The sequence below is a fragment of the Rhizobium sp. CF142 genome, from assembly GCF_000281145.1.
Taxonomy (GTDB): domain Bacteria; phylum Pseudomonadota; class Alphaproteobacteria; order Rhizobiales; family Rhizobiaceae; genus Rhizobium.
This window is the reverse complement of the sequence record NZ_AJWE01000142.1, coordinates 1-56686: the sequence shown is the minus strand read 5'-3', so window position 1 is coordinate 56686 and position 56686 is coordinate 1. Positions and strand designations below refer to the sequence as shown.

Genomic DNA, 56686 nt, shown 5'->3' with positions numbered 1-56686 from the left:
CAAACGACATGAGTCCCATTCTGCGAACGAGCATGAAGTGGCGCGAACGTTTCAGTGTGCGACGCGTGGTTCCTCGTGTGCCCTCACGATGGCGTCCGCTTCCTTGCCGTATAGCTCCTCGAAGTGATCGAAGGTCTTGGAAAAGTAACCAATGCCCTGCGTCGCCGAGCGCAGCGCCCGCGCCAGATCGTCAAGCGCGCTGCCCGGAATAAGTGCCCGGAAGATGTCCCATCCCTTAGCGGTTTCATCCCGGTCGAAGCCGAGAACCTGACCCTTGAGAGCGGAGACGATCTGGACGAGGCTGCCGGAATAGATCGATGGAATGTGAATTTCGCTGCGGAAGACCGGTTGCATTAAAACGGCCGACCCTTCGGAAAGCGCCTGTCGCACTCCCATTTTCGACGCAGTCCTGAAGGCGTGTTCCGAACTGTCGACGGCATGGTGCTGACCATCGAACAGCGTTACGCCGACATCGATGACCTGGAAGCCGAGCGGCCCTTTCTCCATCGCTTCGCGCGCGCCTGCTTCGACGGCAGGGATATAGTTGCGCGGAACGACGCCACCCTTGACGGTTTCGCTGAAGGTGAAGCCCCGGCCGCGCTCGTTGGGGCGAATGCTCAGCTTCACATCCGCGAATTGCCCGGCACCGCCGGTCTGTTTGCGATGCCGGTAGTGAACCTCGGACGGTTTCGCGATTGTCTCGCGATAGATCGGGCTGGGCGTTCGATCGGTTACGTCGATGTGGAAGACGTCGGACAGGGTTCGGCAGAGATCGCGCAGATGTACCGGGCCCTGGGCGCGGACGAGCTGGGCGCCAGTGCCTTCCTCCTGCAAAACGACAAGACCGCGATCCGTCTCGGAAAGTTTTGCCAGCGTTTCGGAGAGCTTGTTTTCATCGCGTGCGCTGCCCGGGACCAGGATCCTTTCAAGCATCGGCGTAGGTGGCTCGGTCCATTCGGGTGGGGCGACCGTCGCGTCTGATGTCAAAAGCGACGGGACGGGCAAGTGGTCGGACTTGACCGTCGCGAAGACATCCCCCGGTGCAGGCACGATCGCCGAGTTCGACCGTCCGTTTGCGGGATCCTGCACGGCGCCGAGGCTGGAGCCGCCCAGTAATGCGCCTTGCCGCAGTCCCTCACCAAACGCACGCACCAGCACCGTCTTGCCGATATTCTGACGATGATAGGCATGGAAGCTCACGGCGGTCAGCTTGTTTTCATCGACATCGCCCGCACGAGCCAGGCGCTGTCGAAGAACCCCTACCGGCGGCGCCTCGTGGCGCAGCGCCTTCATCAGCCTCATCATGCCGTTGCCGTGACTTGCGGCACCGATCAGGACTGGAATAATCCTGTTTTCGCTGAGAACCCGCGATGAAATGGCATAGAGCGCGTCGCTGGGTGGCTCGCGATCTTCGACCAGTTCCTCGAGAAGCCAGTCATCGAATTCGGACAGGTGTTCCAGGAGCTCGCTGCGCGCTTCGTGCTCGCGCTCGGCGGCGCTTTCGGGGATTGCGATCAGCGCCGAAGTCTGGCCTTCCCGGTAGCGCCACGCCCGTTCCGAAATCAGATCGCAACTGCCTATGATCCTGTCTCCCTCGCGGATCGGGATCTGGCGAAGCAAAAGCGTGTGGTTGGCGTAGTCTTGAAGCGCGGCGATCACGTCCCTCAGCCGCCCTCTCGGTTCGTCCATTCGGTTGACGAAGAGGATGCACGGCGTCCCCGAGGCTTCGACTATCCGCAGATAGGGCGCGGCGAGCACAGCCTCCTCGGGTGCCGATGAAACGCACAGGATGCAGGCGTCGCTGGCAAGAAGCGCGTGCTGTGCATGCGCCAACGCTTCGTTGGGTCCTGGCGCATCCAGCGCACACCACGCCTCGTTTCCAAAGGTGAATTCTGTGAGGTTCAATCCATAAGGGGACTTGGATTTTCTCGGCGCCCCCTCCAGGGAGCCGAGCTTTTCCACGACTGTTGATTTTCCGGTCTGCGAGGGTCCAAGCACGGTAAAGCAGCGCATCGGCATTCCTCCAACTGCCATAAACACAATTTTCAGCCATCATAGGATGCCCTGAACCGCTGCAAGGCGCTAGAGGTGTTCAGTTTCACAACGCTTTGACCTGGAGACGTAGGAGCTGTTCTCGAATTGCCAGCGGGGCTGACCGCAGGGGCTGCAGACGCATCCAAAACGATCCATCCAGAGACTCTGAAGCTACTCCCACAAGCAGTTAGGCGTGAACTTGCGCGCCGCCGCGCCAGCTTGGCGGCAAGCGCATCGCGTTCATCGATACCACGCAGGAGAAGGCCGATAGCAACGAACTCCCCGATCGCCGCTAAGCAAGAGGAGAGGGGTCGGCTTCCGGGGAAGCAGCGCAAGCTTAACGTCACGACTGCGCTGCCTACGCCGCATGATGGCCGACCGTGGCGCCGTTGCGCGATCTGAACGCGCGAATACACGGCCGCGCTGGGTGGGCGGTTTTCGCCCACTGGATTGTGATCCTTCCTCGCTGTACAGCGAGGAAGGTATTTTGGTTGTCGAGCCCATCCCTTTTAGGTGCAATTTATGACAAGAAAAGTTTATCTGGCCGGTCCCGAGGTCTTCCTTCCCAACGCCCGTGAAATCCTCGACCGGAAAGCAGCACTTGCCCGTGAGGCGGGATTTCTCCCGCTTTCGCCCGGCGATCTGGAAATCCCGCACACGAACTCGAAGCGCGAGCGGGCCGCGGCGATAAACGCGGTGGACGAGAAGATGATGATCCAGGCTGACGCGATCATCGCCAATCTGACGCCCTTTCGTGGCATTGCCGCCGATACAGGGACGGCCTTCGAACTCGGCTTTATGTGCGCAAGCGGTAAGCCTGTATTCGCCTACACGAATGTGGCCCGCGATCACAGCGGACGAGTGAGCGATCTCTATGGCGGGGCCGTCGCGTATGATGCTGAAGGTCGACTGCGAGACCCGAACGGAATTGCAGTCGAGGATTTTGGCCTGGCCGACAATCTCATGCTGCACGCCGGGATTGAGCGGCGCGGTGGCGTCCTCATCATCGGAGATGCACCGCGGGAGGCGCTCTATACGGACCTTGCCGCGTTCAAGACGTGTCTTGCCGTCGCCGTTGAGAAGCTGCGCTAGGGAGGTACCGCGCCCCTCACCCTTCCGACCGTGCCAGAGGGATCGTGCAATGTCGACGATGTCATCACGCGAGGCGGTCGGGTCTTAGCCGTTGGCAAGAACCTCGGCCGTTTTGCGCACGCGCGACAGGCGCGGCAGGATGCGCTCGCAGGCAAGCGAATGCATCTCCGCGCTGAAGGTGCTCATCGCGTCCTCGACGGCAATGACTGCGTAATTATGGGCGAAAGCATCGCGGATCGTCGCCTCGACGCCGAAATTCGTGGCGATGCCCGCCAGGATCACGGTCCTGATGCCGCGGCGGCGCAGTTGGAGATCCATCGCCGTGCCGTAAAAAGCGCTCCACTGATGCTTGACGATATGGACATCGACATCGAGCGAAGCGATTTCCGCCGGAGCAGCAAGTGCCGTCGCCGGAAGGCCACCTTCGGGGAAAACCGCCGGCTCGTCCACGGGCTGGTTGACAGCATCGGCATAGTCCGGGGAGAATCCGATGGTAACGAGGATCACCGTCCCGCCTTCGGACTTCAGTTTGGCGGCAATGGCCGCGGTATTCTCGATCACCTGCCGGGCGGGATGGGGCGCAAGCTGCCGGCTGACGATGAAGCCTTGCAGGTCGATGGAAACGAGTGCAGTGGTCCTGGGATCGTAAAGGGACATGGGGAGCGAGCCTTCTTGGGGGAAAGAAATATGAGGGTATCCTCACAATGACAAATACGAGGATTGCCTCACAAAAATCAAGCCCCGAACCTCAAACCCGTGTGCCGAAACGCCAGCGCGGCCATGAGCGCGTCGCGATCCTGCTGGAAGCGGCAGCCAGGGTCTTTCTCGAAAAAGGCTATGACGCTGCAACCATGACGGAGATTGCCGCGGCCGCAAATTCTTCGATCGGTTCGCTCTATCAGTTCTTCCCGACCAAGCTTCTGCTTGCCGAGGCGCTGCATATCGATCGCCTGCAGCGTTTGAACAGCGGGCTCGCCGAACTCGCGGAAAAGACCAGGGGGAAAGGTGCTGCCGAAATCGGCGATGCGATCTTCACGCGGTTCGGCCGGTTCATCGAGGATCATCCGGAGTTCCCGGTTCTCGCCGCGCGGCGCGATGTGCCCAAGGAGCGCAAGGCGAAGTCGCGTGCGGAGCTTCGCGCCAGCATCACCGCGCTGTTGAGGAATGCCGAGCCTTCGGTCGAACGCGATGTCGATCTCCTGGGCGCCCTCGTCCTGGAGCTGCTGCGCATCGTCGTCGCGGCCGCCAACGACCCCGACGGCTCGGGCGATCCGCGCCTCGTCGGAGAGCTGCGACGCATGCTTCGCAAGCGTCTCGAGGAAGTGACGCCCTGACCTCCGCCGGCAAGGTCAAAATTTCGCGAGCCCGGTAAAAAACAAAGTCTTTCCTGTTTTTCGCCTGCATTTCTCGTATTGTCGACAAAGCTAAAAAGAACAAGGGGTTTGGTGAATGGCATCTTGGGCGCCGAAATTTCTTCTATCCGCGGCAACGTCTCTGTTTCTCGCTTTCGGGGCTTTCGCACAGGGCGCGGACGGGTGGCGGATCGGAATTTCGACGATCGGCGATCTCAAGCATCCCCAGGGCTTTGACCATTTCGATTATGTCAATCCGCAGGCGCCGAAAGGCGGCACACTGCGCCTTTCAGACGAAGGCAATTTCGATACGCTGAACCCGCTGCTTGCACGCGGAGAGGTGGGCGCCGGTCTGAGCCTGGTGTTCGATACGCTGCTGATGCCGGCGCTCGATGAGTTATCGTCCTCCTATGGCCTGCTGGCCGAGAGCCTGAAATATCCCGATGACCTGACCTCAGCGACCTTCCGCCTGCGCGCCGAGGCCAAATGGGCCGACGGGCAGCCAGTGACGCCGGATGATGTCGTTTTCAGCTTCGAGCAGGCGAAGAAGAACGATCCGCAGATGGAGTTCTATTATCGCCACGTGAAGTCGGCCGAAAAAACCGGCGATCGCGACGTGACCTTCAATTTCGACGAACCCAACAACCGGGAGCTGCCGCAGATCGTCGGCCAGCTGGTGATCGTGCCCAAGCATTGGTGGGAGGCGAACGGTGCAGACGGCAAGCCGCGCGACATTTCCCGCACCTCGCTGGAAATTCCGATGGGCTCCGGTCCCTACAAAATGGTCTCGGTGACCCCGGGATCGAAGATCCGCTACGAGCTGCGCGACGACTATTGGGGCAAGAACCTCAACGTCAATGTCGGCCAGAATAATTTCGGCGTGATCGAATATACCTATTTCGCCGATCGCGACGTGATGTTCGAAGCCTTCCGCTCGAACAACACCGACTACTGGTGGGAGAATGCCGCCAAGCGCTGGGCGACCGCCTATGATTTCCCCGCCGTCAAGGACGGACGCGTCAAGCGCGAGGAAACCGAAAGCGAAATGCGCAAGGTCGGCGTCATGGTCGGCTTCATCTTCAACCTGCGCCGTGACAAGTTCGCCGACGAGAAGGTGCGCGAGGCGCTGAACTATGCTTTCGATTTCGAGGAACTGCGCCGCACGATCTTTTACGGCTCCTACGAGCGGATCGACAGTTTCTTCTTCCGCACCGAACTTGCCTCCTCCGGCCTTCCGCAGGGCCGCGAGCTGGAGATCCTGAACGAAGTCAAGGACAAGCTTCCGCCCGAAGTCTTCACCACGCCCTACGCCAATCCGGTCGGCGGCGATCCGGCCAAGCTTCGCGACAATCTTCGCACCGCGATCGGCATGCTGAAGGAAGCCGGCTACGAGCTGAAGGGCAACCGCATGGTCAACGTAAAGACCGGCCAGCCGCTCTCCTTCGAAATCCTGCTCAACGGGCCGACCATCGAGCCAGTCGCGCTCGCCTTCTCGCAGAACCTGAAGAAGATCGGCATCGATGCCAGCGTGCGCAGCATCGAGCCGTCGCAATTCACCAACCGCTGGCGCTCGCGCGATTTCGACGTGATGTACAATGGCTGGGGCGAATCCATCAATCCCGGCAACGAGCAGGCCGAATACTGGGGCTCGGATGCCGCCAAGCGCGAAGGCTCGCAGAATTACAGCGGCATCAGCGATCCCGCAATCGATGCGCTGATCAAGAAGGTGATCTTCGCCAAGGACCGCGACGAGCTGGTGGCGGCAACAAGGGCGCTCGACCGCGTTCTGCTCGCCAAGCACATCGTCGTGCCGAGCTACACTTCGCGCACCTCGCGCCTTGCCTACTGGAACAGCATCACGCATCCGGCCGAACTGCCCGAATACGGTCTCGGTATGCCGGGTGTCTGGTGGTCCACCAGCGCCGGCAAATAAGGAAATCCTTGCCATATCGGGTCGGTGGCGTCCAAATTATGCGCGAATCAGGCGGTAAAGCGATTCCGGCAAGAGTAGGAAGCGGTTTTGCGCCCGGAATTGCGTGAAAACAAAGGGATAGAGCGTTTAACGGAAATGCTCTAGCCGAGGGCGAACAAAAGGAAAGTTGGGAATTGGCGAAATCTGAACGTCGCAGCATGGCGGCTGTCCACCGGATCGGCGCGCGCTGATGGGGGGCTATATCCTTCGCCGCCTGCTTCTGATGATACCGACCATCGTCGGCATCATGGCGATTTCCTTCATCGTCGTTCAATTCGCCCCCGGCGGTCCGGTGGAGCAGGTCATTGCCCAGCTGACGGGACAGGCCGACAGCGCCGACCAGCGCCTCGGCGGCGGTGGCGACGCGGGCCAGCAATTCGACGACGCCGGCTCGAAATATCGCGGCGCCCAGGGCCTCGATCCGGAGCTCATCGCCAAGCTGGAAAAGCAGTTCGGCTTCGATAAACCGCCGCTGACCCGCTTCGGCGAAATGATGTGGAACTATATCCGCTTCGATTTCGGCGAGAGCTTCTTCCGCAATACGACCGTTCTCAATCTCATCAAGGAGAAGCTGCCGGTCTCGATCTCGCTCGGTATCTGGATCCTGATCTTCTCCTATGCCATCTCCATCCCGCTCGGGATTCGCAAGGCTGTGAAGGACGGATCGACCTTCGATGTCTGGACGTCAGGCATCATCATCGTCGGTTATGCCGTGCCGAGCTTCCTCTTCGGCATCCTGCTGATCGTGCTTTTCGCCGGCGGCTCATTCTACGACTGGTTCCCGCTGCGCGGCCTCGTTTCGGATAATTTCGACCAGCTGGCCTGGTGGCAGAAGCCGCTCGATTATTTCTGGCACCTCACGCTGCCGCTGATCTCGCTGTCGCTGGCATCCTTTGCCACGACGACGCTCCTGACCAAGAATTCCTTCATCGACGAGATCAAGAAGCAATATGTCATCACCGCGCGCGCCAAGGGCCTGAACGAACGGCAGGTGCTCTACGGCCATGTTTTCCGCAATGCCATGCTGATCGTTATCGCAAGCTTTCCGAGCGCCTTCATCTCCGCCTTCTTCACCGGCTCGCTCTTGATCGAGAACATCTTCTCGCTCGATGGCCTTGGCCGCCTCGGCTACCTCTCGGTCGTCAACCGCGACTATCCGATCGTCTTTGCAACGCTTTATATCTTCTCGTTGCTCGGTCTCTTCGTTGGTCTGGTTTCGGACCTGATCTACACCTGGATCGATCCGCGCATCGATTTCGAGCGGAGGGACGTCTGATGGATGTCGCCGCAAACCCGACGACATCAGCGCCCGTCCGCCCGCCCCGCAAGGGCCTGCTGTCGCCGACCAACATTCGCCGCTGGCGGAATTTCAAGGCGAACAGGCGCGGCTACTGGTCGCTCTGGCTGTTCCTCGTCCTCTTCGTGCTCAGCTTGCTTGCCGAATTCATCGCCAATGACAGGCCGATCATCGCCTCCTACAAGGGCGAGATCCTCTTCCCCGTCGTCATCGATTATCCCGAGGAGAAGTTCGGTGGCTTCCTGGCCGAGACGGACTACCGCTCCTCCGTCATCTCGGACGAGATCAATGCGAATGGCTGGATGATCTGGCCGCCGATCCGCTATTCCTATCAGTCGGTCAATTCCAATATCCCGCATTCGGCACCCACTGCGCCCTTCTGGCTGATGTCGAAGGAGGAGCGCTGCTCGGCCTATCCGCAGGGCGTCGATGATCCCGGCTGCAGGCTCGGCAATCTCAACTGGCTGGGCACCGACGATCAGGCCCGCGACGTTCTCGCCCGCGTCATCTACGGCTTCCGCATTTCCGTTCTCTTCGGCCTCGTGCTCACCATCTGCTCGGCCGTCATCGGTGTGACGGCCGGCGCCATCCAGGGCTATTTCGGCGGCTGGACCGACCTGTTTTTCCAGCGGTTCATCGAGATCTGGTCCTCGATGCCGGTGCTCTACATCCTGCTGATCATTGCCGCCATCCTGCCGCCCGGCTTCTTCGTGCTGCTCGGCATCATGCTGCTCTTCTCCTGGGTCAGCTTCGTCGGCGTCGTGCGTGCCGAGTTCCTGCGAGCCCGCAATTTCGAATATGTCCGGGCTGCCCGCGCGCTCGGCGTCAACAACCGCACCATCATGTGGCGGCACATGCTGCCGAATGCGATGGTGGCGACGCTGACCTTCCTGCCCTTCATCCTCTCAGGCTCGATCACCACGCTGACCTCGCTCGACTTCCTGGGCTTCGGCATGCCGCCGGGCTCTCCCTCGCTCGGTGAACTGATCGCCCAGGGCAAGGCCAACCTTCAGGCGCCATGGCTCGGGCTGACGGCCTTCTTCACCATGTCGATCATGCTCTCGCTGCTGATCTTCATCGGCGAAGCGGTGCGCGATGCCTTCGATCCGAGAAAGACGTTCCAATGACATCGCCGCTGCTCTCCGTCCGCGATCTCTCGGTCGCCTTCCATCAGGGTGGCGAAACCTCGCTTGCCGTCGACCGCATCTCCTTCGATATCGGCAAGGGCGAGGTTGTGGCACTTGTCGGCGAATCCGGTTCCGGCAAGTCGGTGTCGGCGAATTCGGTGCTGCGGCTTCTGCCCTATCCCGCCGCCAGCCATCCGAGCGGCGAAATCCTGTTCAAGGGCAAGGATCTCCTGAAGGCTGGTGATCGCGAGATGCGCGCGGTGCGCGGCAACGACATCACCATGATCTTCCAGGAGCCGATGACCTCGCTCAATCCGCTCCATACGATCGAAGGGCAGATTGCCGAAATCCTGGCCCTGCATCAGGGCATGACCGGGCAGGCGGCGCGCACCCGCGTGCTGGAACTCTTGAACCAGGTCGGCATCCGCGAGCCGGAAAAGCGCCTGAAAGCCTATCCGCACGAGCTCTCGGGCGGCCAGCGTCAGCGCGTGATGATCGCCATGGCGCTCGCCAACCGGCCCGAACTGCTGATTGCCGACGAACCGACCACCGCGCTCGACGTCACCGTCCAGGCGCAGATCCTCGAACTCCTGCGCAAGCTGAAGGGCGAGCACGGCATGTCCATGCTGTTCATCACCCACGACCTCGGTATCGTGCGCAAATTCGCCGACCGCGTCTGCGTCATGACCAAGGGCAGGATCGTCGAGACCGGGCCAGTGGAAGAGGTCTTCACCCATCCGAAGCACGACTATACCCGCCATCTGCTCGCCTCCGAGCCGCGCGGCGAACCGCCGGTGACCGACCCTTCCAAGCCCGTCGTCATGGAAGGCAGCGACATCAAGGTCTGGTTCCCGATCAAGGCCGGCCTGATGCGCAAGGTCGTCGATCACGTGAAGGCTGTCGACGGCATCGATCTCAAGCTGCGCGCCGGCCAGACGCTCGGCGTCGTCGGCGAATCCGGTTCCGGCAAGACCACGCTCGGGCTGGCGCTCACGCGCCTCATCTCCTCGAAGGGCCGCATTTCCTTCGTCGGAAAGGATATAGCAAGCTATTCATTCACGGATATGCGCCCGCTGCGCAACCAGCTCCAGGTCGTCTTCCAGGATCCCTATGGGTCGCTCAGCCCGCGCATGTCGGTCGGCGATATTGTCGCCGAGGGGCTGAAGGTACACGAGCGTTCGCTGTCATCAGAAGAGCGCGATGAGCGCGTCTGCTGGGCGCTCGAAGAAGTCGGCCTCGATCCGCTGACCCGGTGGCGCTTCCCGCATGAATTTTCCGGCGGCCAGCGCCAGCGCATCGCGATTGCCCGCGCCATGGTGCTGAAGCCGCGCTTCGTCATGCTCGATGAGCCAACCTCGGCGCTCGACATGAGCGTGCAGGCGCAGGTCGTGGACCTGCTGCGCGATCTGCAGAAGAAGCACGATCTCGCCTACCTCTTCATCAGCCACGACCTGAAAGTGGTCAAGGCGCTCGCCAATGACGTCATCGTCATGCGTTTCGGCAAGGTGGTGGAGCAGGGGCCGTCAGCGGAGATTTTCCGCGCGCCCAAGGATGATTATACCAGGGCGCTGATGGCCGCCGCCTTCAATATCGAGGCGGTGCCGACGCCAGCAATTCAGCAGTAAAAGACGGGCAGCAGTAAAGAAGACCATGTCAGCAAGACCTCCCATTCTCGTCGATCTCAAGTTCGACCCCGAAACCGTCGCCCGCATCCTCAAGACCGCCTTTGCCGACCGCGGCAGCATCAACGCCGCTGACCCCGCCAGCAAGGCACTCGACCTGACCGGCGTGGATTATGCGCTTCTGTGGAAGCCGGATGCCGATATCTTTCAGCGCGCGCCGAACCTGAAAGTGCTCTTCTCCGGTGGCGCCGGCGTCGATAGCATCCTGTCCATTCCCGACCTGCCCGATCTGCCGATCGTCCGCTTCGTCGATCGCAGCCTGACGACGCGCATGAGCGAATGGGTGGTCATGCAGTGCCTCATGCATCTGCGCCTGCAGCGCGCGCATGACCGGGACCAGCGCGACCGGGTCTGGGGCAAGCTCGTGCCGCCGGAAGCCGCCGAAATCACCGTCGGTGTCATGGGCCTCGGCATTCTCGGCCAGGATGCCGTCGCCAAGCTGCGCGTCATGGGCTTCAACGTGATCGGCTGGTCGCGCTCCAAGAAAGAGGTTGAAGGCATCGAAACCTTCGACGGCCCAGAGCTCGATACCTTCCTGTCGAAGACCGACATCGTCGTCGGCCTGCTGCCGCTGACGTCTGACACGACGGGCCTCTACAACAAGGCCTTCTTCGCCAAGCTGCGCCATAGCGGCGCGCTCGGCAAGCCCGTCTTCATCAATGCCGGCCGCGGCAAGAGCCAGGTCCAGGCCGATATAGTCGCTTCGATTGAAAGCGGTGTGCTCGGCGGCGCCTCGCTCGATGTCTTCGAGGTCGAGCCGCTACCATCAGACAGCCCGCTCTGGCATCTGGAGACTGTCTTCATCACCCCGCATGACGCCGCGATCTCGGAAGAAAACGCGCTCTTCCGCCACGTTGAAACCCAGATCGCCCGTTTCGAACGCGGCGAGCCGCTGCAGTACGTCGTCGATCGCAAGGCGGGGTACTAGAGCGCGTCGCGCAAAAGTGCGGAACTATGTGGTAAGCGCCACCAATGTCTGTTTCCGGCCCAAAAGCGGAATTGCGCGACCTCTGTCGCAGGCGGGTTAACGTCTCCATTTGCTGTAACGTACTTCTGCGCTGAAACGCGGCCTTATGTATCAAACTCAAAACGTCTTCTAGCACTTCTCTGTACGCACGATGATATAATCGCTTTCAAAAGTACATTTACGGGGTTATATAACTCCTTAAGTTAAAGGAGAGTGATTCCTATGTCTCTTGGCGGTACAGTGGCGACGGTGGCAAAAGCCGCATTCGATAGCTTTCAAACAGCTATGCAGGATTCCTTTGATAAGGGGCGCAAAGAAGGCTACGCCGAAGGTTTTGACGCAGGCTTTATAGCCGCTCAAAAAGAAATCATGGCGATGATATCGGGCATCGGCAAACACCGTTCTGCGGAAAAAATAGAGAACAGACAGATACAGAACGAAGAGACAGATTCAGATGATGGCAGAGCCGCACCAGGGACGGTAAAACCCGCGATCCTGAAACTGATTCAGGAACATCCAGAAGGCCTCAGCAAGTCGCAGATCGTTATGATGACTGGTATAAAACCGAATTCGGTTCGCGGAACGCTTTGGTCCCTCAACAAAGAGGGACACATCAAAAAAAGCGGTCGCGACCTATGGGTTCCCGTAAGATTGGAGACTCATTCGAGTTTTGAAGATCTTTTGGGATCGTCTGATGGGGAAACGTCTTGACCACGTTTCCCCATCCTATCGTTAACCCCGCGCAGTCGAAAGCGCCAAACACGGAGGTACGACATGGCTAAATACCATGGACCGTTATTACCGGTCTAAATATGCCGGATCAGGTGGTGGAACACCTGATCCGGTTTGCATGACATACCCGACTAGGGAAGCCACACAGGATTCGCTTTTCTAGTCGGTCATCTTCAATCGAAGCGCAGAAAGGATTGACCTATGCGCAAGACGACGACTGACTCTTTTCCTTGCTCTTATAACAAGGCATGTAATGTTCTTTGGGCTATCCATAACCAGGGATGGTCACAGACAAAGACCGCCATCGAATTTCAGCTTAACGTTGGAACTGTGAGCCACATCGTTAATCGGAAGCGTTTCGAATCGGCCGTCCCGATCCCTCCCAAGGATCAAACTCTGCAGTAAGCGTACCGCAACTAAGCGGCGGCATCAACCCAAGTGATGCCGCGTGCACTCCCGTACCCTCCAGAACGGAGCAGTCACGGACCGTCATATTCAAATAAAGTCGACGCCTTCCTGATGGGCAACTATCGCGGCATCCAAATTCGATATGTGGCAGCGCCTATAGAAGGTCCGAGTTTCGTCCGGCATGGAGGCAGGGAGCACAACGAAATTCTCAAGCCCCAGGCTCGGCCGTTCCGCCAATAGCTGATCGGCCGGACCTAGCGTTGGCAGTTGAGCGACTTCGTCCCGCAATTTCTGGAAGTAGGCGAGGTTTTTCCCGACAACAGCGGGGTCGTCTGTCTGGCCATGTGCCACAATGAGGTGCTTCGGGTTCAGGTCTTGGATTTTCTTCAACGACGAGCAAAGGCTTCGAAGGTCATCCGGCGCTCGGCTCCAGACCTCAGGAATAGGATTCTCGACAGCGTCCACCGCCAGGCAAACGCGCAACTCTGGTATCCAAACAGCAACATGATCGGGCGTATGTCCAGGCGTGTGCAGAAGTTCCAGAGTCAAATCTCCACCATGAAGCACCATCCTCTCACCTGAGAACGTCAAGGTCGGCGGTAGGATTTCAACTTTCTGGAAGCGTGGTTCGAGCGCTCTCTTTTCCCTTAGTGTTTGCAGGGCCGAAGGGTCGCGCAGTCGCTCCATGGCCTTGTCATGGGCGATAATCGGGACGCCATCTATGGCACGGTTTCCCCAAAAATGGTCCCAGTCCATGTGTGAGTTGACGACGAAAAGAGGACGATCTCCACTGACATCAGCCAGAAGTTCCAGTGCGCGTCGGCACAGGGCTGGCGTTGCCAGTGTATCAACCAGTACGTTGAAACGTTCTGTGCGCACGAATACACAATCAACCTCGTCACCTGCGCGAATAACGACAATGCGCTCATCAAGCCCAGGATAAGTTGTCAACTCAACATCAAAATCCATCGTCGTCCTTCGTCCGTCTGCTGGTCCCGAATAATCACCAGCTTATTAGAAGCTTCACTGGGATGTGCAATGTCCGCTTTGATCCCAGGGGCTTCTCGGGCCTGAGCGTGTGCGGCCCTCGCGCTTGATGACGTGATCATGGGAGGCTCAAGTCCAAACCGAGCTTGCTGCTAAGGACGAAGGTGACGAGCCCCACGCCGAGTAGCGCCAGCGCGAAGAATGCGGCCATCTTGCCGCCCGCGCGCAGTACCGCTCGCCTCTCCGCTATCTCTCCTCGATCGTAATGCCACTTGATGGCGAAGAACATGGCCGTTCCTAAAGCGAAAACCTTGAACGTAACGAAAACTACAGGGACCCAATCCATATCAAGGACTCTCATGTGCATCAGCTACGCGCCTTATGATCTCATCTTAGGCAAACGCATACTTCCTATTATGCAATGCAGATATGTAATGGGCGGCTTCGCGATAACGACATGCTCCAGATCCCTTTGGAACCATCCCGCACCGCTCCTCGTTTCCTGACAGGATCTCCGCGAGCCTTGCCCGCGGAATACCGCAAGGAGACGACCATGGCTCATATGGGAACGCGGTGGGAAAGGTCCGATCGCAAGCTTCATGCCGAAGAACGGATTTCGCCTGTCAAGGCCAGGCAGGGCCGTACGGGTTATCGCATCCTGACCGTGCTGGTTGTTGCGCTGGTGCTGGCCTTCCTCGTCTGGATCCCCGTCGCAATCTGGGGTCAGAAGCAAGCCACTGACATCGCCCCGCCGCAGCCGGGCCACGAGATGCAGTCGCAGCTTCCGGCAGCTCCCGCACAGAACGCCACCCCGGCCCAGCCCGTAAGTCCAGCGCAGTAACGGGTCTGGCGAGGGCGACACGTTGCCTGTTGTTTTTTCTGGACTTTGCCGATCGATTTTTCGATAAGAAAGCGCACGAGCCGGTTTCGTGCGCTGGCCGTTACCAAGGCCGCACCTGACCGGATTGGCGGACAGGCAGGAGCTTCATGGCCAGGACCGATATCGCAAGACGCGTCTACAATCACACCTGGAAACTCGATCCGATCGTGCGCAGCCTGATCGACACGGATTTCTACAAGCTCCTGATGCTGCAGATGATCTGGAAGCTTTATCCTGACGTCAACGCCTCCTTCACGCTCATCAACCGTACCAAGCGCGTGCGCCTCGCCGAACAGATTGACGAGGGCGAGTTGCGCGAGCAGCTCGATCACGCGCGCACGCTGAAACTCGCCAAGAAGGAAATGATCTGGCTCGCCGGTAACAGCTTCTATGGCCGCGCCCAGATCTTCGAGCCGGAATTCCTCGCCTGGCTCTCCAATTTCCAGCTGCCGGAATACGAGCTTTCCAAGAAGGACGGGCAATATGTGCTCGATTTCCATGGGTCGTGGAAGGAAACGACCATGTGGGAAATCCCGGCCCTTGCCATCATCAACGAGATGCGCTCCCGCGCCGCCATGAAAACGATGGGGCCGTTCACGCTCGATGTGCTCTATGCCCGCGCCAAGGCCAAGATGTGGGCCAAGGTGGAAAAGCTGCGTGAGCTGCCCGGCCTGCGCATTTCCGATTTCGGCACGCGGCGCCGCCACAGCTTCCTCTGGCAGCGCTGGTGCGTGGAAGCGCTGAAGGAAGGCATCGGCCCGGCCTTTACCGGCACCAGTAATGTATTGCTGGCTATGGATTCCGATCTCGAAGCCGTCGGCACCAATGCCCATGAGCTGCCGATGGTGGCGGCTGCCCTTGCCGAAACCGACGAGCAGCTCGGGAACGCGCCCTATAAGGTGCTGCGCGACTGGAACAAGCTCTATGGCGGCAATCTCTTGATCGTGCTGCCGGACTCCTTCGGAACGGCCGCCTTCCTGCGCGACGCGCCGGAATGGGTGGCCGACTGGACCGGCTTCCGCCCGGACAGCGCTCCGCCGGTCGAAGGCGGCGAAAAGATCATCGACTGGTGGAAAAAGATGGGCCGCGACCCGCGCCAGAAGCTCCTGATCTTCTCCGATGGCCTCGATGTCGATGCGATCATCGACACCTACAGGCATTTCGAGGGTCGCGTCCGCATGAGCTTCGGCTGGGGCACCAACCTGACGAACGACTTCGCCGGCTGCGCGCCGAACGACAGTTCCGATTTCCTGCCGATTTCCATCGTCTGCAAGGTGAGCGACGCCAATGGCCGCCCGGCGGTCAAGCTGTCGGACAATCCGCAGAAGGCGACAGGCGAACCGGCCGAAGTCGAGCGCTATCTGAAATTCTTCGGCGCCGAGGATCGCACCGATCAGGCCGTTCTAGTCTAAGGCGCAGACCGTGGCGTCGGCCAATGCCGGCGCGGCTCTTCTACCACGCTTCTGCTGCCGCGCCGTTTCGGATGAACCGGTACGCTGTTATCGGGTGGCGGTGCGACGCCCAGCCGTTCGGCAAGTGAACGGGCATCGGCCGGTGCGCGTACCTTCACGTCATTGTCGAAATAGACATAGACATCGCGGCCCTTCGCCGAGCGTTTCAGCGGCGACTTGATACGGTTGGCATCATCGGGCTCGATCCCATGCGTCCAGGCATCGATGCGTCCAGCCCAGTGATCGAGCGCCTCGTCGCTATAGCCGCTGACATAAAGCTGTTCCGATCCGTGCAGGCGGCAATAGATGAAATTAGCCGTCACATCCATCAGCAACGGCCATTCCACGGTATCGGCGACCACCAGCCCGACTTTGTATTCACGCAGCAATTCGATGAAGCCAGGCGTGCAGAAACTGTCGTGGCGAATTTCCAGCGCGTGGCGCATGGGCTGCCTCGTCTCGCTCTTCGTCCAGGCACGGCCATCGAGCCGTTCGTCATGCCGCTTCGCGATCTCGGCCGCAGCATTTGTATCCTTGGGAAGCATTGCCAGAAACCGGGCAAACAGATCGGCATCGAATGTCAGGCTTGGCGGAAATTGCCAGAGGATCGGCCCGAGTTTCGGGCCTAGCCGCAGCAGGCCGGAGGCGAGGAAATTGGCAAGCGGCGTTTCGATATCGCGCAGGCGCTTGAGATGGGTGATGTAGCGCGATCCCTTGACCGAAAAGACGAAGCCTTCGGGCGTCTCGTCACGCCAGCGGGCGAAAACATCCGGCTTCTGCAGCCCATAGAACGTGCCGTTGATCTCGATGGAGGGAAATTGCCGGGAGGCATAGGCAAGCTCGCTCTTCCTGGCCAACCCCTTGGGATAGAAGACACCGCGCCAGGGCGCATAGGTCCATCCGGATATGCCGATGCGGATCGTGCCTGTTTTCGCCATGGAAAAGGAACCGTGTCGGCGCGCACTTGTTCCCTCATGAAAAAGGCGCCGCCCTGCCGGCAGCGCCTCGCATTGTCTCAATGTCAGCCGGCCGGCTTCAGCGAGCTGATGATGGCGATCAACTCGTCGTCATGGGCATCCTGCTTGCCCTTGGTGCCCCAATAGGTGATCAGCAGCAGCTTGCCTTCAGCAGGCGAAAGCACGGCAACGCCGATATTGACGGGCCCTTCCTTGTCGGTGCCATCCCAGTCGAAGGTCTTCATCTTCATGCCGTTGATCTCGGCTTCGGATTCCTTCTGGGTCTTCTCCTCGATGCTCACGCCGTTCTTCTGCAGGAAGGCGAAGGCCTCGTCGATGATCTTGTCGCTGGTCTTCTCATCGGCAACGTCGATCGAAAGATAGATCGCCGAATCGGCCGACGAAGCGTCGATGCCGGTCTCCGTTTCCTTCGGTCCCCAGTTGTCGGGAATGGTAACGGTCGCGACCGGATCGTCGCTCGGAAATTCCAGCGTTTCCGCCTGGGCCATCACAGGCAGGAATGCCGCAAAGGCTGCAGCAATGATGAGTTTCTTCATGGTAAGTCCCCGGATGGTCGCGCCCGGCGGGCAGCAGCCCTTGCCACCCCTCTCGCTCCGGATCGCGCCACATCGGAACATTACCGGCTTTTGCTTTGCCAAGCCTTACCAGAAGCGGGGGCACTGTCATTCAACGCCCGAAAGCACGATCCATTTCTGGTGCTGTCCGAAAAATCCCTCATGGCGGCCCGGGCAAGCTTCGCCCCGGAAGGAGCCGGCCCGGAGAATAACCCCATCGGAGTGACTTCGTCCCGACAACCGTCTGCCTCCTATGGATACGGCCGGATACACAACCAGACTCGGAGAGAACAGGTGGAAGCCAGCCCGAAAATTCTGCTCAACATCAGGCAAGTCACAGAGGCGACCGGCATCAGCCGCGCCAGCATTTACCGGCAGATGAAGGCCGGCCAGCTTGCATTCGTGAAACTCGGTTCGCGCACGCTGTTTCGCCCTCGGGATCTGCAGAGCTTCGTGGATCGGAACGTTCAGGCTTCGGACTAGCGCCTTCATCGGTCAGGTGGTCCGAAGGATCGGATGAGGACCGCAGATGTCGACCGGCGATGCTGCCGCGCGGCGGCGACGTGCTGTTCGATGTTGTCATCGAGAGGGCTGAGATCGTCTTTTGATGGCTGGCCTGGTGCCTGTAGCCCCCTCATCCGCCCTTCGGGCACCTTCTCCCCACTGGGGAGAAGGGGACGTGCCGCGGCGCCTGTTTTCCCCCTTCTCCCCTCGGGGAGAAGGTGCCCGAAGGGCGGATGAGGGGGCCACGGGCGATGCATCAACGGCCGCCCCCGGAAAAAATCAAGTCTTTAACTCACCCGGAAAATTTCATGTCACGAACACATTCATACGCATCCTTGGGCGACACTGATGATATCGCACGTTTGCGGCGTGACGTGTCGCTGTCTTCGACCGTCACGCAATACGGCTACAAGCTCGGCCGGAACGGACGGGAGTTCGAGACGTGCTGCCCGTTCCATGCCGAAGGCACGCCATCCTTCAAGATTTTCATAGCACACGATGGAATGGAGCGTTTCCATTGCTTCGGCTGCGGCAAACAAGGCGATGTCCTTGATTTCGTGCGGGAGGTGAAGGGCGTCGATCTGCCTGAAGCGATCCGCATCCTCGGCGGCGGCATTGGCAGCCGGCCGAACGCCCGGCTAGAGCAGGCCAGGGCGCCGGATGTCTATGAGGGCATAACGGCCCTGCCGCCGCCGGCGGATCTGCTGCAGGCCGGCCAGCGTATCAGGCTCTACAATCCCAAGCGCAGGGGCGCGCGCTCCGAATGGGGCTCCTTTGCGCCGTCGATGGTCTTTCCCTATCGCAGCACCGACGGTTCGCTCCTTGGCTACGTGCTGCGTCGTGATCTCGCCGATGGCGGCAAGGAAACGCCCATGGTCATGTTTGTCCGCCTGCCCGACGGGACCGAAACATGGTGCCGCTTCCCGTTCCCGAAGCCCCGGCCGCTCTATGGTTTGCAGGATATCGGCGAGGGAAAAGTGCTTGTTGTCGAGGGCGAGAAGTGCCGCGACAGGCTGCATGAATCGAGCGGGCGGGCGGTCGTTTCCTGGGCGGGCGGAACGCAGGGCGTCAAGCACACCGATTGGTCGCCGCTATCAGGCCGCGATGTGGTGATCTGGCCGGATTTCGATCCCCCGGGCATGGCGGCGGCAAATGAAATCGCCGCGCAGCTGGCGAGCCTTGGGGCTCGCATCCGGCTTGTCGGCTTTGCCGATATCGGTGCCGCAAGCGAGCTCGAAACCTATCGCGTCGAAGACTGGCGGGCGGGCCTCTATCCCGGTCGCGGCTGGGATTGCGCCGATGCGCTGGACGCTGGATGGACGCAAACCGAGATCGATGCCTTCATACAGGCCACGGTGCGCCCCTTCGCGCCGCCGGGTGCTGAGGACGAAAAGCCTGTAACGGTCGAGGCTGTAGGCCGCGCGTCGCGGCGCAAAGCGATCGTCCGTGACATGCCCTCACCGACCCGAGAGGGAGACGAAAGGCCGACGTTGCTCTTCGATGAAGCCGACCTTTCGCAAGCGGTAACGAATGCCTGCCGCCTGGCGATCGATGCCGGCGCGCCGCTCTATGCCCGCGACACGGTCCTGTTTCGCGCCGTCCGCATTGCGGGGAAGGAAAAGACGGTGCTGGTCCCCGCCGATGAGGATGCGATGACCGAAATACTGACGAAACACATACGCTGGCTGAAACCCGACGCGAGAGTGACGCTCGGCCATAGGCCTGTGTCCTGCCCGGCGCTGGTCGCCAGATCCGTCATTGCGCGACACGGAGAATGGCCTTTCCCGCAGATCAGGGCGGTCGTGTCCCTGCCGATGATGCGCAGCGATGGCACTATCATAAACGCGCAGGGCTTCGACCGGCAAACCGGCATACTCTTCGAATCGGACAAGACATGGCCCGAAATCCCCGAATGCCCCGGCAGGGCTTTGGCGGCGACAGCGCTGGAAAGCATCAGGAAGCTTGTCGCGAGCTTCCCATTCGTGGCCGGCGTCGATGAATCGGCAGCACTCGCCATGATCCTGACGACGATCATCCGCCCCAGCCTGAAAACCGCGCCGCTGTTCGGCGTGAATGCGACGGCGCCCGGCACCGGCAAATCCAAGCTGGTGGACGTTGCCGCCATTCTCGCAACCGGCCGGACGGCAGCGGTCAACTCCTATGCGGGCGACGACAACGAACTGCGCAAGGTCCTGGAGTCACGGCTCCTGCAGGGCGACAGTTTCATCAATCTCGACAACCTGTCGGTGGCGCTCCGCTCCGATCACCTTTGCCAGGTTCTGTCCCAGGAGGAAGTCAGTATCCGCCCGCTCGGCAAGACCCTCGCGCTGGATTCGGCAACGGCGGTCATGCTCTGCGCCACAGGCAATGGCTTGCGCTTTGCCGGAGACCTGACGCGGCGCGTGGTGCTGATCAACCTCGATGCCGGCGTCGAGCGACCGGAAGAGCGCGTCTTCGAGAGCGACGTCATCGAGGACACACGCCGGCAGCGGGTGGAGATCGTGACATCAGCCCTGACGCTCCTGCGGGCCTTCGTCGCCAATGAGGCCGACAAGGTCTCGCCGGCGCTCGGTTCCTTCGAGCAATGGTCGAACCTCGTCCGCTCCGCGCTCGTCTGGCTCGGCCTGCCCGATCCGCTCGGCAATGCGGCCAGGATCAGGACAACGACCCGGAGAAGGAGCGCACGGCGGCGATCATCGCGGCCCTGCCGGTCGGCAAGCCCTGGGCCGCGGCCGATATCGCCAGGATGGTGGACGAAGGAGCCTTCGATCCGATCGGCAACCGCCGGCATGAGGAGCTGGTGGAGGCGCTTGGCGAATTCATCGAGCGCGGTAAGCTGAATAGGACGCGCTTCAGCGGCTTTCTGCGCAAGCACGTCGGCAGGATCGTCAACGGGCAGATGATCGTCAGCGCAGGGAAAAACCGCGTGAACGGGGTTCTCTGGGAGGTCGAAAGCGCTGGGAAAAGTTGAGGCAAAGGCGCTGCCGACGTGACAACGCTAGGCCGCACGGATGATTTCGTCGAAATGAGAATTAAAATCCGCCTTGATAGGGCTTTCAGATACCTCTGTGCATAGGATGCATAGGATTTTTCATTGGTCGTGTGGGAAATGTCAGACGATGACATGACAGGCATTGAATCTGACATTTCCTATAGAGCAGTTGAAAACTGCCTATGCATCTTATGCATCCTATGCACCCAGCGAAGATTATCTACTTCGACAGCCAGCTTTCGAAATAGTGGCGGACAGCCGCACCCGCGCCGAAATGATCGGTCGTATCCAGCCTCGCAACGGCGCCGCGCACGACATCCGCCATAACGGCCGCAGGCACGATGCCGGACTTGACCAAGCTTTGAAACAGTTCCTCCACCAGAATAATCGTTCCGATCGCTTCGTCTTCAGCCTTGAAATTCGTCATTGCTGGTCTCCCCTCTGCGTCGTTGGCAGTGAAGTGGCTATGTGCTGAAAGTTTGGAGCAGCTTATCGTGTTGGGATCGCGTTGTGGAGGAGGCTTGGATTTCCCGGGCAGAGGTTCGGCTTCTCGAAGAGAGTTGAGTTATCAGGCTGGGCAACGGAGAGTCTGAATCGTTCCGGCATCTTCGCCGTCGGCCTCGAAATCAACAATGCTTCGGAGAAATTGGTGTGCGCTGCCCCGACGCAATCTATGATGCTGATGGCTTCGGATTTTCACTATCGCTGTTCCGCTTGTTGTATCCTCGCTCGACCAAGCTAAGCCAATCCGCCACGCCTTCGCCGTAAACTTCCTTTGGGCGCTTTTCATACTGCGATGGCGCGATTTGTGGCGGGCTCTGAATTCGTGGAGTACGGTGTAATCCCTGTAGGGCATCCTCATTCGAGTGAGGATGACATAGCTCCAAATCCCAAGTCGAGCGTTTTTCCAAATATCGACCGCAACTGCCATGTAGAGAGCCGTATAACAGCTGAAGTAAATGAGGGTAGCTATAAGGAACGCTGCCGACGCTACCATAAAGAACTGGCTGTAGATGCGAGAGTAGCTGATGTGAGGGAGTTGCGTTGGAGACGGAGGAGGAAAATTCTCGAGGCAGAAGTATTTTTCTATATATATCCCTCTAAGCTCTAATGGAAATTTGTTCATTATTGCAAATTTCATTGTTCTTTCGAGAGTGTACATATTATTCTGTATGATAAAGCAATACAAGCTCGTCATGCTTGAGTAGAATATCAAGAAATACATGAAGCCATTCGAATCCACAACAGAGGCGCCGGGGATCGTGAAAGTAAGGCCAATTGAAAAGTAATCGGTGAGCAGGAAAGGCTCTCCGAGGGTTGCTCCATGGGAATCGAAGAAGACAAAGTTCTTTCTTGATCACGGTAATACACGCAAGAATCTAAACTTGACCGATTGTACAACCAAGTATATGCTAAAGAAATTCATAGGGAGGAGTTTATGGAAAATTCATCTGTTAGTCGCTTAACTGCACGGCTGGATCATTCTGTACCTGATCCGAAGGTTTTCGCCGCTGTGAATGACGATGCCGCAAGACGACTCGATGAATTGTCTCGTATCTTAGCAGGCGCCCTGCCCGACCATTCGCTATCACCAGATGAGCGTCTTGAGCGTTTAGCGCGCGTTGTGCAAGATCGAGTGCCGGAGCGCCAATATTTGCAGCCTGCGCTTGAAAAGGTCTCTCGCCTCGAACGACGCTTGGCGGAGTTGGTCCCTGACCCTGGACTGACCCCGGTTGAGCGCGTGCAAGCGCTGCTTGCCCATCTTGATGATCACCATATCCAAAACAACCCGCACTTTTTGGCGGCGCAGCCAACGATAGTGCAGAAGCTGGAACGCATGGGAGATGAACGTGCCGGCTTTTCACCCGTCAACAACCCCTAATGCTGGTTCGCTTATTCAGCATAATTCCGCCGTGCGAGCATACTCCGCTCGTTCCGGAGACCTTGAGGCGTGGCCGAACGCTTTCCCGACATTCAGGTGCAGAAAAGCTCTTGGGCTGAGTTCATTTGAAGGCCAAGAGGACCCATTCACCGGAATTTCGAGGCCTAATGTCGCGACGATCGAAATAAACGGTCGAATGATCAGAATAGTCGCGGGCACGGACCTAACATCTTACCTGAGAAACGTTGATCTTCGAGGCCACTTCGGAACGACTGAACCCGTTGGTGAACTTTCTGCCAAAGTTGGGACCGCGCTCGATATCCTGAGTGAATTGGACGTTGATGCTTTGAATTCGGTCATGACTTGGACAAGCCAAATCGTATGGCTGGAATTTAGTGCGCTGAGTAGTAGGACGATGCTGACTTCCTCTACGTTTCCTGCACTCCCCCATTGCACTTTTGTGACATCCAAGGCCCTACGACATTTGCCGCCGATGACCGTCCAAGGAGAGGAAAATCCGTATTTTCTTGCTGAAAATCTGTATCACGAAAGTCTCCATCAGGAGCTCAGCACTTGGCTGGTGTTGGGAGAGGTTCTCGATCCTTCATTTGACACGGCGACATCTCGGTTAATTTCTGTGCCTTGGCGGGAGCAGCGCTGGGAACCCGATCGAGTACTGCACGCAACCTATGTGTATGCAGGGATTCTGCCGCTCAGACGTAAAGCAGTATCTTTGGGCCTTGTTGGAAGCGACTGTTTGGCAGAAGGCGAGCGTGCTCTAGAATACCTCAGGAGCCAACTCGACGCGTGCCGATCGGTGTTGCGGCAGTCGGGCCAAGCTTTTTTGTCGCGCCTTTCGGGTAAGGACGGGTGATTGCACTCGAAACAGTGCGTCAAACCCTAGCGCCGGGTCGAAGTGAAGCGTCAAGCTTCTTCAATTGCCACAGGTTCGGCGACAGGAACGTCTTCGTCGAGTTCGGCATCTTCGGCGTCTTTCGCCCCGCGTTGCGCAACGACATCGCGAACACCCTCGTAGACCCCCATGACCAAGAGAGTGTGAACGATCAGGTCGCAAACATGCCAGTTCGCATATGACGAGGAGGCTAGGCCGTGTGCCACGAGGTTCCTAAGATTGGTCCCTCGGGCGTCAGCGAAGATCGATTTGATCTGCAGGATGATGTCCGGACCCAGAGCCTTTTGAACCGAATCCATGGCGAGGAAGTCGCCGAGGTTGGAAGATACCTCCCATCCGGGTGTGCCACGCTTAGCCTTTGTCGTGACCTCCCCAAGGTTTTTTGCCAACGTCCGGATACCTGACTCGACGAGCGGTACGAGCGTGAACAGCGCTTTGATGTAATCCGCGTTCATCCAGGCCTTAATGCCTTCGCGCATGAGGGGGAAATCATCGAACAGGTCGGACTGGAAAATGAAACTTGCGATCTCTTCCGGAGACAGACGATGAAAGTCCACCGTCTCGTCAAGCGCCCTCGCCAAAAGCTGCCGATTGAGTTGTTGCCAGGTATTGGAACGCCGAATGAGGTTTCCTTCCTTATCGTCTTCAGTCGACCCGACAATCGCGGCCTGATGATCGTCGGCGAGGATTGACGACGAGAACATCGCCATAAGCGGCGCGGCCCGCGCTTCGCGCTGCAGCGAAATCCAGAGCCGCTCCCTAGGCTCGGTGAATTCCAAGGCAATGTTGAAGAGAGCCTGCTGCCAACGGTCCTTGTCGACGACGATGGCGAGGAATTCGTCCACCTCCTCCTTGGTAATCGTCATCGTCGTCGTGAACGACTGCATCTCTTTGCGGCTGTTGCGGATCGCCTCTTCGCGCTCAAGCTTGAGGGCTTTGGCCCGTTCCTTGTCTCCGGCCACCGACGCATATTCGATAGAGGTCTCAAGCCACGCCATCGCCTGCATGGCGCTTCCAGCGAGCGAAATATGGATGAACGCGTCGGCTATGCCCTTGGCGACACGCTCGACTTCCGCCGACGCACCAGCCTTCCGATAAAAACCGATGAGACGGTCGCCAACACTCTCCGCGTGATGGGGATCAAAGCCGTCGACGCCCACCGCGGCGTATCCGGCGAACAGGGTTTCCCAGCCAGCCCGCAACCGCTCGCGGTCGTCTTCGCTTAACGCGAGCTTTCTATTCTCCAGGAGTTCGTCGGAGACCGACCACCACCAGCTTTGGTCGGCGACCGACTTGTCGAAGGCATCGAGAAGCGCGTCCTTTGCCCGAGCGATACGGCCTGCGTCGTTAATCGAGGCCGCAAGGCGCGCTGCGCGCTTGAGTACAACGATGTTGTCATATTGATCCGGCCGCATATCCTTCTCAACCGAGTCGAGATAGCTGTCGATGGCGATGCGAGCGAATTCAGGATCGGTACGTTTCTTCGAAACAGGCCTACTGAACTCCCAAACGAGATCGGCGTAGCGGCCTTTCAGAACCGGATGACCTAGGAATTTCGCTCGTTCTTCCCAGTGCTCGATCACCTCTGGTGTCAGTTCCCGGACATCAGGTCCATACCAATCAGAACCATCGGTCTTGGTACCTGAACTCCATGCTCCGAAGTAGGTGTTCCACGGTCCCATGTTCTCGGCTTCCCGCTGGAGAGCGAAGGCCATGGCGTCGGGCCACGCGTTGTGGAACGCATCTGCATTGTCCGCAAGTTTCGTCCGTGCAGGACCTAGGGCAGCCGATATCACGTTGGCCGCCAGCTTTTCTTCGGACTGGTCGAAGCCTTGGATAATAGACTCAATCTCCTCGGGTACTTCGATCACGTGCCGATCCTCCATGTCCTGCCAGCCGAACGGCCGTGTTAGGACGTTCGACTTCAGGTATTCGTTTACTTCCTTCAATCCGCAAGTCATCGTCACCGTTAGGCATCCAGCTCCGGCAGAAGAAGTGACGTCAGCTCGTCCGGGATGTCGAACGGGTAGTCGCCGCGACGCCCGCCGATATAGAGCTTGTTGTTCCAGCGCCGGATCGAGAAGCTAGAACGCGACACCGGAGACCTTGGGTCTCCTGCCCACTGGTTGAGGCGATTGACGTTGATCTGGGTCAGAAACGGCAATTGCTGGCGAAGATCGTCCCGGGCCTTCGTGATCAGGTCAAGAAAGCGCTTTAGTTCACGGGCTATAGTCTGCCGATCATTCGGGCTGAGCGCTAGAACCTCGTCCCTCGTAGTCGTGCGCGTCTTCTTCAGACCCTCTACCGCTTCCGAAAGCGGCGGGTAGATCGGACGCCTCTTGGGGTCCATTGCCGCCTGTCCTTCGATACCGAGAATGGCGACGCGGATGCTTTCGGTCGGCTGCTTCTTCTCCTCGCCGTCATCATCCTTGTCGTCTGAGCCTGCTTCATAGCCATCCCGGCCAACGGAAAACTTAACGACCTCCTCGTCGACATGTAGAGCGCCGCCCCTGATCTCGCGCCAGAAATTCGACACGCCCTGTGATTTGACGATCCGGTCCTCGATCACGGGATAGAATGCATCCGCCGCCTTGGCGATGGTCAGCAGTTCGTCACCGCTACGCACCCAATGCGGCAGCTTGTCAATAATGCTCAGGATGTAGTCGAGCTGGCGGCGCTCGTTCTCGCGCCGAACCAGATCGGCATAGGCATCTTCATGTCCGACTCGGTTGATCGCCGCGAAGCAATCCTTGCCCATCAGGCGGATGACCTGCTCGTCTTCGAACCATGCGATAAGGCCTTCGCCGAACTTGCGATGGTTGGGGGTGCAGCAGGGACACGGGGAGAATTCTTTGCGTTTCCGGGCATCGGCTGAAATCTCGATGCGACCGACATAGATCGGCATCTTGCCGTCCTTGGGAGGGGCGGTGTGCGTGTGGCCGCGCCACGTGTACGGCGTTCCCTTATCGAGGCAGTGGTCCTTGATCTCGCGGATGACGTCTTCCGATGGGTAAGTCGGAAAGATGGCCTTCACCGTCAAGCAAGACGGAGGTACATCGACCCATAGTGCGGAGGTTGTGGGTATTTCAATATCGGCATTTTCTATGGCAGTCGATGCCTTTGCGCCCAAGTTCAAATCGCCTTCTCTTGTGGGAGACTTCGACTCGATAGCACAAGATGTTGTGTTGACCAAGGCGACGCGTGGTTTCGCGCGCCACAACCGTCTGCCTCGGGCGTCTTGCCAAGGATGGGCCAGAGGTCCGACGGTACGGCGATCTGGAATCGGTAGCCACTCTCGCGAAAGGTGAGGTACATTGCGGTAGCGCCTGGGTAGAATGGACCCTACAAACGGCGAATTTCGCATTGAAATCAATGGTAAGTCGATGGCGGACAAGGTGGGATTCGAACCCACGGTACGCTTTCACGTACACACGCGTTCCAGGCGTGCGCCTTAAACCACTCGGCCACCTGTCCTTATTGGGTGTTCGCATCCGCAGAGGATGCAAATCGTCGGAACGGCGCGATATATACCGATGATTTTTTGAGGATCAACCCAAATCTAACAGTTTTTTGACTTCTTCCGATAAAACTGCGCGCATGCCGTCCATTGCGCCGTGCTCGCGCCAAGCCTATCTCTAGGTTTGGGTGGAGAATGGCGCGGCTCGCCGGACATCAGGGCATTACCGTCGTCGGAGGATTTGATGCGTTTCTTGTTGCGTCTTGCCAGTCTGTTTGCGCTGGCAGTTGCGGTCATTGCCGGAACCATCGATTCGATCCAGTCCGTCGCATCCTCGCAAGTGGTCATGACCCCGATGTCGGATGCATGGCAGGATGTCAGCCCATCGACGCTTACCGCGCTCCAGTCCTCCGTCTCCTATTACGTCCATCCGCGTTTCTACGCCTTCATCTTCCAGTGGCTCATGCTGCAGCCGGCCTTTGCCGTGCTTCTGGTGCTGTCGCTGCTGCTATGGATGATCGGCTACAAGAAGCCGCCGGTGGCAGGCCGCTTTACCGCATAGCTGAAGGGCTGGAGGGTGCGGATGAGCGCAATCGGCAGCTACCAGAACGGGAAGATAATGATGCCGATGACGCCAGGGCATTGGTTAGAAAATCCGCATTTTAGCGGTCGATTTGCCCAGAATTCAGGACCTGTGGACTGATTTTCGGCAATAATGGCAAATCTTTACCAACCGAAAAATTTCTCGTGAATTTTTTGTGGAGCCATGCAAGGATGCACGCAGCCAGGCCTCCGGGGGGAGGTCGGTGGTTCCGCAGACATGCCTGAAAAAGGCTTGCGGGAGGACCCCAAACAAATAGCAACAACAGGGCTGCAAACTCATGAAAAAATCCCTTCTCACCCTCCTTGCCGTGGCAGCGATGTCGACGACGGCGCTTGCCGCCGACATCAAGCCGGCTCTCGTTTACGGCACCGGCGGGAAGTTCGATAAGTCCTTCAACGAAGCTGCCTTTAACGGCGCTGAAAAGTTCAAGAAGGAAACCGGCATCGCCTACCGCGATTTCGAGCCGACCGGCGATACCCAGGGCGAGCAGGCCATCCGCAACTTCGCAAGCCGCGGTTTCAACCCGGTGGTTGCCGTTTCCTTCGCCTGGACCTCGGCTGTCGAGAAGGTTGCCGCTGAATTCCCGGACACCAAGTTCATTATCGTCGACTCCGTCGTTGACAAGCCGAACGTCCGCTCCGTCCTCTACAAGGAAGAGGAAGGCTCCTATCTCGTCGGCGTTCTCGCCGGCATGGCGTCCAAGACCGGCAAGGTCGGCTTCGTCGGCGGCATGGACATTCCGCTGATCCGCAAGTTCGAATGCGGCTACGAGCAGGGTGCACGCGCCGCCAAGGCCGACGTCGAAGTCTTCCAGAACATGACCGGCACGACCGGTGCTGCCTGGAACGACCCGGTTCGCGGCGGCGAGCTCGCCAAGAACCAGATCGACCAGGGCGCAGACGTCGTTTACGCAGCAGCCGGTGCGACCGGTCTCGGCGTTCTGCAGACGGCAGCCGACAACAAGAAGCTGTCGATCGGCGTCGATTCCAACCAGAACCACCTGCATCCGGGTTCGGTCCTGACCTCGATGGTCAAGCGCGTCGATCTCGCCGTCTACAACGCCTTCAACGACACCAAGAGCGACAAGTTCACTGCTGGCGTCCAGTCTCTCGGCGTCAAGGAAGACGGCGTTGCCGCCGCGATGGACGAGAACAACAAGTCGCTGATCACGCCGGAAATGCAGGCCGCCGTCGACAAGGCCAGGGCCGACATCATTGCTGGCACCGTCAAGGTCCACGATTACACCACGGACAACGCCTGCCCGAAGTGAGTCGTAACTGAGATCGGGCGTATGGCGGACAAGGATTTTCGCCATACGCCCTTTTCTTATTTGGAGCCTGCTGTGACAGACCAGCCTGCTATCGAACTTGTCGGCATCGACAAGAAATTCGGCGCCGTTCACGCCAACAAGGACATCAACCTGACCGTCGCCAAGGGCTCGATCCATGGCATTATCGGGGAAAACGGCGCTGGCAAATCGACCCTGATGTCCATCATCTACGGTTTTTACCAGGCCGATAGCGGCGAGATCCGCGTCAACGGCCAGCCCATCACCATCAGGGACAGCCAGGCGGCCATCGCAGCCGGCATCGGCATGGTGCACCAGCATTTCATGCTGGTCGATAATTTCACTGTTCTCGAAAACATCATGCTCGGTGCCGAAGGCGGGGCGCTGCTGGCCAAGGGCGTTGCTTCTGCCCGCGCCGAACTCAAGCGGCTGGAGACCGAATACGGCCTGGAGGTCAACCCGGATGCGCTGATCGAGCAGCTCCCGGTCGGCTTGCAGCAGCGCGTGGAAATCCTCAAAGCCATGTATCGCGGCGCCGAGATCCTGATCCTCGATGAGCCGACGGGTGTGCTGACCCCGGCTGAGGCCGATCACTTGTTCCGCATTCTTGGCGTGCTGCGCGACGAGGGCAAGACCGTTGTCCTCATCACCCACAAGCTGCGCGAGATCATGGCGATCACCGATACCGTCTCCGTCATGCGCCGCGGCGAGATGGTCGCCACCCGCAAGACGAGCGAGACCACGGTCGAGGAACTTGCCGAACTCATGGTCGGCCGCCGTGTGCTGCTGCGCGTCCAGAAGGGCGAGGCAAAGCCTGCCGATGTCGTGCTGTCCGTCCGCAACCTGACGGTCAAGGACAACAGGGGCGTGACGATGGTCGACAACGTCTCCTTCGATGTCCGCGCCGGCGAGATCGTCGGCATTGCCGGTGTTGCCGGCAATGGCCAGTCGGAACTGCTGGAAGCGATATCAGGTATCCGCAAGCCGGCGTCAGGCGAAATCCTGCTCGACGGCCAGACCATCGACAAGGCCGATCCGGCCCGCCTGCGCGAGCTTGGCCTCGCCCATATCCCCGAAGACCGCCACCACATGGGCCTGGTCCTGAAATTCGAGGAATATGAAAATGCCGTGCTCGGCTATCACCACCGTCCTGAGTACAGCCGCGGCCCGCTGCTCGATCTCGAAGCTATCCGCAAGGATGCGATGGAGAAGATCGAGAAATACGATATTCGCCCGCCGAACCCGCGCCTGAAGACGGCGAATTTTTCCGGCGGCAACCAGCAGAAGATCGTCGTCGCCCGCGAGATCGAGCGCGATCCGAAGATGCTGATCATCGGGCAGCCGACCCGCGGCGTCGATATCGGCGCCATCGAATTCATTCATCGCCGGATCATCGAGATGCGCGATGCGGGCAAGGCGATCCTGCTCGTCTCCGTCGAGCTCGATGAAATCCGCGCCCTTTCAGACCGTATCCTTGTCATGTTTGCCGGCCATGTCGTCGGCGAGAAGACGCCCGATGCCGGTGAACAGACCCTCGGCCTGATGATGGCCGGCATTGCCGCGTGAGGCCTCGATGAGCACTGCTTCCGTAACACTACCGAGATGGATCAATTACGGTCTGATCCCTCTTTTGAACCTGATCGTCGCCTTCCTGATCTCCGGCTTCGTCATCTGGCTGATCGGCGAAAGCCCGCTCGCCGCGCTTTCGTTGCTCATCGAAGGCGCCTTCGGTAGCGGCGAGGGTATCGGCTTCACGCTCTATTATGCAACGAGCTTCATCTTCACCGGCCTCTCGGTCGCGGTTGCCATCCATGCCGGCCTCTTCAACATCGGCTCGGAAGGTCAGGCCTATATTGGCGGCCTCGGCTGTGCGCTGGTGGCGCTGGCGCTCGACAGATATGTGCCCTGGTATGTGACGATGCCGATCGCCGTTATCGGCGCAGGCATTTTTGGTGCCGCCTGGGCCTTCATTCCCGCCTTCCTGCAGGCCAAGCGCGGCAGCCATATCGTCATCACGACGATCATGTTCAACTATATCGCCGCCGCCCTCATGGTCTATCTGCTGGTGCATGTGCTGATCGTGCCGGGCAAGATGGCACCGGAAACCCGCACCTTCCTCGAAGGCGGACAGCTTCCGAAGCTCGGCTGGATCATGACGATGTTCGGAGCCAAGCTCGGTGCAGCGCCGTTCAACGTCTCCTTCATCATCGCGCTATTCGCCGCCTGGTTCGTCTGGGTCCTGGTCTGGCGCAGCAAGCTCGGCTTTGACATGCGCACGCTGGGCATCAGCCCGACAGCCGCCGCCTATGCCGGCACGCCCCATGCGCGCACCATCATCATCGCCATGCTGCTGTCAGGCGCGCTCGCCGGCATGATGGCGCTGAACCCGGTCATGGGCTCGTCGGCCCGTCTGCAGGTGGAGTTCGTCGGTGGCGCAGGCTTCGTCGGCATTGCCGTATCGCTGATGGGACGAAACCATCCGCTCGGCATCATCTTCGCCGCGATCCTCTTTGGCGTCCTCTATCAGGGCGGCGACTGGATCTCTTTCGAAATGCCCAACATCACCCGCGAGATGATCCTTGTCATCCAGGGTCTGGTGATCCTGTTTGCCGGCGCGCTGGAATATATGTTCCGCCCGGCGATGGCGCTCATCTACCAGCAGTTCAAGCGAGCCTGAGGAACAGACGATGGAATATTATGAAATTTTCATCAACGTTCTGAGCTCGACGATCCGGCTCTCCATTCCGCTGATCTTTACCGCACTTGCCGGCCTGTTTTCCGAGCGCGCCGGCATTTTCGACATCGGTCTCGAAGGCAAGATGCTGGGCTCGGCCTTTGCCGCCGCCTGCATCGCCTATCTCACCGGCTCGGCCTGGGCAGGCCTCGGTGCCGGCGTGGTCTGCTCGGTGGCGCTCAGCCTCGTGCATGGCTTTGCCTCGATCACCAATCGCGGCAACCAGATCATCTCGGGGGTCGCCATCAACTTCTTCATCGCCGGTATCACCATCGTGCTCGGCCAGGCCTGGTTCGGGCAGGGCGGCCGCACACCGCAACTGGCACCCGACGCCCGTTTCGCGCCGATCATACTCCCCGGTGCCGATGCCATCCGTGACGTGCCGATCATCGGCCCGCTCTATGCCGGCGTGATCTCCGGCAACAATATCCTCACCTACCTTGCCTTCCTGGCCGTGCCCTTCTCCTGGTGGGTCCTCTACCGCACGCGTTTCGGCCTTCGCCTTCGCGCCGTCGGTGAAAATCCGGGTGCGGTCGATACGGCAGGCATTTCGGTCTCCTGGCTGCGCTACCGCGCCGTCATGTGCGCCGGCATCCTCTGCGGCTTTGCCGGCACCTATCTGGCGATCGCCCAATCGGCTGCCTTCATCAAGGACATGTCGGCGGGCAAGGGCTATATCGCGCTCGCGGCACTCGTCTTCGCCAAGTGGAGGCCGGTGCCTGTCATGTTCGCCTGCCTGCTGTTCGGCTTCCTCGATGCGCTGGCGAATTTCATGCAGGGCAAACAGGTGCCGCTGATCGGCGAAGTACCGGTACAGGTTTTCCAGGCTCTGCCCTATATCCTGACCTGTGTTCTGCTCGCCGGCTTCATCGGCGTTGCAATTCCGCCGAAGGCCGGCGGCGTGCCCTATGTGAAGGAGCGTTGATATGTCTCACGACCTGTTCGAAGCCGCCCGCGGCGCCATGGCATTCGCGCACGCTCCTTATTCCAAGTTTCCGGTGGGCGCGGCAATCCGCGCCGAGGATGGCAAAGTCTATACCGGCGCCAATATCGAGAACCTCTCCTTCCCGCAGGGCTGGTGCGCCGAGCCGACGGCAATCGGCGCCATGATCATGGGTGGCGCCAAGAAGATCGTCGAAATGGCCGTCATCGCCGAAAAACTGCCGCTCTGCCCGCCCTGCGGCGGCTGCCGGCAGAAGATCTCGGAATTCGCCTCGAAGGATACTAAGATCTATCTCTGCGATGAAGCCGGTGTGAAGAAGACCATGACCATGGAAGAGCTTCTTCCCTTCAGCTTCGAGACGGAACTCGGATGATCGCGACCATCGATCTGCTCGCGGCTCTGCTCGGCGGGCTCAAACCGCGCTACGGCATCGTGCTCGGCTCGGGCCTCGGCTCGCTGGTCAGTGAGCTCACCGATGTCGTGCGTATTCCCTATAAGGATCTGCCGGGTTTTCCGGTCAGCGCCGTCTCCGGCCATGCCGGAGAGGTCGTCGCCGGTCATCTCGGCTCGGTGCCGGTCATCATGCTCTCCGGCCGTGTTCACTATTATGAAAAGGGCGATGCCAACGCCATGCGCCTGCCGATCGAGGTCCTGCAGGCCCTCGGCGTCGAGGTCTTGATTCTCACCAATTCGGCGGGTTCGCTGAAAGAGGACATACCGCCCGGTTCGGTCATGCAGATCGCTGACCACATCAATTATTCCGGCATGAACCCGCTGATCGGGCAAGAGAGCGACCACCGTTTCGTCGGCATGACCAATGCTTATGACGCCGAGCTTTCGGCTGCCATGCGAGATGCAGCAAAGACGCTTGATATCCCGCTCGCAAGCGGCGTCTACATGTGGTTCTCAGGCCCAAGCTTCGAGACGCCGGCCGAAATCCGCATGGCCCGCATTCTCGGTGCCGATGCAGTCGGCATGTCGACCGTGCCTGAAGTCATCATCGCAAGAATGCTGGGCCTGAGGGTTGCCGCCGCCTCCGTAATCACCAACTATGGGGCTGGCATGACCGGAAACGAGCTCAGCCACGAGGAAACCAAGGATATGGCGCCGGTTGGCGGTGCCCGTCTTGCCGCTATACTCAAAGAAATGATTGCCGGACACTGAATGCCGGCGGAGGAAGCGAAAATGAATAGCCATTCCAGCCGGGAAACGGCAGCCGTCGCCCTTTCCCTTCTCGATCTCACCAATCTGAAGGACGATTGCACGCAGGAGCAGATCGACACACTCTGCGCCCGCGCGCAGACGCCCTATGGCAACAGTGCGGCAATCTGCATCTGGCCGCGTTTCGTTGCCCATGCCCGCATCGTGCTTGGCAAGGGCCATCCGGTCCGCATCGCGACCGTCGTCAACTTCCCCTCCGGCGACATGGAAATCGCCGATGTCGCCGCCGAAACGCGTGAGGCGATCGCCGACGGCGCCGATGAGATCGATCTCGTCATTCCCTATCGCAAGCTGATGGCAGGCAACGAGAAGGCCGTCACAGATATGGTTACGGCCGTGCGCGCCGAATGCGTTGCGCCCGTCCTGCTGAAGGTCATTAACGAAACCGGCGAGCTGAAGGATGCCGCCCTCATCCGCCGTGCCTCGGAACTGGCGATCGAAGCCGGCGCCGATTTCATCAAGACCTCCACCGGCAAGGTCTCGGTCAACGCTACCTTGGAAGCGGCCGACATCATGATCCGCGCGATCAGAGAGAGCGGCCGCAAGGTGGGCTTCAAGCCGGCCGGCGGCATATCGACCGTTGCGGATGCTGCCCTTTATCTGAGCCTTGCGGAAACCATCATGACGCCGGATTGGGCGATGCCCTCCACCTTCCGTTTCGGCGCGTCCGGCCTGCTCGACAATATCCTTTCCGTCCTCAGCGGCACGGAGCCGAAGCCGGCGGCAGCCTCGAGCTATTGAGATGATCCCGCAGGAGATCATCCGCCAGAAGCGCAACGGCGCCGAACTGCCGACCGATGATATCGACGCCTTCATCGCAGCCCTGGCTGCCGGCAATCTGTCGGAAGGCCAGATCGGCGCCTTTGCCATGGCGGTCTGGTTCAAGGGCATGTCGCGCACCGAAACCGTTGCGCTGACGCTTGCCATGGCGCGCTCCGGCGACATGCTCTCCTGGGAGGGCATCGACCGCCCAGTCGCGGACAAGCATTCGACCGGGGGAGTGGGCGACAACGTCTCGCTGATGCTCGCCCCGATCGCTGCCGCCTGCGATCTGGCCGTGCCGATGATATCAGGCCGCGGCCTCGGTCATACCGGGGGAACGCTGGACAAGCTCGAATCCATTCCAGGCTATACGATCAATCCGGATGCCACTCTCTTCCGAAAAGTGGTGAAAGAGGTCGGCTGCGCCATCATCGGTCCGACGGGTGCTTTGGCGCCGGCCGATGGCAGGCTCTACGCCGTGCGCGATGTGACGGCGACCGTCGATTCCATCCCGTTGATAACAGCCTCGATCCTGTCGAAGAAACTTGCCGCCGGCCTTCAGACATTGGTGCTCGACGTCAAGACAGGCAATGGCGCCTTCATGGCCGATCCGGAGCAGGCAATCGTGCTGGCGCATTCGCTGGTCGAAGTCGCAAATGGCGCGGGCGTGAAGACATCTGCGCTGATCACGGACATGAACCAGCCGCTTGCCGATAGCGCCGGCAATGCCGTGGAAGTGCGCAACTGCCTCGATTTCCTGGCGGGCCGAAAGACTGGTACCCGCCTTGAAACCGTGGTGCTTGCCTTTGCAGCCGAGATGCTCGTGCAGTCGGGCGTTGCCGGCTCGCTGTTCGAGGCGGAGGGCAGGGCACAGGAAGCACTTTCCTCCGGCAGGGCCGCCGAAATCTTCGCGCGCATGGTGCATATGCTCGGCGGCCCGGCCGATCTTCTGGAAAGGCCGGACGCCTATCTGCGCAAGGCGCCGATCGAGCGGCCTGTTCCCGCGTCGCGCGCCGGCTGGCTCGCCGCCTGCGACGCCCGCGATGTGGGCGTGAGCGTGATCGACCTTGGCGGCGGGCGACGCCATCCGGCTGACAGGATCGACCATAGCGTCGGCTTCACCGGCCTGCTGCCGCTTGGAATGCATGTGAATGAGGGCGATCCGATCGCTGTCGTTCACGCCGCGGACGAGGCCTCGGCCGAAAGGGCCGTCGTCGCACTTGCCGCAAACTATCGCATCGCAGACGAAAAGCCGGAGCTTCCGGCTGTCATCGCTGGCCGTATCTGATGGGATTTACTGCTTGAGGCTGAGGGAGCCGTCGGCGACGGAATAGGAGGCAAGCTTCTGCAGGAAGCTCATGCCAACAAGCGTGCCACCAAGCGCCTCGTCTTTCAGCACGAAGGCTTCGACGCTGCGAACGCGAATGCCGCCGATTTCCACGCGGTCGAGCATCACATGCGCTGCCTTGGTCTGGCCGTTGGCGGTATTGACCGCATAGCGGAAATCGAGCTGGTTGCCGGTAAAGCCGAGCCTGCGGGCGAGGCTTTCGTTGAGTGCGACATAGGTGGCGCCGGTATCGATCAGCCCCTGTACGGGCTTGCCGTTGATCCTGAAATTGCCGGTATAGTGGCCCTGCGCATCGGCCTGCAGGCGGATCATGCCCCCATTGGCGATCACGGCCGGTGCATCGGGCGCGCTATCCTCGGTCGAGACGAAATTTGCGGAGATTGTATTGCCGGGCTGCGTCGTGCGGGTGAGCAGGGAAGGCACCTGTGTCGCCAGCGCAGCCGCGATGCTGGCAAATATGACGGTACGCATGAGCATGAAACAGAAATCCTTCCTGTATAAACCCCGCCTCATGCGGGACCTCACGCTTCAAGCAGCTAAGCCATAAGTGCTGAAAAGTTGCTAACGGCGACATAAAAAGACCCGGAGCGAACCGTCCGGGCCTTGGGAGCTTTCGAATTGGTAAAGGAAGCTGAAACTATTTGGTACCGTACATCCGGTCGCCGGCATCGCCGAGACCGGGCACGATATAGCCCTTCTCGTTCAGATGGCTGTCGATCGCCGCCGTGAAGACCGGAACGTCGGGGTGGGCGCTACGGAAGTTCTTGATGCCTTCAGGGGCGGCCAGCAGGCAGAGGAAGCGGATATTGTGCGCTCCACGCTCCTTCAGCTTGTCGATGGCAGCAATCGAGGAGTTGCCGGTCGCAAGCATCGGGTCGACGACGATGATCAGGCGCTCGGCGACATCCTCAGGCGCCTTGAAGTAATATTCGACCGGCTGCAGCGTTTCATGGTCGCGATAGACGCCGATATGGGAAACGCGGGCCGAAGGCACGAGATCGAGCATGCCTTCCAACAGCCCGTTGCCAGCGCGCAGGATGGAGGCGAAGACCAGCTTTTTGCCTTCGAGGATCGGCGACTGCATCTGCTGGATCGGCGTTTCGATCGTCTCCATCGTCAGTTCCAGATCGCGGGTGACCTCATAACACAGCAGTGTCGAGATTTCGCGCAACAGCCGGCGGAAGCTGCCTGTCGAGGTTTCCTTGCGCCGCATGATGGTGAGTTTGTGCTGCACGAGCGGGTGATCGATGACTGTGACGCCGTCCATAGGGAAACCTTCCAATTCTTTGTTCTTATCGGCTGTTTCTTTCATGGAAATCGTCTCCTCTGCAAGAGCGGAGGCGAATTTGCCTGGAGCATTAACAATCGTGCCCCCCTCAAAGGCGGGCAAGCAACGCCTTGCGTGTCTCTTTGTCGACGAAGGCAGCCTCGATGGCAGTGCGCGTCATCGCATTGATTTCGGCGTCGCTGAAGCCGAAGGTTTCCGAGGCAAGCTCGTATTCCCGCTTGAGCGATGTGTGGAAGAAGGGTGGATCATCGGAGCTGATCGTTACATTCACGCCGGCATCCCGCAATTGACGTAGCGGGTGCGAGACGAAATCCGGGAAAACCTTGAGCGCGATATTCGAGCCGGGGCAGACCTCCAGTACCGTGCCGAGGTCTGCAAGCCGCCTGACGAGCTCGGCATCCTCGATTGCCCGCACACCGTGGCCGATACGCGAAGGGCGCACCTCGTCCAATGCGTCCGAAACGCTGAAGGCGCCGCAAACTTCACCGGCATGGATGGTAAGGCCGAGCCCTGCATCGCGGGCGATGTCGAAGGCGCGCGCATAGTCGGCGACGCGACCCATCCGCTCCTCGCCGGCAAGGTTGAAGCCTGTTATCAGCGGATTATTGGCCTTGGCCGCATATTCCGCAGCGCCGATCACGCTTTCCGGACCGAAATGCCGTTCACCCGTCACGATCAGCCGCGCCTCGATGCCGCTTTTTGCCTTCGCCCGGCGGATGCCTTCGCAAACACCGGATATATAGGCGTCCGCACCGAGGCCGATGCGCTTGCCGTGGTCGGGCGAAACGATGAGCTCGCTGTAGATCGTGCCGATGCCGGCAAGTTCTTCCAGATAGGTTTCGGTCAGCAGCGCATAGTCTTCCTCGGTCTTATAGACCTCGGAAACCTTGTCGTAACATTCCAGAAAGCTCGCGAAATCGTGCCAGACATAGGCGCCGCCTTGCAGATGGGCGCTGATGTCGATGCCGTATTTGCGCGCCTGAGCCTCGGTCAGTTCAGGGGGAGCCGCACCCTCCAGATGGCAGTGCAGCTCGACCTTCCTCAAATGCGATGTCACAGAAAACTCCTCCCATGCGGTCCCGAGGGAATACCGAGATGCCGCGCAACACTCTCGCCAATATCGGCATAGGTCCGGCGCACGCCGATCGAGCGCGATCTGATGCCGGGACCGTAGGCGATAACAGGCACGCGCTCACGCGTATGGTCGGTGCCGCGCCAGGTCGGGTCGCAGCCGTGATCGGCGGTCAGGACCACGAGGTCGCCGGCCCGCAGCTTCCGGTGAACTTCAGTGAGGCGCTCGTCGAAGGCTTCGAGAGCCGCCGCATAACCCGGCACGTCGCGGCGATGGCCATACAGCATGTCGAAATCGACGAAATTGGTGAAGACGAGATCGCCATCCTCCGCCTCGTCGATTGCAGCAAGAGAAGCATCCATCAAGGCATCGTTACCATTAGCCTTGATGACCCGTGAAACGCCATGATGGGCGAAGATATCACCGATCTTGCCGACGGCGTGCACATTACGGCCATGCTGGACGAGCCGGTCGAGCAGCGTCGGTTCTGGCGGCGGCACCGAGAAGTCTCGGCGGTTGCCCGTTCTCTGGAAGGTCGCAGCACTCTGGCCAATGAAGGGGCGCGCGATGACGCGGCCGATATTGTAGGGATCGAGAAGGCTGCGGGCGATCTGGCAGAAGTTGAGCAGGCGGTCGAGGCCGAAATAGACCTCGTGCGCTGCCACCTGGAACACGGAATCCGAGGAGGTGTAGCAGATCGGTTTGCCGCTGCGCATATGCTCTTCGCCGTAACGGGCGATGATCTCGGTTCCCGAGGCATGGCAATTGCCGAGAATGCCGGGCACATCGGCAGCGCGGCAGAGCGCGTCGATCAGTTCCTGCGGAAAGGCGTCGCCCTTATCAGGAAAATAGCCCCAGTCGAAGGTAACAGGCGTCCCGGCGATTTCCCAGTGACCTGATGGCGTGTCCTTGCCGCGCGAGGTTTCGTTGGCAGCGCCATAGAGGCCGTAGATCTTGTCCGGCAGCGGCATGCCGGCCGGAAACTGGCCGGAGGCCGCCCGCGCAATATGCATGAGCCCGAGCGCCGACAGGTTCGGGAGTGTGAGGGGGCCTGAACGCAGGCCGGCTCGGTCGGCAGCACCTGCCGCACAGAATTCGGCGATATGGCCGAGCGTGTCGGCGCCTTCATCGCCATAGGCTGCCGCGTCCGGTGCTCCGCCGACACCGAAGGAATCCAGAACGAAGAGAAAGGCACGCGCCATTTTTCACCCGCATTTTCTGCTGTCGTCAGCGTATAGCTGGAACGATCCGACTACAGCGCCGCGCGTCTTTTCGGACGCGCAAAGGACGCTGTAGCACTTTAAATTGCTGCATAATTCCTTAAATCGATTCCGATTTAAGGAATTATGCAGTAGCGCACAGCCATATAATGACGGGAACCGCTTGGCAAATTTGCGGTGTGGAACTTAAAGTTTGGCAGGCGGATCCGAAGGATCGCGATACACTTCAGCAATCGCCACAGGGAATATTGTCGTTTTGCCGCTGGCGATAGAAATAGCTCCGGCTGATCGTTATGGTGCGCGTCTCCGCCGGCAAGAAGCTCGGAGCAAAGACGAGCAGCGTATAGGGCGTGCTGAGCTCGGTGCGGATGAGGAAGCTGTTTGCCTTCTTCATTTCCGTCGGCACATCGGAAACCGCGCTGTTCTTGGCATAGGGTGCTGTACCGCTCGGGGCCCAGGACCAAAGAACCGTGGGATTGGCGCTGCCGTCGATCTGGATTGCCGTGACCTTCAATGAGAGACCGGAACTTTCATAAGGCGCGAAGATCGCCGGGGCGGCTTTGGCGATATCTGTGAGCGAGCTTTTGGTGACGCTCTGCTGCTGGGTAATGATATCGGCGATCGAGCCGGCGGCACGTGTCGTGCGCTTGCTGATGTTGAGCCCGAGCGTGATCTCGAATGCGCCGAGATACAGCATGATCAGAACCGGGAAGATGATTGCAAACTCGATGGCGCCCACGCCCTCCCGGTCGCGTACAAAGCGCCGCGCCGTCAAAGCCAGCCACATCATTAGTCCGCGGCGCGCCATTATGGATATTGCTCGTTCTGGAAAGCTGCCGTCGCGACAACAAGATATTCGCTCGGCATGGAACTGCCGACTGGGCGAAGGCCGGTGACATAAGGACGGACGAGATCGACGGTGATGGACCAGCGGTAGTATGCGCGCACCATGTTGATCGAGCCGGGGCCGCCGGGCGTGAACTTGAAATCCGAAGTCTTGAGATCGGAATATTTATCCGCAGACACTCTCGGGATCGTCGTCGGAATGGACGCAAAGTTCGTGAAGCTCCGCACATCCAGATAGAGCTTGCTGGGTGTCGCCGCCTCCGTCGCCGAGCAGCGGATGATGATCGAGATCTCGTCGCAGAAGGCCTGCCGGAACTGTGTCTGTGTCTTGTAGGTCGTACGGGTGGAATCGAATGTGATCTGCCCTGTCCGCATCTGACGGCTCATCGTATCGACGGCGCTCGAGACGAGTTGTTCCGCCGCAAAGGCGATGAAGGTTTCCAGGATGGCGAATATGATGATGAAATACGGAATGGCCAGCAATGCGAATTCGATCGCGGCAGAGCCATCACGCGAGCGGGCCAGGGCGCGAAGTCTGGATAAACGGAGGGACGCACGCACCTTGCCCGTCTCCTGCTCACTGATCGCCATGGTCTGGCCCCGAAAATGTTCTTCGGGCGCCACACTAAGGCGCGTTCGTTGATATTCCGTTTCAGGCCGGAGCAGCTATTTTAACAAATAGGTGTGAGCTGGGCGTATATCGATCAGTTTCCGGCGGTGGCTTCACCTTGCTGCGAATGCTGTTCGCAATTGGGCGTGCAGGAAAGAACCGAGCGCTCCGTCTGGCGATAGACGCGCACTGTATTGCCCTCGTCGATGGAGACGAGGATGCGTTCGTCCAGAATGGCGTTGCCGTCGCCATCGAGCAGTACGATGTTGGTGGTGCCGAAGGCGCGGCCCGTCAAGACGATTGTCTTGGCATCGGCGACAGTCGCATCGGCAACCTTGGAATTGCCGACGATGACCTTGCTGACCGGCCGGTCGAGCTTCAGGACGCGCGCGTGATCCATATAGACGCGCAGCATGTCTTCCTGGGAGGAGGCCGCGGATGCCGTAAGAGCCGCAATCACCCAGGCAAAGAAAACGGTCTTGCCGTTCGATGGCATTTTGGCCCTCTTTCACGATCGTAATGCAAATTGCAGATAGAATGGAAAAAAATGGTGAACGAAGCTTTAAGCCCTCCAAGCCATGTTCATGAGTGAAACGCTCTGGATCGTTTCGAGACGCGTCTGCGGCGCACGCGATCGATGTGTCTCAGAAACGCGTCCCATTTCTGGATGCTCGAAAGCTATTGTTCCACTTTGCTCCCGGAAATTCCTTAGAAATGCAAGCAATGCGGTAAGGAGTTACTTACCCTGACAGGGCCGGTTGTCTCGTTTACACCTTGTTAACGTATTTCATTAAGTCGATGGAAACGGCCATTCGCTAGGTTGCAGCCATCCGATCAACGGCAACAGTTGGCGGACGTGCTGAACATCAACTGGAGTTAGGAGTAACCATGACCAAGCTTTTTAGCCGTTTTCTGAAGGATGAATCCGGCGCGACCGCAATCGAATACGGCCTGATCGCCGCTCTCATTTCCGTAGCCCTCGTTGCTGGTGCCACCACGCTCGGCACCAAGCTCAACTCGACGTTCGGTGAACTCGGCTTGAAGCTGACCAACGCTACGACGAAGACCACTCCGTAATTAACTGGAGCGTAGCTCTGGTTCAGAGCATCAACTGGAGTTAGGAGTGACCATGATCAAGCTTTTTAGCCGTTTTTTGAAAGATGAATCCGGCGCGACCGCAATCGAATACGGCCTGATCGCCGCCCTCATTTCCGTAGCCCTCGTTGCTGGCGCCACCACGCTCGGCACCAAGCTCAATGACACGTTCGGCGAGCTCGGTCTAAAGCTGACGAATGCCACGACGAAGACCACTCCGTAATAACTGGAGCGTAGCTCTGGTTCACAGCGATCAGGCTCACGAGCGAACCGCCGTGAGCCTGTTTGTGTTGGGCAGATGAGACCTTGGGGCAGATGAGAACTTGGGGCAGGTGAGAAGATGATCGTAGCCGCAATCCTTCTGGTTTTTCCGCTCTGCCTTGCTTTTGCGGCCATAACCGATCTGTTGACGATGACGATCCCGAACAGGGTATCATTGATCATGATGGTTGCATTTGCCGTGCTGGCGCCTTTAAGCGGCTTGGCTCTTCCGGTGATCGGAATGCATGCGCTTGGTGCCGCCATCGTGTTCGGCATCTGCTTTGCCTTCTTTGCGCTCAATGTGATGGGTGGTGGAGACGCGAAACTCCTAAGCGCCGCCGCACTCTGGTTTGGTTACGATCCCGCTCTGCTGTCTTTTCTGACCTATGTTGGTGTCATCGGCGGCTTGGTGACGTTGGCGATCCTGTTGATCCGGTCACAATCAAATACGATATTGGCCATCGGCCTGCCCATTCCCAATTCGCTCCTGCTCGCCAAGAAAATTCCCTATGGTATCGCCATCGCGATCGGCGGCTTCCTGGCCTTCCCGTCCTCGCCGCTCTTCATTGCCGCGCTGGAAAGCCTGAAATGACGGCATTTTAATCGGCCGTTAACTTAGAATGTAAGTGTTCCATTAACCATAATTATACCAATTCCTGAGCATTCTGCGGGGCGAACGCGTTGTGCCCCAAGGAATGATCAATGAAACCGGCCCGCCTTATTATCTTAGCTGTCGCCGTGGTGGCAGCCGGCCTCGCCGGTCTTCTTGCGATGAACATGGCCGGTAGCGGCGGTGTCGTGACGAAGGTCCAATCCGTCATCGAGAAGGAACCGACCGTCAACGTATTGGTCTCAAGCGCCAATCTTCCTGTCGGCGCGAGACTGGATGAGAAGACCGTTCACTGGATGGCCTGGCCTCAGAATGGCGTTGTCCAGGGCTTCATTACCGAGACCGACCGGCCGGACGCGATCAAGGATCTGCAGGGCGCTGTCGTACGCTTGCCCGTCTTCGAGGGAGAGCCGATCCGTCCGGAAAAGGTCGCAGATTCCAACAGCCGTATTCTGTCCTCGCTGCTGCCTGCCGGCAAGCGCGCCGTCGCGACCGAAATTTCCGTGGCGACCGGCGCCGGCGGCTTCATCCTCCCCAATGACCGCGTCGATATCATCATGGTGCGCAAGGGGCAGGGCACGGACAAATACATAACCGAAACCGTGCTCAGCAATGTCCGCGTTCTCGCCATCGACCAGCAGATCGAGGAGAAGGAGGACGGCACCAAGGCCGCGGTCGGCACGACAGCAACCCTGGAGCTGACCCCCGACCAGACCAAGGTTCTGGCCGTCGCCCAGCAGATGGCCGATCGCCTTTCGCTTGCCCTGCGTTCCGTCGCCGACGCGCAGGAGCAGGACACCAGCGCGGCAGATTATCTGCTGAGCGGCGATAACGGCAGCGCAATCATTCAGGTCATCAAGTCCGGCTCCATCGTCACGGATGCCACCGGCTCAGTGAAGCCGGAGTAAGGGAAATGCAGATGGGCAACTCAAAACAGCGCACCAGGCTTTTCCTGACCGGCTGCCTTTCTCTGGCAATGGCAGCGACGGGCGTGACGCCGCTTTCCTTGCATGCGCCCTTCGACGTGAAGCAGGCCAACGCCGCCTCGGAAAGCCTCATCCGTATTTCGCAAAGCGGTCCCGGCGCACATCGCCGTCTGAAGCTCGGCCTCAACAAGGCTGTTGTCGTCGACCTGCCGGAAGACGCACATGACATTCTCGTTTCCGATCCCAGCATGGCCGATGCCGTGACCCGTACGTCGAGGCGCATCTATCTTTTCGGCAAGAAGGTCGGGCAGACCAATATCTTCGTTTTCGGCGCCAGCGGCGAGGAGGTCGTCAGCCTCGATATCGAGATCGAACGCGACGTTTCCGGTCTCGAGGCCAATCTGCGCCGCTTCATTCCCGACTCCGCCATCAAAGTCGAGATCGTTTCCGATAATATCGTGCTGACGGGTACCGTTCGCACGCCGCAGGATGCAACCCAGGCAGCATCGCTCGCCGAAGCATTCCTGAAGGGCGGCGAGGCCACGACGCGCACGGAAACCGCGTCAGGTACCGGCGGCGACAGTGCGGTTGCGCTCTTTGCCGAAAACCGCCAGGTTTCCCAGGTCGTCAACCTCCTGCAGATCCAGGGCGAGGACCAGGTCACGCTCAAGGTCACGATCGCCGAGGTTCGCCGTGAAATCCTGAAACAGCTTGGCTTCGACAATCTCGTCACCAATTCCTCGGGCATGACGGTCGCCCAGCTCGGTAGCCCATCGGCGGATACGGCCACATCCGTCGTCGGTGGCGGCCTCGCAGCACTCTTCAAGAATTCGATCGGCAAGTACGATATTTCGACCTATCTGAATGCGCTGGAACAGGGCAAGGTCGTCCGCACGCTGGCCGAGCCCACGTTGACGGCGATCTCCGGCCAGGCTGCGACTTTCAATTCCGGCGGTCAGGTTCTTTATTCAACGACGGACAATAACGGCAATGTCACCGTCGTTCCCTATAACTACGGTATCAATCTGGCCTTCAAGCCGGTGGTCCTTTCGTCGGGCCGCATCGCCCTGCAGATCAAGACCAACGTCTCCGAGCCGGCGCCGTCGGTATCGGGTGCAGCGCCTACCTATCAGCGCCGCTCGGCAGAGACCTCGGTCGAACTCCCCTCGGGCGGTTCGATCGCTCTTGCAGGCCTCATCCGCGACAACGTTTCCCAGACGATGAACGGGACACCTGGCGTCTCGAAGATCCCGCTTCTCGGCACGCTCTTCCGCCAGAAGGGATTTGAGCGCCAGGAAACGGAACTCGTCATTATTGCGACGCCCTATCTGGTACGTCCGGTGGGGCGCAATCAGCTCAATCGGCCGGATGACAATTTCAGCCCGACGAATGATGCGTCCGCATTCTTCATGAACCGCGTCAACAAGGTTTACGGCAGCCGCCAGGCGCCGGTTGCCGATGCGCAGTTCCACGGTTCCATCGGATTTATCTACAAATGAACGGGGCACGGTCTGAACCGATGAAAACGAACAGAGATCAGGCGATGGCCCATTGGAGCCCGAAACATTTCCGCACGACAAAGCCTTTGCTCGTGGCTGCATCACTCGCCGTTGCAATTCTCTCTGGCTGTGCCGGCCCGCATGACCAGCTTACGACTGGCGGCATTCCCGATGATTACCGGGAGCGCCATCCCATCGTCGTGACGGAAGCCGAGCAAACGGTAGATATTCCCGTTGCCTCCAGCGATCGCCGCCTGACGATCGCCCAGCGTGAACTGATCCGCGGCTTTGCGCAAAATTATGTGTCGCGCGCGTCTGGCCCAGTCTACATCCTGTCCCCTGAGGGTTCGGCAAATGCAGGAGCGGCCCGCGCCTTGCGCAGCCAGGTTCGAGCCGAACTTGCTTCGCGTGGCATTGCCAGCAACAAGATCATCAATACGTCTTATGCGGCAACCGGCGTTCTCGATGCCGCTCCGATACGCTTGAGCTTCACTGGCACGACGGCGGTAACGACCCAGTGCGGCCAATGGCCGAAGGATATCACGGCCGACTTCACGAACCAGAATTACTACAATTTCGGTTGTGCCTCGCAGAACAACCTCGCCGCCCAGGTCGCCAATCCGGAAGATTTCGTCGCTCCGCGCGGCATGACCCCGATCGACGCAGAGCGGCGCAATCAGGCGATCCAGGAATACCGGACGACGACGTCCACGATCGAGGACGTCGATTCCGGCCAGACCGGTTTCTGATCAGGCGGGATGGAACGATGAGCACCGTCGACTACGAGATAAAGAATACCAGCGAAATCCGCCATGCCGAAGAGGCGATGCGCATGGGCGAACTGGAAAACATGCGGCCGCTGCCGCGCATCTCCGTTCATGCCTTCTGCGAAAGCGAAGGACTGCAGCGGATGATGGAGCGCTGCGCCAACGACCGGCGCATGTCTAAAGTCAGTCTGCGCATTACCAGCGGCGGCACGGCCGCCGCTGCGAACATGTTCTCCGGCGCACCCACACCGAACCTGATCATCCTTGAAACCAGGGCGAACCCGGCCAACCTGCTTGCCGAACTTGCACCGCTCGCCGCCGTCTGCGATCCCTCGACCAAAGTCATCATCGTCGGTTACTACAATGATATCGGTCTCTACCGCGATCTGATCCGCAACGGCATTTCCGAATATATGGTCCAGCCTGTCGCCATGCCCGATATCATGGGTGCGATGGCGACGATCTTCGTCGATCCGGAAGCCGAGCCGCTTGGCCGCAGCATCGCCTTTATCGGCGCCAAGGGTGGTGTCGGCGCATCGACCATCGCTCATAATTGCGCCTTCGGCATCTCGAACCTGTTCTCGACCGAAACGATCCTGGCCGATCTCGACCTGCCCTATGGCACGGCGAACATCGATTTCGATCAGGATCCGGCCCAGGGCATTGCCGAGGCCGTCTTTGCGCCGGAGCGGCTTGACGAGGTTTTCCTCGACCGCCTGCTGACCAAGTGCTCGGAGCATCTTTCGCTGCTGGCCGCCCCCTCGCTTCTCGACCGTGCCTATGATTTCGAGGGCCAGGCCTTCCAGCCTGTCATGGATGTGCTGCAGCGCAGCGCGCCTGTCACGGTGCTCGACGTTCCGCATGCCTGGTCGGACTGGACGCGTACGGTACTCTCGAGCGCTGACGAAGTGGTTATCTGCGCAGTTCCCGATCTCGCCAACCTGCGCAACACCAAGAACATGCTCGATGCGCTCCGCAAGATACGCCCGAACGACAAGGTGCCGCATCTCATTCTCAATCAGGTCGGCATGCCGAAGCGGCCGGAAATCTCGGTTTCCGATTTCTGCGAACCGCTGGAAGTCGAACCGATTGCCATCATTCCCTTCGATATCGGCCTCTTCGGAAACGCCGCCAACAGTGGCCGGATGATTTCGGAGGTCGATCCGAAATCTCCGACGGCGGAGACTTTTTCGCAGATCTCGCACATCGTCACGGGTCGCGTTGCAATCAGGAAATCCAGGAAGGGCGGCCTTCTCGGCCTTCTGAAGCGTAAGTGAACGAGTAGAATTGGATCGGATCAATGTTCGGAAAACGCGGAAATGAAGGTTTCGGAAAGGCCGGTGCCGGCGGTGTCGCCGCTCCGCCGCCGCCGATGCCGGCTGCCGCCCCGGCAGCCCCATCCGGTCCCGCGGTGCTCGTCGAGCCGTCGCGCGAGCCTGTCCGCCAGCAGGTGGCGCCGCCGCCGATGCAGACGCCGCAGCGCAAGCGTCCCGCCCGCACGGACGAATATTACGATACCAAGGCGCAGGTCTTTTCCGCGCTGATCGATACGATCGACCTCTCGCAGCTGTCCAAGCTGGATGGCGAAAGCGCGCGCGAGGAAATCCGCGATATCGTCAATGATATCATCACCATCAAGAATTTCGCGATGTCGATCTCCGAGCAGGAGGAACTGCTCGAGGATATCTGCAACGACGTGCTTGGCTACGGCCCACTCGAGCCGCTGCTGGCGCGCGACGACATTGCCGATATCATGGTCAATGGCGCGGGTCAGACCTTCATCGAAGTCGGCGGCAAGACCATCGAATCCGAAATCCGTTTCCGCGACAATTCGCAGCTTCTTTCGATCTGCCAGCGCATCGTCAGCCAGGTCGGCCGCCGCGTCGATGAATCGAGCCCGATCTGCGACGCGCGCCTGCCTGACGGCTCGCGCGTCAACGTCATCGCGCCGCCGCTTTCCATCGATGGCCCGGCACTCACCATCCGTAAGTTCAAGAAGGATAAGCTGACGCTTGATCAGCTCGTGCGCTTCGGCGCTATCACGCCGGAAGGCGCGACCATCCTGCAGATCATCGGCCGCGTCCGCTGCAACGTCATCATCTCCGGCGGTACGGGTTCCGGCAAGACCACGCTTCTGAACTGCCTGACGAACTACATCGACCGCGACGAGCGCGTTATCACCTGCGAGGATACGGCCGAACTGCAGCTCCAGCAGCCGCATGTGGTACGTCTGGAAACTCGCCCGCCGAACATCGAAGGCGAGGGCGAAATCACCATGCGCGACCTCGTCAAGAACTGCCTGCGTATGCGTCCCGAACGCATCATCGTCGGCGAAGTGCGCGGACCGGAGGTTTTCGACCTCCTGCAGGCCATGAACACCGGCCACGACGGTTCCATGGGAACGATCCACGCCAACAACCCGCGCGAATGCCTGAGCCGTATGGAATCGATGATCGCCATGGGTGGCTTCACCCTGCCGGCAAAGACCGTGCGCGAGATCATCTCCTCCTCGATCGACGTCATCATCCAGGCGCAGCGCCTGCGCGACGGTTCGCGTCGCATCACCCAGATCACCGAGGTGATCGGCATGGAGGGCGACGTCATCATCACTCAGGACCTGATGCGTTACGAGATCGACGGCGAGGACGCGAGCGGCCGGTTGATTGGCCGCCATATGTCTGCCGGCATCGGCAAGCCGCATTTCTGGGATCGGGCCCGCTATTACAACGAAGAAAAACGCCTCGCCGCCGCGCTCGACGAGATGGAATCGAAATCGAAGGATTGAGATGTTCGGCATCGATCCGACAGTGTTGGCAATCGTCGTTCTCGCAGCCGTTGCGGCGGCCGCGGTGAGCTATGCCGTATTGTTCTCTCGTATCGAGAGCGACAAGAAATCGGCAAGCCGCATCAACCGCGTCAAGTCGGCCGAACTCGATCGCACCAAGGTCAAGGCCGCCCGCGACCGTGTGCAGGAACTGTCGAAGCGCCGCAAATCGGTGCAGGACAACCTGAAGGATCTCGAAAAGCGGCAGCACGAAAAGACCAAGAAAACGCTGTCTCTGAAATCCCGCCTGGTGCAGGCGGGACTGCCGATCACGCCCGCCCGCTTCTATCTTTTCAGCGCGCTCTTCGCATTTGTGCTGCTGGTCGTGCTTTTCATCGCCGGCGCATCGACACCGATCATGCTTGGCGTGCCCGTGGTCGCAGGGCTTGGTCTGCCGCGCTGGGTGGTGGGCTTCCTCGTCTCGCGCCGGCAGAACAAGTTCCTCGATGAATTTCCGAATGCGCTCGACGTCATCGTCCGCTCCATCCGCTCCGGCCTCCCGCTGAACGATGCGATCCGCCTCGTTGCGACCGAGGGGGTCGAGCCCGTCAAGGGCGAATTCCGGCGTATCGTCGAATCGCAGCAGGTGGGCCTCAGCGTGCCCGAAGCCTGCGCCCGCATGACCAATCAGATGCCGTTGCAGGAAGTCAATTTCTTCGCGATCGTCATCGCCATCCAGTCACAGGCCGGCGGCAACCTGTCGGAAGCGATCGGCAATCTCTCCAAGGTGTTGCGCGACCGCAAGAAGATGAAGGCCAAGGTCAAGGCGCTGTCGATGGAAGCCAAGGCATCTGCCGTCATCATCGGCGCCCTTCCATTCATCGTTGCCACGCTCGTCTACCTGACGTCGCCGCAATACATGATGATCCTGTTCACCGATCCGCGCGGCCACTTCATCATGGGCTTTTCGGCGGTCTGGATGTCGATCGGCATCTTCGTGATGCGCAACATGATCAACTTCGATATCTAGCGGGAGCAAAGCAGCATGTCGCAGGAACTTGCCGCAACATTGACCGATCCCGCCATGATCGTGGCGGTGCTCGTCGCCATTGCAGTCTTCGCCACCTTCTACACGCTTGCCGTTCCCTTTTTCGAGCGTGGCGATCTCAACAAGCGCATGAAGGCCGTCTCGACCGAGCGCGAGCAGATCCGCGCCCGCGAGCGCGCCCGTCTGAATGCCGATGTCGGCAGCAAGGCCACGCTCAGAAACCAGAACAATCGATCCGTCCGCCAGATCGTCGAGCGTTTCAACCTGCGCAAGGCGCTTGTCGACGACAACACCATGAACAAGTTGCGCGCGGCTGGTCTGCGCTCGGAAAACGCGTTGAACACCTTCCTCGTCGCGCGCTTTCTTCTGCCGTTTCTCTTCCTGGCCGTTGCCGCATTCTGGATGTTCGGCCTCGGCAATCTTGCCGACAAGGGCCTGCCGATACGAGTCTTCATCGTCATCGGTATCGCCTATATCGGCTTCTATGCACCGAACATCTATATCTCCAACCGTATGGGCAAGCGTCAGCTATCCATCAAGCGCGCCTGGCCGGACGCGCTGGACATGATGCTGATTTGCGTGGAATCGGGCATTTCCATCGAAGCGGCGATGCGTCGGGTCTCCGAAGAGCTCGGCGAACAATCGCCCCCGCTTGCCGAAGAAATGGTGCTGACGACCGCTGAGCTCTCTTTCCTGCCGGATCGCCGCGTCGCGCTCGAGAATCTCGCAACTCGCACCCAGATCGATCTCGTTCGTTCGGTCACCCAGGCGCTGATGCAGGCGGACCGCTACGGCACGCCGGTTGCGACGGCGCTGCGCGTGCTTGCGCAGGAAGGCCGCGACGAACGTATGAACGAGGCGGAAAAGAAGGCTGCTGCCCTGCCGCCGAAGCTGACCGTTCCGATGATCCTCTTCTTCCTGCCGGTATTGGTCGCCGTCATCCTTGGTCCTGCCGGCATCCAGGTTGCCGACCGGTTCTGACGCTTATCGCCGTCAAGAGATCCGACGACCTGCTTTTCCGCGTGACTGGCGAAACGGATGGCGACCCATCGGTAAGCGCGGAACTTCGCGCCGCCCGCCTCGGCAACCCTTGATCACGTGAGCAATACCGGCAAAACTATACAGCGGTTTTGAGTCCGGAATTGCGTGAAAAATGGAGTTTTGCCATGTCCTCTCTGGGCATCTTTATTAGCATCATCAGCGCTTTGATGATCGGCGCCATGAGTCCCGGTCCGAGTTTCGTCGTCGTCTCGCGCATTGCCATTTCCCGTTCCCGCTTTGACGGGCTTGCCGCTGCACTCGGCATGGGTATCGGCGGCGTGACCTTCGCTATCCTTGCGCTTGCCGGTTTGACGGCGCTGCTTTCACAATTCGAGTGGCTCTATCTGGTGTTGAAGATCGCTGGCGGGGCCTACCTGCTGTACATCGCCTTCGCGATCTGGAAGGGAGCGAGCGAGCCGCTTGTATTGTCGGGCGATGTCGCCGGCAAAAGCATGCCGGCACGCAGTTTTACGGCCGCTCTGCTGACGCAGTTGAGCAATCCGAAGACGATCGTCGTCTACGCCAGCATCTTTGCAGCACTGCTGCCCAAAACCGTGCCGGCGGAGCTTTTGCTGGCACTGCCGGTGGGCGTCTTCCTGGTGGAGGCGGGATGGTATGCGATTGTGGCATTCGCCTTCTCGGCCCATCATCCGCGAAAGCTCTATATCGCCGCCAAGGTCTGGATCGACAGGGCGGCAGGCGCTGTCATGGCCGGCCTCGGCCTGCGTCTCATCCTCTCGGGACTGAGCAGCAAATAGGTCAGTTGGTGTTGGCGGCAGCAGGCGACGTCGTGTCTTTTGCCGCGAGCTTCTGCCAGGAATTCTGCTGGGAAAGCATGCCGCGGAGATAGGCGACATTCGCATCGGCCTGCTGCGACGAAAGCTCGCGCCGCGCAATCTGCTCTGCCTCGGGGAATCTGCCCTGTAGGCCGACGACGAGGGCAAGGTTCTGGCGCACGCGACTGTCGGCGGAAGGCTGGCCTGCCGCCGAGCGAAGATAGGTTTCCGCCGTGCGCAGATCGCCCGTCAGAAGATAGGACATGCCGAGGTTGGAAAGGATCGATGGCTCATTTGGCTGAATATCGAGCGCATCGCGGTAGCGCTGGCGCGCGTCGCTTGGCTTGCCCATCTGATCGAGGATCGCGCCTTCCGCCGAGATCAGCCGCCAGTCGGGCCGATCGGGTGTCTGTGCCCTGCCGATCGTATCCAGCGCCTGCTGAAGCTGCCCCGCGGCGGCCTGCGCCTTGCCATAGGCGGCAAGCACGTTGCGGTCAGCGGGATTGGCGATGGCAACCTGCTGCATGACGGCAAGCGCTTGAGCGTCGCGTCCGTTCATGCGCAACAGATTGGCGTAGTTTACGCCGTTGACGGGATCGCGCGGGTTCTTCTCATAGGCTTGGCCGACGCGGTCGATGGCGGCCCGCAATTCGTTGGCATCCATCTGCTCGACTGGCCTGTCGAGTTTTGGGATCGAACCGGTTGTCATCCGATCCTTTGATGTTGTCGAGCAGCCGCCGAGGGCGAGCATGGCGAGAAGAGCCACGGTTCCCTGAAAAACACGCTTCTTAAAAGGGGTAGAGGCCGAGAAGGGCATTGCGCGTTCCTGAATAAATCGGCGCCTGACCTCGAAACGGAACAGGGAAAGGTTTGACGCAATCTTCGCTCCAGCAATAGTCTGTTAACCCTAACATACAGTTAAGAAATGATTCTGCCCCGCCGCTAAGGACAATCATGGCCCCCTTCCAGTTCATCGAAAGACCCACGCCTTTCAACACCAAGGGCGGGTCGACGCTGCCCATCTTCGCCGTCACGCCCGCCCATATCGAAACCGGCACGATCGATCCGATCGCGCTCGATTGGGCCGGCAAGGCCGGCTATAAGGCGGAAAGCGGCTCGCTGCTGCTGATCCCCACCGCCGAGGGTCACCTCGGCGGCGCGCTCTTCGGCCTCGGCACCAATCCGTCGGAACAGCCTTTTATAACCGGCAAGCTCGCCCGTGCACTTCCGGCCGGCGACTGGCATGTCGAGACTGCGCCGCTGACGGCCAACCGCCTGGCACTCGGTTTCGGCCTCGGCAGCTACCGTTTCGACCGTTACAAATCTGAAAAATCCCCGGCTGCGACGCTGATGATCCCGCGCGATGCCGACGGCAATGAGATCAAGCGCCAGCTCGCCGGTGTCTTCCTCGCCCGCGACCTCATCAATACGCCGACCAACGACATGGGTCCGGAGCAGCTCGAAGCTGCCTTCCGCGGCCTTGCCGCCCATTACAAGGCGGAGATGTCGGTCATCATCGGTGACGACCTGCTCAAGGAGAACTTCCCGCTCGTTCACACTGTCGGCCGCGCCAGCGCCGATGCGCCGCGCCTGCTGGAACTGCGCTGGGGCAAGAAGGGCCACCGCAAGGTGACGCTGGTCGGCAAGGGCGTCTGCTTCGATACGGGTGGCCTCGACATCAAACCGGCTTCCTCCATGCTCTTGATGAAGAAGGACATGGGCGGCGCGGCAAACGTCATGGGCCTCGCGCTCATGATCATGGATGCCAAGGTGAAGGTGGATCTGCGCGTCATCATCCCGGTCGTCGAGAATTCCATCTCGTCGAATGCCTTCCGCCCCGGCGACATCTACAAGAGCCGCAAGGGTCTGACGGTCCAGATCGACAATACCGATGCCGAAGGTCGCCTGATTCTGGCCGATGCGCTCGCCTATGCCGACGAGGAAGAACCCGATCTGCTGATCGACATGGCGACCCTGACGGGTGCCGCTCGCGTTGCCCTCGGCCCCGATCTGCCGCCCTTCTTCACCGATGATGCGATCCTCGCTCACGACCTGACGGAAGCAAGCCTCGAGACGGACGATCCGCTCTGGCGGCTGCCGCTTTACGCCGGCTACGAGAAGGACATCCGCACCAAGTTTGCCGATATCACCAATGCTCCGGCGGGCGGCATGGCCGGTGCGATCACCGCGGCACTCTTCCTGAAGCGCTTCGTCAGCAAGGCGAAAAGCTGGGCGCATTTCGATATCTACGGCTGGGCGCCGAACGAGCGCGCGCATTCGCCGGGAGGCGGCGAGGCGCAGGCCATCCGTGCGCTTTACCACCATATCCGCCACAACGTCCGCTGAGCCGCCAAAGTATGTCGCGCAAAAGTGTGCAGCGGTTTGGCGATAACGACATGTGAAAGCAAAAGCCTTCGCTGAGCCAATCGTTAAAATTTTATTCACCTTGTGAGGCGGCATTTTGTGCCGCCTCTTGCTTGCGCGCTGTAACTGCCGGAAAATGAAACGTTAGCGTAACGATTTCCGGAGGGGCCGTGCCGATCGAACTGACCGCCTCGCAGGCGCTGGGCCTCTGGCACAGTGTGGCGCTCAACCAAGTCCGTCACGACAACAGAGATTTGACGTTGCGCCAGATGGCGATCCTGCTGCATATCTATCTGGTGCCGCCGCCGCATACCGTGCGCGGACTGGCTGCTACGCTGAACGTGACGAAGCCGGTCATCACCCGGGCGCTGGATACGATGGGGGAAATGGGCCTCGTCGACCGCGTTCGCGACGATGCCGACCGGCGTAACGTCATCATCAAGCGCACCGTCGGCGGTGCGCTCTATCTCGAAAAGCTCGGCGATCTCGTGCGCGAGCAGGGCCGCAAGCTTCAGGTCTGAAAGGCCCCCGGCTGAAAGGCCATCTGAAAGGAATACCATGACGATGCTCGACCGCCGCCTCCACGCTTATCGCCCGGATCTCGCGGAAGCCGGCCTTGAGGGCAAGGTCGAAGCGACGCGCTTTGTGAACGGCACGCCGGCCCGCGTCTGCGTCCCGGTCGTTGCCTTGCGGCCCCAGCCGGACTTTGCCCGCGGCATCGACACGGAACTGCTCTATGGCGAGGATGTCACGATATTCGATCGCGCCAACGGCTGGTGCTGGGTCAAAGCCGCATCCGACGGCTATGTCGGCTACCTGCCCGAGGACGCAATTGCAGAAGCAGCCACGGCCCCGACCCACATCGTCGTTCCGCAGCGCACCTTCCTCTATCCCGAACCGGAACTGCGTAAACCCTATAAGTCAGTGCTCTCCATGGGTAGCCGCGTCCATATTGCCGGCGAAGCGGAAGCGCGCGGCAATCGCTATCTGGTCCTCGATGACGGCACTGCGATCTTCGCCAAACACCTGCTGCCGCTGGGTGCCTTGGACGGCCAGGATTATGTCGATATCGCCGCCCGCTTTCTGGAAACGCCCTATCTCTGGGGCGGCCGCTCGGGCCTCGGTATCGATTGCTCCGGCCTCGTGCAGCTTGCGCTGCTCATGACCGGCAGAAGCGCGCCGCGGGATACCGACATGCAGGCGGCTGATCTCGGCGAGCCGATCGAACGCCCGGATGTGCGCCGCGGCGATCTGGTCTTCTGGAAGGGGCATGTTGCTGTCTTCGAAGATCCCGAAACCATCATCCATGCCAACGGCCACACGATGACCGTTGCGCGCGAGAATTTCGAGGCCGCCGTCGAGCGCATCGGCTGGCTCTATGAGCAGCCGACCGGCTATCGCCGGCCGTTCTAAAATTGCGTAATCGCTCTAGGCAGTCGGCGGCTTTGGCCAGTCTTTCACGCCGCCCGTCCAGTTTTCGAAGGCTTTCGAAAGCCTGAGCACGCGCATGTCGTCGAAGCGCGGCCCGACGATCTGCAGGCCGATCGGCATGCCCTTCGAGAAGCCGCAATTGATGGACGACGCCGGCTGCTCCGACATGTTCCACGGCACCGTGAAGGCGATATGCTCGAAGGGCAGCTTCGGATCGTTGGTCGGAGAGGGCCATTCGGCCGGATAGGAGACGATCGGATTGGTCGGTGACAACACCGCATCGACCTCGGTGAAAAGCCGGCCGCAGGTCTTGCGCATCTCGATTGTCTGGTTGAAACCCTTGACGGCATCCACGCCGCTGATATCGGCTCCGCCCTTCGCCCATTCATAGATATAGGGCAGAATACTCTCGCGGCCCTCTTCGCTGAGCCCGGCAATGTCGCCCCAGAAACGCGAGCGCCAGAAAGTGTCGAGCCCATCCAGCATGGCACGCGTCAGCACTGGTGCGGCTGAAACAATCGTCGCTCCCGCCTTCTCGAAGAGCTTCGCGGCCTCTTCGACCGCTATCCTCACATCCTCATCGACGGCAAGACCGCAGCCGGCATCGAGCATCAGCCCGATCCGCATACCGCTGAGATCGATATCGAGATCCAGCCAGTCGAAATCATTCGGCGGCAGGCTGGTACCGTCGCGCCAGTCGGGGCGGGAAAGGGTCGCCATTGAATAGGCGGCATCCTCCACGGTGCGGGTCATCGGTCCCGCACACCGCCCGACATAATAGGGGTCGACCGGAATGCGCCCATGGCTCGGCTTGAAGCCGAAGACGCCCGTCCAGCCTGCAGGCAGGCGCACAGAGCCGCCAATATCGGTGCCGACATGCAACGGCCCGTAGCCGGCAGCGGCTGGCG

At 59.8% G+C, this 56686-nt stretch carries 55 protein-coding genes, 1 tRNA gene and 1 riboswitch; of the genes, 37 read left to right on the top strand and 19 right to left on the bottom strand.

Annotated features, from left to right (window positions below; all coding sequences use genetic code 11):
- Positions 1 to 51: 51 nt before the first annotated feature.
- On the bottom strand, positions 52 to 2013 hold the full coding sequence (locus PMI11_RS35450) for an elongation factor G (RefSeq protein WP_007827368.1): 1962 nt from the start codon (positions 2011 to 2013) through the stop codon (positions 52 to 54).
- Positions 2014 to 2556: 543 nt separating this feature from the next.
- Between PMI11_RS35450 and PMI11_RS35445 the strand changes: the two genes are divergently transcribed.
- Positions 2557 to 3126, top strand: a complete 570-nt coding sequence (locus PMI11_RS35445) for a nucleoside 2-deoxyribosyltransferase (protein ID WP_007827367.1) — start codon at positions 2557 to 2559, stop codon at positions 3124 to 3126.
- An 84-nt stretch (positions 3127 to 3210) separates the two neighbouring features.
- Here PMI11_RS35445 and PMI11_RS35440 read toward each other — a convergent pair whose 3' ends face one another.
- Positions 3211 to 3783 (bottom strand): hydrolase, encoded by a 573-nt coding sequence (locus PMI11_RS35440; protein ID WP_007827365.1) that lies wholly within the window; start codon positions 3781 to 3783, stop codon positions 3211 to 3213.
- A 47-nt stretch (positions 3784 to 3830) separates the two neighbouring features.
- On the opposite strand from PMI11_RS35440, the gene PMI11_RS35435 reads away from it, so the two are divergent.
- From PMI11_RS35435 to PMI11_RS35405, 7 genes are all read left to right on the top strand, one after another.
- Positions 3831 to 4460: a TetR/AcrR family transcriptional regulator gene (locus PMI11_RS35435; protein WP_007827363.1), complete on the top strand. Its 630-nt coding sequence runs from the start codon at positions 3831 to 3833 to the stop codon at positions 4458 to 4460.
- A gap of 115 nt (positions 4461 to 4575) precedes the next feature.
- Complete coding sequence (locus tag PMI11_RS35430) at positions 4576 to 6411, top strand: extracellular solute-binding protein (RefSeq protein WP_007827361.1); 1836 nt, start codon at positions 4576 to 4578, stop codon at positions 6409 to 6411.
- A 229-nt stretch (positions 6412 to 6640) separates the two neighbouring features.
- A complete protein-coding gene (locus PMI11_RS35425) occupies positions 6641 to 7726 on the top strand; it encodes a microcin C ABC transporter permease YejB (RefSeq protein ID WP_007827358.1) in 1086 nt (361 codons plus the stop codon).
- Entirely contained in the window at positions 7726 to 8874 is a 1149-nt protein-coding gene (locus PMI11_RS35420; RefSeq protein ID WP_007827356.1) for an ABC transporter permease, read from the top strand. The genes PMI11_RS35425 and PMI11_RS35420 overlap by 1 nt, the downstream gene beginning before the upstream one ends.
- A complete protein-coding gene (locus PMI11_RS35415) occupies positions 8871 to 10499 on the top strand; it encodes an ABC transporter ATP-binding protein (protein WP_007827354.1) in 1629 nt (542 codons plus the stop codon). The genes PMI11_RS35420 and PMI11_RS35415 overlap by 4 nt, the downstream gene beginning before the upstream one ends.
- 25 nt (positions 10500 to 10524) lie before the next feature.
- Positions 10525 to 11484: a 2-hydroxyacid dehydrogenase gene (locus PMI11_RS35410; protein WP_007827352.1), complete on the top strand. Its 960-nt coding sequence runs from the start codon at positions 10525 to 10527 to the stop codon at positions 11482 to 11484.
- A gap of 261 nt (positions 11485 to 11745) precedes the next feature.
- Complete coding sequence (locus tag PMI11_RS35405; RefSeq protein ID WP_007827350.1) at positions 11746 to 12234, top strand: hypothetical protein; 489 nt, start codon at positions 11746 to 11748, stop codon at positions 12232 to 12234.
- A 516-nt stretch (positions 12235 to 12750) separates the two neighbouring features.
- Here PMI11_RS35405 and PMI11_RS35400 read toward each other — a convergent pair.
- The gene (locus tag PMI11_RS35400) at positions 12751 to 13632 is read right to left on the bottom strand and encodes an MBL fold metallo-hydrolase (RefSeq protein WP_007827346.1); all 882 of its coding nucleotides are present in this window, start codon (positions 13630 to 13632) and stop codon (positions 12751 to 12753) included.
- A 136-nt stretch (positions 13633 to 13768) separates the two neighbouring features.
- Positions 13769 to 13939, bottom strand: coding sequence for a hypothetical protein (locus PMI11_RS35395; RefSeq protein WP_244430764.1), 171 nt, complete (start codon positions 13937 to 13939; stop codon positions 13769 to 13771).
- Between the two features lie 264 nt (positions 13940 to 14203).
- Between PMI11_RS35395 and PMI11_RS35390 the strand changes: the two genes are divergently transcribed.
- Both PMI11_RS35390 and pncB read left to right on the top strand, forming a co-directional pair.
- Positions 14204 to 14491 carry a hypothetical protein gene (locus PMI11_RS35390; protein WP_007827341.1) on the top strand — a complete coding sequence of 96 codons (288 nt, stop codon included), beginning with the start codon at positions 14204 to 14206 and terminating at the stop codon, positions 14489 to 14491.
- Between the two features lie 146 nt (positions 14492 to 14637).
- On the top strand, positions 14638 to 15942 hold the full coding sequence (gene pncB / locus PMI11_RS35385; protein ID WP_007827339.1) for a nicotinate phosphoribosyltransferase: 1305 nt from the start codon (positions 14638 to 14640) through the stop codon (positions 15940 to 15942).
- Here pncB and PMI11_RS35380 read toward each other — a convergent pair.
- Both PMI11_RS35380 and PMI11_RS35375 read right to left on the bottom strand, forming a co-directional pair.
- On the bottom strand, positions 15939 to 16919 hold the full coding sequence (locus PMI11_RS35380; RefSeq protein WP_007827337.1) for a DUF72 domain-containing protein: 981 nt from the start codon (positions 16917 to 16919) through the stop codon (positions 15939 to 15941). The genes pncB and PMI11_RS35380 overlap by 4 nt on opposite strands.
- Before the next feature lie 83 nt (positions 16920 to 17002).
- Positions 17003 to 17494 carry a hypothetical protein gene (locus PMI11_RS35375; protein ID WP_007827335.1) on the bottom strand — a complete coding sequence of 164 codons (492 nt, stop codon included), beginning with the start codon at positions 17492 to 17494 and terminating at the stop codon, positions 17003 to 17005.
- Between the two features lie 312 nt (positions 17495 to 17806).
- Here PMI11_RS35375 and PMI11_RS37580 point away from each other — a divergent pair, with 312 nt between their 5' ends.
- Positions 17807 to 17995: a helix-turn-helix transcriptional regulator gene (locus PMI11_RS37580; protein WP_007827334.1), complete on the top strand. Its 189-nt coding sequence runs from the start codon at positions 17807 to 17809 to the stop codon at positions 17993 to 17995.
- A gap of 329 nt (positions 17996 to 18324) precedes the next feature.
- Entirely contained in the window at positions 18325 to 20856 is a 2532-nt protein-coding gene (locus tag PMI11_RS35365) for a CHC2 zinc finger domain-containing protein (protein WP_157179738.1), read from the top strand.
- 372 nt (positions 20857 to 21228) lie between these two features.
- Here the strand turns inward: PMI11_RS35365 and PMI11_RS35360 are convergent, their stop codons facing one another.
- Positions 21229 to 21435, bottom strand: coding sequence for a hypothetical protein (locus tag PMI11_RS35360; RefSeq protein WP_007827331.1), 207 nt, complete (start codon positions 21433 to 21435; stop codon positions 21229 to 21231).
- Positions 21436 to 22446: 1011 nt separating this feature from the next.
- On the opposite strand from PMI11_RS35360, the gene PMI11_RS37570 reads away from it, so the two are divergent.
- Positions 22447 to 22890, top strand: coding sequence for a hypothetical protein (locus tag PMI11_RS37570; RefSeq protein WP_007827327.1), 444 nt, complete (start codon positions 22447 to 22449; stop codon positions 22888 to 22890).
- Between the two features lie 196 nt (positions 22891 to 23086).
- Positions 23087 to 23764, top strand: a complete 678-nt coding sequence (locus PMI11_RS37565; protein WP_157179736.1) for an aKG-HExxH-type peptide beta-hydroxylase — start codon at positions 23087 to 23089, stop codon at positions 23762 to 23764.
- Positions 23765 to 23814: 50 nt separating this feature from the next.
- Here PMI11_RS37565 and PMI11_RS35350 read toward each other — a convergent pair whose 3' ends face one another.
- The 3 genes from PMI11_RS35350 to PMI11_RS35340 form a co-directional block, all read right to left on the bottom strand.
- Positions 23815 to 25764 (bottom strand): DUF4209 domain-containing protein, encoded by a 1950-nt coding sequence (locus PMI11_RS35350; protein WP_007827323.1) that lies wholly within the window; start codon positions 25762 to 25764, stop codon positions 23815 to 23817.
- An 8-nt stretch (positions 25765 to 25772) separates the two neighbouring features.
- Positions 25773 to 26933: a hypothetical protein gene (locus tag PMI11_RS35345; protein ID WP_157179735.1), complete on the bottom strand. Its 1161-nt coding sequence runs from the start codon at positions 26931 to 26933 to the stop codon at positions 25773 to 25775.
- A 254-nt stretch (positions 26934 to 27187) separates the two neighbouring features.
- Positions 27188 to 27277: transfer RNA gene (locus tag PMI11_RS35340), tRNA-Ser, on the bottom strand.
- Between the two features lie 227 nt (positions 27278 to 27504).
- On the opposite strand from PMI11_RS35340, the gene PMI11_RS35335 reads away from it, so the two are divergent.
- From PMI11_RS35335 to deoA, 9 genes are all read left to right on the top strand, one after another.
- Complete coding sequence (locus PMI11_RS35335) at positions 27505 to 27822, top strand: hypothetical protein (protein ID WP_007827320.1); 318 nt, start codon at positions 27505 to 27507, stop codon at positions 27820 to 27822.
- A 319-nt stretch (positions 27823 to 28141) separates the two neighbouring features.
- A complete protein-coding gene (locus PMI11_RS35330; RefSeq protein WP_007827319.1) occupies positions 28142 to 29134 on the top strand; it encodes a BMP family lipoprotein in 993 nt (330 codons plus the stop codon).
- Positions 29135 to 29206: 72 nt separating this feature from the next.
- Complete coding sequence (locus tag PMI11_RS35325) at positions 29207 to 30718, top strand: ABC transporter ATP-binding protein (RefSeq protein ID WP_037072719.1); 1512 nt, start codon at positions 29207 to 29209, stop codon at positions 30716 to 30718.
- A gap of 7 nt (positions 30719 to 30725) precedes the next feature.
- Complete coding sequence (locus tag PMI11_RS35320; protein ID WP_007827317.1) at positions 30726 to 31829, top strand: ABC transporter permease; 1104 nt, start codon at positions 30726 to 30728, stop codon at positions 31827 to 31829.
- Between the two features lie 10 nt (positions 31830 to 31839).
- Positions 31840 to 32811 (top strand): ABC transporter permease, encoded by a 972-nt coding sequence (locus tag PMI11_RS35315; RefSeq protein ID WP_007827315.1) that lies wholly within the window; start codon positions 31840 to 31842, stop codon positions 32809 to 32811.
- Between the two features lies 1 nt (position 32812).
- Complete coding sequence (locus PMI11_RS35310; RefSeq protein ID WP_007827313.1) at positions 32813 to 33202, top strand: cytidine deaminase; 390 nt, start codon at positions 32813 to 32815, stop codon at positions 33200 to 33202.
- On the top strand, positions 33199 to 33993 hold the full coding sequence (locus PMI11_RS35305; protein ID WP_007827311.1) for a purine-nucleoside phosphorylase: 795 nt from the start codon (positions 33199 to 33201) through the stop codon (positions 33991 to 33993). Before PMI11_RS35310 ends, PMI11_RS35305 begins: the two co-directional genes overlap by 4 nt.
- A gap of 21 nt (positions 33994 to 34014) precedes the next feature.
- Positions 34015 to 34791, top strand: coding sequence for a deoxyribose-phosphate aldolase (gene deoC / locus PMI11_RS35300; RefSeq protein ID WP_007827309.1), 777 nt, complete (start codon positions 34015 to 34017; stop codon positions 34789 to 34791).
- Position 34792: 1 nt separating this feature from the next.
- Entirely contained in the window at positions 34793 to 36100 is a 1308-nt protein-coding gene (gene deoA / locus PMI11_RS35295; RefSeq protein WP_007827307.1) for a thymidine phosphorylase, read from the top strand.
- Positions 36101 to 36106: 6 nt separating this feature from the next.
- On the opposite strand, the gene PMI11_RS35290 is transcribed toward deoA, so the two are convergent.
- The 7 genes from PMI11_RS35290 to PMI11_RS35260 all read right to left on the bottom strand — a co-directional run bounded on the left by PMI11_RS35290 (position 36107) and on the right by PMI11_RS35260 (position 41692).
- Positions 36107 to 36673 (bottom strand): TIGR02281 family clan AA aspartic protease, encoded by a 567-nt coding sequence (locus PMI11_RS35290; protein ID WP_007827305.1) that lies wholly within the window; start codon positions 36671 to 36673, stop codon positions 36107 to 36109.
- Between the two features lie 124 nt (positions 36674 to 36797).
- Positions 36798 to 37427, bottom strand: a complete 630-nt coding sequence (upp, locus tag PMI11_RS35285; protein WP_037072717.1) for a uracil phosphoribosyltransferase — start codon at positions 37425 to 37427, stop codon at positions 36798 to 36800.
- Between the two features lie 109 nt (positions 37428 to 37536).
- Positions 37537 to 38505 (bottom strand): adenosine deaminase, encoded by a 969-nt coding sequence (locus PMI11_RS35280; protein WP_007827301.1) that lies wholly within the window; start codon positions 38503 to 38505, stop codon positions 37537 to 37539.
- Positions 38502 to 39722: a phosphopentomutase gene (locus PMI11_RS35275; protein ID WP_007827299.1), complete on the bottom strand. Its 1221-nt coding sequence runs from the start codon at positions 39720 to 39722 to the stop codon at positions 38502 to 38504. The genes PMI11_RS35280 and PMI11_RS35275 overlap by 4 nt, the downstream gene beginning before the upstream one ends.
- A 244-nt stretch (positions 39723 to 39966) precedes the next feature.
- Positions 39967 to 40548: a TadE/TadG family type IV pilus assembly protein gene (locus PMI11_RS35270; protein ID WP_007827297.1), complete on the bottom strand. Its 582-nt coding sequence runs from the start codon at positions 40546 to 40548 to the stop codon at positions 39967 to 39969.
- Positions 40548 to 41177, bottom strand: a complete 630-nt coding sequence (locus tag PMI11_RS35265) for a TadE/TadG family type IV pilus assembly protein (protein WP_007827295.1) — start codon at positions 41175 to 41177, stop codon at positions 40548 to 40550. Before PMI11_RS35265 ends, PMI11_RS35270 begins: the two co-directional genes overlap by 1 nt.
- Positions 41178 to 41290: 113 nt before the next feature.
- Positions 41291 to 41692 carry a pilus assembly protein N-terminal domain-containing protein gene (locus tag PMI11_RS35260; protein WP_007827293.1) on the bottom strand — a complete coding sequence of 134 codons (402 nt, stop codon included), beginning with the start codon at positions 41690 to 41692 and terminating at the stop codon, positions 41291 to 41293.
- Between the two features lie 392 nt (positions 41693 to 42084).
- Between PMI11_RS35260 and PMI11_RS35255 the strand changes: the two genes are divergently transcribed.
- The 11 genes from PMI11_RS35255 (at position 42085) to PMI11_RS35205 (ending at position 51965) form a co-directional block, all read left to right on the top strand.
- Positions 42085 to 42273 (top strand): Flp family type IVb pilin, encoded by a 189-nt coding sequence (locus tag PMI11_RS35255; protein WP_007827291.1) that lies wholly within the window; start codon positions 42085 to 42087, stop codon positions 42271 to 42273.
- Positions 42274 to 42325: 52 nt separating this feature from the next.
- Positions 42326 to 42514 (top strand): Flp family type IVb pilin, encoded by a 189-nt coding sequence (locus PMI11_RS35250; protein ID WP_007827289.1) that lies wholly within the window; start codon positions 42326 to 42328, stop codon positions 42512 to 42514.
- Positions 42515 to 42631: 117 nt separating this feature from the next.
- Positions 42632 to 43144 (top strand): A24 family peptidase, encoded by a 513-nt coding sequence (locus PMI11_RS35245; RefSeq protein WP_007827287.1) that lies wholly within the window; start codon positions 42632 to 42634, stop codon positions 43142 to 43144.
- Between the two features lie 110 nt (positions 43145 to 43254).
- Positions 43255 to 44070 carry a Flp pilus assembly protein CpaB gene (cpaB, locus tag PMI11_RS35240; RefSeq protein WP_007827286.1) on the top strand — a complete coding sequence of 272 codons (816 nt, stop codon included), beginning with the start codon at positions 43255 to 43257 and terminating at the stop codon, positions 44068 to 44070.
- An 11-nt stretch (positions 44071 to 44081) separates the two neighbouring features.
- Positions 44082 to 45587, top strand: coding sequence for a type II and III secretion system protein family protein (locus PMI11_RS35235; RefSeq protein ID WP_037072709.1), 1506 nt, complete (start codon positions 44082 to 44084; stop codon positions 45585 to 45587).
- Entirely contained in the window at positions 45584 to 46336 is a 753-nt protein-coding gene (locus tag PMI11_RS35230; protein WP_037072707.1) for a CpaD family pilus assembly protein, read from the top strand. The genes PMI11_RS35235 and PMI11_RS35230 overlap by 4 nt, the downstream gene beginning before the upstream one ends.
- Before the next feature lie 17 nt (positions 46337 to 46353).
- Complete coding sequence (locus PMI11_RS35225) at positions 46354 to 47631, top strand: AAA family ATPase (RefSeq protein ID WP_007827283.1); 1278 nt, start codon at positions 46354 to 46356, stop codon at positions 47629 to 47631.
- A 23-nt stretch (positions 47632 to 47654) separates the two neighbouring features.
- Positions 47655 to 49139, top strand: a complete 1485-nt coding sequence (locus PMI11_RS35220; RefSeq protein ID WP_007827282.1) for a CpaF family protein — start codon at positions 47655 to 47657, stop codon at positions 49137 to 49139.
- A gap of 1 nt (position 49140) precedes the next feature.
- Entirely contained in the window at positions 49141 to 50148 is a 1008-nt protein-coding gene (locus PMI11_RS35215; protein WP_007827280.1) for a type II secretion system F family protein, read from the top strand.
- Between the two features lie 15 nt (positions 50149 to 50163).
- Complete coding sequence (locus tag PMI11_RS35210; protein ID WP_007827278.1) at positions 50164 to 51147, top strand: type II secretion system F family protein; 984 nt, start codon at positions 50164 to 50166, stop codon at positions 51145 to 51147.
- A 31-nt stretch (positions 51148 to 51178) separates the two neighbouring features.
- Positions 51179 to 51258, top strand: a riboswitch (ZMP/ZTP riboswitch).
- A gap of 74 nt (positions 51259 to 51332) precedes the next feature.
- The gene (locus PMI11_RS35205) at positions 51333 to 51965 is read left to right on the top strand and encodes a LysE family translocator (RefSeq protein ID WP_007827276.1); all 633 of its coding nucleotides are present in this window, start codon (positions 51333 to 51335) and stop codon (positions 51963 to 51965) included.
- 1 nt (position 51966) lies between these two features.
- Here the strand turns inward: PMI11_RS35205 and PMI11_RS35200 are convergent, their stop codons facing one another.
- Entirely contained in the window at positions 51967 to 52800 is an 834-nt protein-coding gene (locus PMI11_RS35200; protein ID WP_007827274.1) for a tetratricopeptide repeat protein, read from the bottom strand.
- A 137-nt stretch (positions 52801 to 52937) separates the two neighbouring features.
- On the opposite strand from PMI11_RS35200, the gene PMI11_RS35195 reads away from it, so the two are divergent.
- The 3 genes from PMI11_RS35195 (at position 52938) to PMI11_RS35185 (ending at position 55760) form a co-directional block, all read left to right on the top strand.
- The gene (locus tag PMI11_RS35195; protein WP_007827272.1) at positions 52938 to 54329 is read left to right on the top strand and encodes a leucyl aminopeptidase; all 1392 of its coding nucleotides are present in this window, start codon (positions 52938 to 52940) and stop codon (positions 54327 to 54329) included.
- Positions 54330 to 54517: 188 nt separating this feature from the next.
- Complete coding sequence (locus PMI11_RS35190; RefSeq protein WP_007827271.1) at positions 54518 to 54868, top strand: MarR family transcriptional regulator; 351 nt, start codon at positions 54518 to 54520, stop codon at positions 54866 to 54868.
- Positions 54869 to 54905: 37 nt separating this feature from the next.
- The gene (locus PMI11_RS35185; RefSeq protein WP_007827269.1) at positions 54906 to 55760 is read left to right on the top strand and encodes a C40 family peptidase; all 855 of its coding nucleotides are present in this window, start codon (positions 54906 to 54908) and stop codon (positions 55758 to 55760) included.
- A 15-nt stretch (positions 55761 to 55775) separates the two neighbouring features.
- Here PMI11_RS35185 and PMI11_RS35180 read toward each other — a convergent pair.
- Positions 55776 to 56686 (bottom strand): amidase (locus PMI11_RS35180; RefSeq protein WP_007827267.1); only part of this gene is annotated, 911 nt, incomplete at its 5' end.

Bases quoted from the DNA above. Each gene is read 5' to 3' on its own strand.
- PMI11_RS35450 (WP_007827368.1), bottom strand. From the start codon at position 2,013: ATGCGCTGCTTTACCGTGCTTGGACCCTCGCAGACCGGAAAATCAACA.
- PMI11_RS35445 (WP_007827367.1), top strand. From the start codon at position 2,557: ATGACAAGAAAAGTTTATCTGGCCGGTCCCGAGGTCTTCCTTCCCAAC.
- PMI11_RS35440 (WP_007827365.1), bottom strand. From the start codon at position 3,783: ATGTCCCTTTACGATCCCAGGACCACTGCACTCGTTTCCATCGACCTG.
- PMI11_RS35435 (WP_007827363.1), top strand. From the start codon at position 3,831: ATGACAAATACGAGGATTGCCTCACAAAAATCAAGCCCCGAACCTCAA.
- PMI11_RS35430 (WP_007827361.1), top strand. From the start codon at position 4,576: ATGGCATCTTGGGCGCCGAAATTTCTTCTATCCGCGGCAACGTCTCTG.
- PMI11_RS35425 (WP_007827358.1), top strand. From the start codon at position 6,641: ATGGGGGGCTATATCCTTCGCCGCCTGCTTCTGATGATACCGACCATC.
- PMI11_RS35420 (WP_007827356.1), top strand. From the start codon at position 7,726: ATGGATGTCGCCGCAAACCCGACGACATCAGCGCCCGTCCGCCCGCCC.
- PMI11_RS35415 (WP_007827354.1), top strand. From the start codon at position 8,871: ATGACATCGCCGCTGCTCTCCGTCCGCGATCTCTCGGTCGCCTTCCAT.
- PMI11_RS35410 (WP_007827352.1), top strand. From the start codon at position 10,525: ATGTCAGCAAGACCTCCCATTCTCGTCGATCTCAAGTTCGACCCCGAA.
- PMI11_RS35405 (WP_007827350.1), top strand. From the start codon at position 11,746: ATGTCTCTTGGCGGTACAGTGGCGACGGTGGCAAAAGCCGCATTCGAT.
- PMI11_RS35400 (WP_007827346.1), bottom strand. From the start codon at position 13,632: ATGGATTTTGATGTTGAGTTGACAACTTATCCTGGGCTTGATGAGCGC.
- PMI11_RS35395 (WP_244430764.1), bottom strand. From the start codon at position 13,939: ATGTTCTTCGCCATCAAGTGGCATTACGATCGAGGAGAGATAGCGGAG.
- PMI11_RS35390 (WP_007827341.1), top strand. From the start codon at position 14,204: ATGGCTCATATGGGAACGCGGTGGGAAAGGTCCGATCGCAAGCTTCAT.
- pncB (WP_007827339.1), top strand. From the start codon at position 14,638: ATGGCCAGGACCGATATCGCAAGACGCGTCTACAATCACACCTGGAAA.
- PMI11_RS35380 (WP_007827337.1), bottom strand. From the start codon at position 16,919: ATGGCGAAAACAGGCACGATCCGCATCGGCATATCCGGATGGACCTAT.
- PMI11_RS35375 (WP_007827335.1), bottom strand. From the start codon at position 17,494: ATGAAGAAACTCATCATTGCTGCAGCCTTTGCGGCATTCCTGCCTGTG.
- PMI11_RS35365 (WP_157179738.1), top strand. From the start codon at position 18,325: ATGTCACGAACACATTCATACGCATCCTTGGGCGACACTGATGATATC.
- PMI11_RS35360 (WP_007827331.1), bottom strand. From the start codon at position 21,435: ATGACGAATTTCAAGGCTGAAGACGAAGCGATCGGAACGATTATTCTG.
- PMI11_RS37570 (WP_007827327.1), top strand. From the start codon at position 22,447: ATGGAAAATTCATCTGTTAGTCGCTTAACTGCACGGCTGGATCATTCT.
- PMI11_RS37565 (WP_157179736.1), top strand. From the start codon at position 23,087: ATGATCAGAATAGTCGCGGGCACGGACCTAACATCTTACCTGAGAAAC.
- PMI11_RS35350 (WP_007827323.1), bottom strand. From the start codon at position 25,764: ATGACTTGCGGATTGAAGGAAGTAAACGAATACCTGAAGTCGAACGTC.
- PMI11_RS35335 (WP_007827320.1), top strand. From the start codon at position 27,505: ATGCGTTTCTTGTTGCGTCTTGCCAGTCTGTTTGCGCTGGCAGTTGCG.
- PMI11_RS35330 (WP_007827319.1), top strand. From the start codon at position 28,142: ATGAAAAAATCCCTTCTCACCCTCCTTGCCGTGGCAGCGATGTCGACG.
- PMI11_RS35320 (WP_007827317.1), top strand. From the start codon at position 30,726: ATGAGCACTGCTTCCGTAACACTACCGAGATGGATCAATTACGGTCTG.
- PMI11_RS35315 (WP_007827315.1), top strand. From the start codon at position 31,840: ATGGAATATTATGAAATTTTCATCAACGTTCTGAGCTCGACGATCCGG.
- PMI11_RS35310 (WP_007827313.1), top strand. From the start codon at position 32,813: ATGTCTCACGACCTGTTCGAAGCCGCCCGCGGCGCCATGGCATTCGCG.
- PMI11_RS35305 (WP_007827311.1), top strand. From the start codon at position 33,199: ATGATCGCGACCATCGATCTGCTCGCGGCTCTGCTCGGCGGGCTCAAA.
- deoC (WP_007827309.1), top strand. From the start codon at position 34,015: ATGAATAGCCATTCCAGCCGGGAAACGGCAGCCGTCGCCCTTTCCCTT.
- deoA (WP_007827307.1), top strand. From the start codon at position 34,793: ATGATCCCGCAGGAGATCATCCGCCAGAAGCGCAACGGCGCCGAACTG.
- PMI11_RS35290 (WP_007827305.1), bottom strand. From the start codon at position 36,673: ATGAGGCGGGGTTTATACAGGAAGGATTTCTGTTTCATGCTCATGCGT.
- upp (WP_037072717.1), bottom strand. From the start codon at position 37,427: ATGGACGGCGTCACAGTCATCGATCACCCGCTCGTGCAGCACAAACTC.
- PMI11_RS35275 (WP_007827299.1), bottom strand. From the start codon at position 39,722: ATGGCGCGTGCCTTTCTCTTCGTTCTGGATTCCTTCGGTGTCGGCGGA.
- PMI11_RS35270 (WP_007827297.1), bottom strand. From the start codon at position 40,548: ATGGCGCGCCGCGGACTAATGATGTGGCTGGCTTTGACGGCGCGGCGC.
- PMI11_RS35265 (WP_007827295.1), bottom strand. From the start codon at position 41,177: ATGGCGATCAGTGAGCAGGAGACGGGCAAGGTGCGTGCGTCCCTCCGT.
- PMI11_RS35260 (WP_007827293.1), bottom strand. From the start codon at position 41,692: ATGCCATCGAACGGCAAGACCGTTTTCTTTGCCTGGGTGATTGCGGCT.
- PMI11_RS35255 (WP_007827291.1), top strand. From the start codon at position 42,085: ATGACCAAGCTTTTTAGCCGTTTTCTGAAGGATGAATCCGGCGCGACC.
- PMI11_RS35250 (WP_007827289.1), top strand. From the start codon at position 42,326: ATGATCAAGCTTTTTAGCCGTTTTTTGAAAGATGAATCCGGCGCGACC.
- PMI11_RS35245 (WP_007827287.1), top strand. From the start codon at position 42,632: ATGATCGTAGCCGCAATCCTTCTGGTTTTTCCGCTCTGCCTTGCTTTT.
- cpaB (WP_007827286.1), top strand. From the start codon at position 43,255: ATGAAACCGGCCCGCCTTATTATCTTAGCTGTCGCCGTGGTGGCAGCC.
- PMI11_RS35235 (WP_037072709.1), top strand. From the start codon at position 44,082: ATGGGCAACTCAAAACAGCGCACCAGGCTTTTCCTGACCGGCTGCCTT.
- PMI11_RS35230 (WP_037072707.1), top strand. From the start codon at position 45,584: ATGAACGGGGCACGGTCTGAACCGATGAAAACGAACAGAGATCAGGCG.
- PMI11_RS35225 (WP_007827283.1), top strand. From the start codon at position 46,354: ATGAGCACCGTCGACTACGAGATAAAGAATACCAGCGAAATCCGCCAT.
- PMI11_RS35220 (WP_007827282.1), top strand. From the start codon at position 47,655: ATGTTCGGAAAACGCGGAAATGAAGGTTTCGGAAAGGCCGGTGCCGGC.
- PMI11_RS35215 (WP_007827280.1), top strand. From the start codon at position 49,141: ATGTTCGGCATCGATCCGACAGTGTTGGCAATCGTCGTTCTCGCAGCC.
- PMI11_RS35210 (WP_007827278.1), top strand. From the start codon at position 50,164: ATGTCGCAGGAACTTGCCGCAACATTGACCGATCCCGCCATGATCGTG.
- PMI11_RS35205 (WP_007827276.1), top strand. From the start codon at position 51,333: ATGTCCTCTCTGGGCATCTTTATTAGCATCATCAGCGCTTTGATGATC.
- PMI11_RS35200 (WP_007827274.1), bottom strand. From the start codon at position 52,800: ATGCCCTTCTCGGCCTCTACCCCTTTTAAGAAGCGTGTTTTTCAGGGA.
- PMI11_RS35195 (WP_007827272.1), top strand. From the start codon at position 52,938: ATGGCCCCCTTCCAGTTCATCGAAAGACCCACGCCTTTCAACACCAAG.
- PMI11_RS35185 (WP_007827269.1), top strand. From the start codon at position 54,906: ATGACGATGCTCGACCGCCGCCTCCACGCTTATCGCCCGGATCTCGCG.